This window comes from Halomonas getboli (assembly GCF_023094245.1).
Lineage (GTDB): Bacteria > Pseudomonadota > Gammaproteobacteria > Pseudomonadales > Halomonadaceae > Halomonas > Halomonas getboli.
The window spans coordinates 1-56,169 of sequence record NZ_JALMEW010000009.1 but is presented as its reverse complement, the minus strand read 5'-3'; the positions used below and the strand labels follow the sequence as shown (position 1 = coordinate 56,169).

Below are 56,169 nucleotides of genomic sequence, written 5' to 3'. Positions count from 1 at the left end.
CGCAGCTGGCCGAGATCTCCGAGGTGCCGCGCCCCCGCGACGAGAGCGCCGCGGCGAGCGTGGGGGAAACGGCAGCGAGCTGACCTGCCCCGGCCGCCAGCCGGGCATGCCAGGCATGAAAAAAGAGAGGCGCCCCGCGGGGCGCCTCTCTTTATATGTACCGCTGGATATGTACCGCCGCGGCGCTCGTTCAGGCCGCGGCGATGAGCGCGGGTCAGTCGCGATACTTCTCCAGCACCAGGCAGGCGTTGGTGCCACCGAAGCCGAAGCTGTTGGACAGCACGCGCTCGACCTTGGCGTCGCGGGTCTCGGTGACGATGTCGAAGCCGTCGGCCTGCTCGTCCAGCTGCTCCACGTTGGCAGAGGCGGCGATGAAGTCATTCTCCATCATCAGCAGCGAGTAGATCGCTTCCTGTACACCGGTGGCGCCCAGCGAGTGGCCGGTCAGCGACTTGGTGGAGCTCATCGCCGGCGTGGAGTCGCCGAACACCTCGCGCACCGCCTTCAGCTCGGCGACGTCGCCGACCGGGGTGGAGGTGCCGTGGGTGTTGATGTAGTCGATGTCGCCGTCGACCGTGGCCATGGCCTGGCGCATGCAGCGCACCGCGCCCTCGCCGGACGGGGCGACCATGTCGACGCCGTCGGAGGTGGCGCCGTAGCCGACCAGCTCGGCGTAGATCTTGGCGCCGCGGGCCTTGGCGTGCTCCAGCTCCTCGAGCACCAGCATGCCGCCGCCGCCGGCGATGACGAAGCCGTCGCGGGCCTGGTCATAGGGGCGGGAGGCCTTTTCGGGCGTCTCGTTGTAGTGGGTCGAGAGCGCGCCCATGGCGTCGAACAGGCAGGACAGCGTCCAGTGCTCTTCCTCGCCGCCGCCGGCAAAGACCACGTCCTGCTTGCCCAGCTGGATCTGCTCCATGGCGCTGCCGATGCAGTGCGCCGAGGTGGCGCAGGCGGAGGAGATGGAGTAGTTCACGCCCTTGATCTTGAACGGCGTGGCCAGGCAGGCGGACACGGTGCTGCCCATGGTGCGGGTGACCCGATAGGGTCCCACGCGGCGCAGGCCCTTCTGGCGCATTACGTCGGCGGCTTCGACCTGGTTGGCGCTGGAGGCGCCGCCGGAGCCGGCGATCAGGCCGGTGCGCTCGTTGGAGACCTGCTCCGGGCTGAGGCCGGAGTCCTCGACCGCCTGGGCCATGCTGACATAGGCGTAGGCGGCGGCGTCGCCCATGAAGCGGCGCAGCTTGCGGTCGACCAGGGCGTCGAGATCGATGTCGACGACGCCGGCCACCTGGCTGCGGAAGCCGAGCTCGGCGTATTCATCCTTGAAGCGAATGCCTGAGCGCCCGGTGCGCAGGGCGTCGAGAACCTGTGTTGCGTCGTTGCCCAGGCAGGACACGATGCCCAGGCCGGTGACTACCACTCGTCGCATGGGAGCCTCCTGATCAGAAATTCGCGGTGGAGGTGAACAGGCCGACCCGCAGGTCATTGGCCTGATAGATGTCGCGGCCGTCGACGGACACGGTGCCGTCGGCGATGCCCAGAATCAGGCGCCGGGTGATGATGCGCTTGATGTTGATGCGGTAGGTCACCTTCTCGGCATCCGGCAGGATCTGGCCGCTGAACTTGACCTCGCCGCAGCCCAGGGCGCGCCCGCGGCCCGGGTGACCCAGCCAGCCCAAGTAGAAGCCGACCAGCTGCCACATGGCGTCGAGGCCCAGGCAGCCCGGCATCACCGGATCGCCGGGGAAGTGGCAGTCGAAGAACCACAGGTCCGGGCGGATATCCAGCTCGGCGATCAGTTCGCCCTTGCCGTGTTCGCCACCCTCTTCATGGATGTGCGCGATGCGGTCGAGCATCAGCATGTTGGGTGCCGGCAGTTGGGCGTTGCCGGGGCCGAACAGCTCGCCACGGCTGCATGCCAGCAGTGCTTCGCGATCAAAGGAATGTTGCTTGGTCACTGAATCGTTCCGAGTGTCGAGATGGTGGTATGCCGTACCGAAACGGCATGGGCCGCCCTGGCGGCCCCGCCTAGTCTACTGTTCGTGCTCTTTGAATGCACGCCGGCCAAAGTAGGGGGATTCTCCGACGCCCGGGGTACAGTTATGTCCGCATCGGTCGATAGACGTTGGAGGCGATTCTCCCGCGCCGGGAGGACATCACATTCACGTCGACGAGTCGAGGCCGAAGCCATGTGGCCCGTGCTTTCCCTGAACCGCCCGCTGCTGTGGCTTGCCCTGGCCGCGGCATCGGCCAGCGTCTGGCTGCCCGACCTCGGGCTGCGCCTGGCCGCCGTGCTGATCGCCGCGACCGGGCTGTGGGACGCCTGGCGCCAGGTGCGCCTCGAGCGTCTGCGCTCGCGGCTGGGCCAGGAGGCGCTGACGGTGACCGAGGAGGGCGTGATCGTCACCGACGCCGCCAATCGTATCCTGGCGGTCAATCCCGCCTTCACCCAGATCACCGGCTACGAGCAGGCGGAGGTGCAGGGGCTGAACGCTGCGTCACTGGCCGCGCCACGTCACGATTCGGCCTTCTTCGAGCGCTACTGGCAGACCCTGCAGAGCACCGGCCGCTGGGAAGGCGAGATCTGGAACCGCCGCAAGCAGGGCGACGAGTACCCCGAGTGGCTCAAGGTACGGGCCGTCAGCGACGAAAGCGGACGGGTGCGCCACTACGTGTGCCTGTTCTCCGATATTTCGCTGCGCAAGGCCCGCGAGCGCGACCTGCGTCGCATCGGCTTCGAGGACCCCCTGACCGGACTGCCCAATCGACGCCGCCTGCACGACCTGCTGACCTCGCGGCTGCGCCACCTCCAGGCCGGCGAGAGCCTGGACATGGCGATGCTCGATATCGATGGCTTCAAGGAGATCAACGACGGCCTCGGCGTTGAGCTCGGCGACCGTTTGCTGGCGCGCTTCGGCGAGCGGCTGGCGCGCCAGGTGGCCGGCGGCGTGGTGGGGCGGCTCGGCGGCGACGAGTTCCTGGTCATCCGCACCACCACCTTCGACGACCATGAGCAGTGGGTGGCCGGCCTGCAGGCGCATCTGGGCGAGCCCTTCGAGCTCGACGGCCATTCGCTGCGCCTGGGCCTGACGGTGGGCAGCTGTCGCGCACCGGAAGACGGCCGTGAATCCGGCGTGTTGTTCCAGCGCCTGGAGTCGGCCCTCTACGCCGCCAAGCGCAACGGCCGCAACCACTGCCTGCGCTTTCGCCCGTCGCTGGACGTGCAGGAAGCGCCGCGTCTGGCGCTGGTCAACGAGCTGCGCAACGCCCTGGCCACCGGCGGGCAGCTGGAGCTGCACTACCAGCCCCAGTACCGCCTCGCCGACGACGGCCTGGCCGGGCTCGAGGCGCTGCTGCGCTGGCGCCATCCCCGCGACGGCATGATCTCGCCGGGCGAGTTCATTCCCCTGGCCGAGCGCCACGGCCTGATGGCGGCGCTGGGCAACTGGGTGATCGACCACGCCCTGGCCCAGATGGCCCACTGGCGCCGCCAGGGCATGCCCGAGGTGCCGGTGTGGATCAACATCTCGGCCATGCAGCTGTTCCAGGGCGACCTGGAGGCGGCGCTGGCCGCCGGCCTGGCACGCCACCAGGTGTCGGCGCGGCGGCTGGGCCTGGAACTGACGGAATCGGTGCTGCTCGACGAGCGCGCCGGCGACGTGGCCCCGCGCCTGGAGGCCTTGCGCGAGCGCGGCCACCCGGTGGCCATCGACGACTTCGGTACCGGCTATTCGTCGCTCGGCTATCTCAAGCATCTGCCGCTGGACAAGCTCAAGCTCGACCGCGCCTTCGTGCGCGCCCTGCCGGACGATCGCGCCGACGCCGCCATCGTCGATGCGGTGCTGGCCATGGCCAGGGGGCTGGCGTTGGAGGTGGTGGCCGAAGGCGTGGAGACCGCCGCCCAGCGCGACTTCCTGCGCGCGGTGGGCTGCGAGCTGGTGCAGGGCTTCTTCTACGACCGCCCGCTGACCGTGGAGGCGCTGGAAGCGCGCTGGCGCGAGCAGGCCTTAGTCGGAGTGAGTGAGACCGCTTCGTCGGCCGAGTCGTTGGCTCAGCCACAGGCATAGCGCCGCCCACGCCAGCGCCTCGGCGGCCAGCAGCCAGGGGGCGAGCGTGACGCCGGACAACGCGGCGCCGGCATAGTAGGACAGCGGCCCGCTGGTCGCCCCGCCGGCCGCCGCCAGCCAGGGATGGCGCCACAGCCAGGCCAGGGAATGCTGCAGCAGGGTGGCGAACAGCGGCCACAGCAGCCATAGCCATAGCGGTAGCGGCCCGAGCAGGAAGGTCTCAGGCGGGAAACGAAAGCCGCCGGCCAGCGCCAGGCCGCCGTCGACGACCAGCCCCAGCGCCGCGAAGCCCGCCAGCCAGCGCCACTCCCCCGGCCGCGCCTGCCAGCGCAGATGCGCCGCGATCACCCCGCCCGCCACGACGAGTCCCACGAGGCTGCCGCCCAGCACGCAGGCCAGCCAGCCGAGCTGGAAGCCGGCCAGGTTGGCCAGCGCCCGCCAGACCGCTCGCCTCACACCGCCCCCGAGAGCGGCGCCGGCCGCGCGCCGGGCTTGGCCAGCAGCAGCTGGCTGGTGCCGATGGTGCGCTCCAGGAAGCCGCCCTCGCAGTAGCACAGGTAGTAGCGCCACATGCGGATGAAGCGCTCGTCGTAGCCCAGCCGGCGCACGGTCTCCAGGTTGGCCTCGAAGCGGTGGCGCCACTCGCGCAGGGTGCGCGCATAGTGCTGGCCGATCTCGTCCAGGCCCACCAGGTTCAGCGAGGTGTGCCGGCTCAGGCCGTCGAGGATGACGCGGTGGGAGGGCAGGAAGCCACCCGGGAAGATGTAGCGTTTGATGAAGTCCATCTCGCGCTTGGCGGCCTCGTAGCGCTGGTCGCGAATGGTGATGGCCTGCAGCATGGCCAGGCCGTCGTCGGTGAGCAGCCGGTCCAGGGTGGTCAGGTAGGTCGTCAGGTACTGGTGGCCGACCGCCTCGATCATCTCCACCGAGATCAGCCGGTCGAAGCGACCCTCCAGTTCGCGGTAGTCGCGCTTGAGCAGGGTGACGCGATCCTCCAGCCCCTCCTCGGCCAGCCGCCGGGCGGTGTGGGCATACTGCTCGTCGGAGATGGTGGTGGTGGTGACCCGGCAGCCGCGGGTGCGGGCGGCGTGGATGGCCAGCCCGCCCCAGCCGGTGCCGATCTCCAGCAGGTGATGATGCGGGCGCACGTCGAGGCGCTCGAGCATCAGGTCGAGCTTGTGGGTCGAGGCCTCCTCGAGGCTGGCGCCGGCGCGGGGGAAGACGGCGCTGGAATACATCCAGTGGCGGCGGTCGAGGAAGGTCGCGAACAGGTCGTTGCCGATGTCGTAGTGGGCGGCGATGTTGCGCCGCGAGCCGCTCAGGCTGTTGCGCTGCAGCCGGTAGAGCGCGCCGAGCAGCCAGCGGCCGAGGCCCGCCAGGCCGCCTTCCATCTCGCCGTTGACCCGCTCCAGGTTGGCGGCGAACAGCCGCACCAGCGCCACCGGATCGTCGGCGTCCCAGTCGCCGTCCATGTAGGCCTCGCCGGCGCCCACGGTGCCGCCCAGCGCCATGCGCCGCCAGGCCCGCGAGTCGCGCACCACCAGGGTCACCGAGAGCGGGCCGCCGCGGCCCAGACGGTGGCGCTGATGGCCCTCGATCAGGGTGATCTCGCCGCCTTCCAGACGGTCCAGCCGGGGCAGCAGGCGAGCCTTGAGCCAGCGCGTCAGGCGGTCGCCCTCGGCCGGCAGTGGACGGGCGTTGGCGGTGCGTGTATTCACGGCGAACTCTCCTGATGGCGGGGATGGTCGTGGACCGGGACGCGCTTGAGCCACAGGCGCAGGGCCTCGAAGTGGATGCCGGCGACGGTCTTCAGCGCCATCGCCGGATGGCGGGCCAGGGTGGCCAGCAGCACGCCTCGGGTCGCCGGGCGCGCTTCCAGGCTCAGGGTGGCGTCGAAGTGGCGCTCGTCGCCGCGCCAGGTCTCCATGTTCAGGTTCAGGCGTTCGCCGGGACTGTCGAAGCGCCAGCGGTAGCGCATGTCCATGGGGTTGAACGGCGAGACGTGCATGGCCTTGTCGAACTCGGCGCGATGACCGTGGCGCCGCGGCTCGACCCGGCAGGCGTAGGTGGTGCGTTCGCCCCAGGGCGTGTTGCTGACCTCGCCGAGCAGGGCGCGCAACTCGCCGCGGGCGTCATAGGCGTAGTAGAGCGACACCGGGTTGAAGCCCACGCCCAGCGTGCGCAGCTGGGTGAGCAGGCAGATGCGGCCGTCCGGGGCGTCGCCCAGCAGCCGCGTCAGCTCGGCGCGCACGGCGTCCTTGAGCGGCCGGTCGTGGGGTGCCAGGTAGTCCTCGCGGCGGAAGCGGGCCAGCGCCGGGCGCCGGGCGCTGAAGCCGGGCACGCCGTCGAACAGCTCCGGCAGCTCGTCGAGGTCGAGCCAGGCCATCCACAGCCGGTAGCGGAAGGCGTGGGCGCGGGGCAGGAAGCGACGATGGCGCAGCCAGCCGCGATAGATGCGCGAGCGCGGGGCCTGGATCATGCCGGTACCTCCGTGGCCGCCCGGGCGCCGGCCGGCGCGTCGGGATCGCAGCCCAGCGCCCGGGCGACCCGCAGTGCGCTCCACACGCCGTCCTCGTGGAAGCCGTTGCGCCAGTAGGCGCCGCAGAAGTGGGTGCGCCGGGCCGGCCCGGAGATCTCGGCGTGGCGGGCCTGGGCGTTCATGCCGGCGAGGCTGAACTGCGGATGGGCGTAGGTGTAGCGCCCGAGTACCCTGGCCGGATCGATGCTGTCGCCGTCGTTGAGGGTCACGCAGAAGGTGTGCGGCGCCTCGAGGCGCTGCAGGATGTTCATGTCGTAGGTCACCGAGACCCGGGCATCGTCGCCGCGGCCGTCGAGCCGGTAGTTCCAGCTCGCCCAGGCGCGCCGGCGGCGTGGCAGCAGGCGGGTGTCGGTGTGCAGCACCACCTCGTTGTCGTGGTAGGGCAGGGCGCCGAGGATCTGGCGCTCGGCGGGGCTGGCGTCGTCGAGCATCGCCAGCGCTTGGTCGGCGTGGCAGGCCAGCACCACCTGGTCGAAGCGCTCCTCGCCGGCGTCGCTGCGGACGTGCACCCCGTCGGCCTCGCGGCGCAGGCCGCGTACCGGCGTGGCCAGCCGGATGCGTTCGGCGTAGGGCGCGGTCAGCGCCGGAATGTAGGCCCGCGAGCCGCCGACCAGGGTGTACCACTGGGGACGCTCGTTGACCGACAGCAGGCCGTGGTGATGGAAGAAGCGCACGAAGAAGCGGGCCGGGAAGGCGCGCAGCTCGCCGATACTGGCCGACCAGATCGCCGCGCCCATGGGCAGCAGGTAGTGGCGCTGGAAGCCCTCGCCGAAGCCGCCGGCATCCAGGTAGTCGCCCAGGGTCAGGTCCGCCGGCAGGCGGTCGTCGACGATCGCCTGGGTGGCCTCGCGGTTGAAGCGCAGGATGTCGCGCAGCAGCCCGTGGAAGCTCGGCCGCAGCAGGTTCGACCACTGGGCGAACAGCCGCGGCAGGCTGTGGCCGTTGTACTCGAAGTCGCGGGCCGTCTCGTGCACCGAGAAGCTCATCTCGGTGGCCTGGCTCTCCACCCCGAGGGTCGCCAGCAGACGCCGGAAGTGAGGATAGGTCCAGTCGTTGAAGACGATGAAGCCGGTGTCGATGGCGTAGTGACGGCCCTCGAGCTCGACGTCCATGGTCGCGGTGTGGCCGCCGAGACGGGTATCGGCTTCGAACAGCGTGACCTCGTGGTGCCGGGACAGATACCAGCCGGCGGTCATGCCGGCGATGCCGCTGCCGATCACCGCGATGCGCTGGCGGCCCTGGGGAGAAGCGGGAGTGGCGAGCGACGTCATGACGAAGCCTCCGTGTCGGTGCCGCGGGCCAGGCGCCGCCCGAGGCGGAAGCGCAGCCCCGGTGGCAGGATGCCCAGCAGCTTCAGCGGCAGGGTGAAGCGGCGCGGGAAGTGGATGTCGAGGCGGTGGGCTTCGAGGCCCTCGAGGATCGCCTCGGCGGCCTGATCGACGCTGACTCGCATCGGCATCGGGAAGTCGTTGCGATCGGTCAGCGGCGTCTTCACGAAGCCGGGATGAATGAGGCTGACGTCGATGCCCTCGCCGGCCAGATCGAGGCGCAGCGATTCCAGGAAGTGGCTGAGCGCGGCCTTGGAGGCGCCGTAGGCCTCGGCGCGCGGCAGCGGCAGATAGGCCGAGGCGCTGGAGGTGGCGGCCAGCAGCGGCCGGCCGCCTTGGGCCCTGGCCTGACGCAGCAGCGGCAGCGCCGCTTCCACGCCGTGCAGGGCGCCGAAGAAGTTGGTGGCGAAGACGCGCTCGATCAGCGCGGCGTCGAAGCGGCCGGCCTCGAGATATTCGCAGGTGCCGGCGTTGAGGATCGCCAGGTCGAGGTGGCCGAAGCGGGCGGCGATGCGGTCGCCGGCGGCCAGCACGGCAGCCCGGTCGCTGACGTCCAGCGGCAGCAGCAGGGCGTTGTCGCGGTCGCCGGCCAGTTCCTGCAAGGACTCCTGTCGGCGGGCGCTGAGCGCGACCCGATGGCCCTGATCGAGCAGACGCAGGGCAAGGGCCCGGCCGATGCCGGATGTCGCGCCGGTCAGCCAGATGCAGCGGGTCGTGTGGGGTGCCGTCATGTCGTCTCCTCGCGTCCTGCGATGTCGCTTATCGGGGATACGCGGGCGACGGCCTTCCGGTTTCAGCCGTGTGGCTCGAGGCCTGTGGCCTCAGCCTCCCGCGCGACGCTTGAGCCAGCGGATCGCCGTGCCCAGCAGCGGCAGCCGTTCGTAGAGCAGGGCGCCGGCGTCGAAGTAGTCTCGGTGTTCCTTTACTCGCCCCGATCCGTCGTCGGCGAACACCAGCCGCGAGGCGCCCTCCACCGCGATCTCCCGGCCGCCATCGAGGCGGTGGTGCGCCAGGTGCATCGTCCAGGTCACGAGGGCGACGTTGTCGTGGCGCTGGCGCTCGTGGAAGGTGAACCGGCACGCCGTGACGTTCTCGTACAGGGCGGCGAAGTAGGCTTCCAGGGCCGGCAGGCCGTCGATGCGGTGCAATGGGTCGGTGAATGCAATGCCTGGAGTATATATCTTGTACAGATTTTTTGTACAGGATTTGTCTAGCTTGTTGTAGAAGGCGCAGAAGGCCTCCAGGTCCGGGTCCGGTGACATGACGGCCTCCTGGGCAGCGTCGTGAGGTGAGAGGGGGTAAGCGAGAGGTGAAGAGGTGGTCGGGAATGGCTGCCCGCTTCAGGAAGCGGGCAGGTTCTTGAAGGCGTCCAGCGCCCGGGCACGGGCGGCCCTGTGGTCGACGATGGGCGCCGGATAGTCGACGCCGCTCAGCAGGTCGCCGCCCGGGGCGTGGCGGGCCTTGGGCGACAGCTCGGCGAGCTCCGGCAGCCACTCGGCGAGGAAGCGGCCGTCCGGGTCGAAGCGCTGGGACTGGGTGGTGGGGTTGAAGATGCGGAAGTAGGGCGCGGCGTCGGTGCCGGTGGAGGCCGCCCACTGCCAGCCGCCGTTGTTGGCGCCGAACTCGCCGTCGACCAGGTGGCGCAGGAAGAAGGCCTCGCCGCGGCGCCAGTCGATCAGCAGATGCTTGGACAGGAACATGGCGGTGACCATGCGCAGCCGGTTGTGCATCCAGCCGGTGGCGACGAGCTGGCGCATGGCGGCGTCGACGATCGGGTAGCCGGTGCGGCCCTCGCACCAGGCGCGGAAGCCGGCCTCGTCGTCGCGCCACGGTAACGCCTCGGTGTGACGCTGGAAGGCGCGATGGCGGCACACCCGCGGGAAGCCGGTGGCGATGTGCTGATAGAACTCGCGCCAGATCAGCTCGCCGACCCAGGCGGTGAGGCCGGCGTCACCGTCGGCCAGGGCGCCGTCGTTCTCGGCCATCACCGCCTGCATGCACTGGCGATGAGAGATCATGCCCAGCGCCAGGTAGGGCGAGAGCTCGCTGGTGCCGCGGATCGCCGGGAAGTCGCGCTGGTCGTCGTAGTGGCGGCCGCGAAAGCGCAGGAAACGCTCCAGGCGGTCCGCGGCCGGGCCCTCGCCGGCGGGCCACAGGCGGCCGTCGATCGGCGTGTCCTCGAGCTCGGGCAGCTCGGGTATCGGATCGGCGTCGACCGGCAGCCGGTCCTGGGGCTCGGGCGCGTCGTGCAGCGCCAGCCGGTCGGCGGTGATCGCCTTGTGCCAGGCCTTGGCGAAGGGCGTGAAGACGCCGTAGAAGTCGCCCTTGCCGGTCAGCAGCTCGCCCGGGGCGAAGGCCACGGCGTCGCGATGGCCGTGGGCGGCCAGGCCGGCGTCCTCGAAGGCCTCGATCACCGCGGCGTCGCGGCGCGCCTCGTCGAGGGGATACTCGCGGTTGAAGTGCAGCGCCTCGGCGCCGAGCTCCCGGGCCAGATCGAGCAGCGTCGCCGGGGCCTCGTCGAAGCGCGCGATGTCGCGATGCAGCAGCGGGATGTTGAGGCCGGCCAGCGACTCCGACAGCGCGGCGACGCCGCGCCGGAGGAAGTCGAGCTTGTTGGCGCCGTGGCCGTGCTGCTGCCACTGGGGCAGGCAGCGCAGGAAGACGCCGATCACCGGGCCGCGGCGGGCCGCGGCGGCCAGGGCGGTATTGTCGTGGATGCGCAGGTCGCTGCGGAACCAGACCAGGGTCGGGGGCATCGGCGTCTCCGTTCAGGCGGCTTGGGTCAGGGATTGCAGGCGCGTCATGGCGTGGCTCAGGTCATCGCCGAGCAGTTCCACGCCGGAGGCCTCGAGGTCGGCCGCGCGGATGCGCGCCACCGGGCCGCACAGCGCCACCGGCACCTCGAGCTGCTCGGCCAGGCGCGGCAGCTGGCGGCGGATCAGGTCGGCGCGCTCGGCGCGGCCGCTGGCCAGCAGCAGGGCGGTGGCGTGGAAGCGCTCCACGGCCAGCGGCAGCTCCTGGGGCGGCAGCGCGGCGTCGAGCCATTGCACGCGATAGCCGCGATCGGCGGCGGCCAGGGCGGCCAGCAGCCCCCACAGCGGGCCGTCGTCGGGCAGCGGCACGATCAGCAGCGTGGTCTCGCCGGCCTGGGCGTTGGCGTGATACAGCCGGGTGCCGATGCGGGTTCGCAGGAAGGCCTCCAGGGTGCGGCGCTGCAGATCGGCGCCCAGGCGGTCGTCCCAGCGCTCCTCCAGCTCGCGCAGTACCGGCTGCCACAGCTCGTCGAGGCAGGTGGTGACCGGGTAGAGCGCCAGCGCCTGATTGAACAGCGCCTCCAGACGCTCGAGATCGAGCGCCTCGACGGCGGCCGTCAGCTGGCGGCGCTGGCTGTCCCAGTCGCCGGCGGCGGGCGGCGGCGCCTCCACGGTCTCGGGCTGTTCCAGCAGTTCGCGGACCTGGCTGACGGGCACGCCGCGGTTGAGCCATTGCAGGATGCGCTCGACGCGGGCGATGTCGTCCTTGGCGTAGAGTCGGTGGCCCTTAGGGGTGCGCCTGGGCTGGATCAGCCCGTAACGGCGTTCCCAGGCGCGCAGGGTCACGGCATTGACGCCGGTCAGGCGCGAGACTTCGCGAATCGGATAGAGCGGCGCATCGGCCGGATGGTTCGCCTGATCGCTCATGCGGGCCTCTGCCTCGGTGGTGAGATCGGTAACGGAAGGGGTGTGGCTTCAACCACCAATTTTGTACAAAAGGTGGCCGATGTACAACACGGCCCTCAGTCGCTCTCGCCGGCCCGCTCGGCGATCACCGCCGCCAGGGCCTCGACGAAGGCCGGGTGCTCGCCCACCGGCGGCAGCAGTGTCAGCTGTACCTCGGGGTGCGCCTCGCCCAGGGCCTCGACCTGGCCGGGCACGTCCTTGCGCAGGTGACGACCGGCGGCGAAGAACAGCGGCAGGATCTCGGCGCGCTCGACGCCCTCGGCCGCCAGTTCCGCCACCGTGTCCTCCAGCGAGGGCGCGCAGATCTCCATGTAGGCCAGGCGCAGCGGGGTGGAGAGCCGGGTGGAGAGCTGCTCGGCGAGGCGCTCGAAGGGCGCGCGCCAGTTGGGGTCGCTGGAGCCGTGGGCCATCAGGATCAGGGCATTGCTCATGTCGGGAAGTCTCCGCGGTCGGGAAGGGAATGGCGATGGCATAGCGCCTCGCCCAGGTGGTGGCCGGACAGCCAGGCGTCCTCGATGCGTCCGCCGCGCCAGCCATCGCCGCACAGCGCCAGGCCGGCGCCCGTCAGGCGGAAGTCAGCGCCCGGCGCCGGGGCGGCGGGTTCGGCGTAGCGCCAGCGATGGGCGCCCCGGGCCTGGACCGCCGGCAGGGTGGCGGCGGGCCGGAGCGTCTCGAGGGCCCGGCGCAGGACGTCGAGCAGGGCCTCGGCCACGGCCTCGGGGCTGTCCTCGAGCCGGCGCTCGCTCCAGTCGAGGTCGGCCAGCAGGGTGATGAGCTCGGGGGCACCCTCGCGGCCGGGCTTGGTGCGGTGACGGACCACGTGCTTCAGCGGTCCGTCGTCGAACTGCAGCAGTGGCCAGCCGGCCTCGGCCCCGGGCAGCGCGAGCGGTGCCTCGAGACGCGCCCAGACCGCCCAGCAGGCGCGCTGTGTCACCTGCCGGCATGCGGCCGCGAGTGCCGGCGCATGGGGCGCGATCAGGCCCTCGGCCTGGGGCGCGGGCAGCGCCAGGCTGACCGTGGCGAAGGGGCCGTAATTGGCGCCGCGCTCGTCGACGAGCCGCCAGCCGTCGCTTTCGCGCGTGAGCGACACGATGCGGGTGCCGGCGCGCAGGTCCAGGCCGCGGGCCAGGTGGCGCGTGACCGCACTCATCCGCGGCGAGCCGGTGTAGCGCGGCTGGCCATCGGCCCGGCACATCGCCTGGCCGCCCTCCAGCTTCCACAGCGCCTCGGGCCAGGGCGCGGCCACGCCGGCCCGCACCCAAGCCTCCACCCGCTGCCGGAAGGCCGGATGGGCGGCGCGGAAGCTCTGGGCGCCGAGCTCGATGCTGGCATCCTCGAGCCGGCGGCTGGACATCCGCCCGCCGGGGCCGCGAGCCTTGTCGAACACAATGACGTCGTGGCCGGCATCCGCCAGCGCACGGGCACAGGCCAGGCCGGCGATACCGGCCCCGATCACGGCATGGGAAGAGGGCGTCGAGGTCATGTCGGGCTCATGCAGTCAACGGGGTTTACCGCTAGACTAACAGACGTGTACAAAAGCTGTATAACACTTGCTCGGCGCCATCCAGGGAGAGCGGAAAGGAGACCGGAATGCGCATACTGATCAGTGGAGGCAGCGGTTTCGTCGGCCAGGCCCTGTGTCGACGACTGACCGCGGACGGGCATCGGGTACAGGTGGTGTCGCGGGACCCGGCCCAGGCCCGACTGCGGCTGCCGGAGGGCGTCGACGTGCGGCGCTCGGCGCTGGACTTCGTCGACACGCCGCCAGAGGCGCTGGTCAACCTGGCCGGCGAGCCGATCGCCGGCAAGCGCTGGAGCGAGGCGCAGAAGGCGCGGCTGCTGGATTCCCGCCTTGGCGCCACCCGCGAGCTGGTGCAGCTCTGCGAGCAGCTGAAGGCGTCCCACGGCCAGGCGCCGTCGGTGATGGTCTCGGCCTCGGCCATGGGCTACTACGGCGACCAGGGCGAGACGGTGGTCACCGAGGAGACGCTGCCCCACGACGAATTTGCCCATCGACTTTGCCGGCAGTGGGAGGAAGCCGCCGAAGGGGTGAAGGCCTTCGGCACTCGGTTGGCGATCCTGCGCCTGGGGCTGGTGCTGGATGCCGGCGGCGGCATGCTGCAGCGCCTGCTGATGCCCTTCAAGCTGGGCCTCGGCGGGCGCCTGGGCGACGGCACCCAGTTCATGCCTTGGGTGCATCGCCAGGATCTGGTGAGCGCCATCCTGCTGCTGCTCGAGCGCAGCGATCTGGAGGGCGCCTTCAACGGCAGCGCCCCGCACCCGGTCACCAATGCCGTCTTCACTCGCCTGCTGGCGCGGCATCTGCACCGCCCGGCGCTGCTGCCGGTGCCGGCCAGGGTGCTGGAGATCGGCCTCGGCGAGATGTCGCGGCTGCTGTTGACCGGTGCCGACATGCGCCCGGCGCGCCTCGAGGAGGCCGGCTTCGAGTTTCGCTTCCCGACGCTGGAGGATGCCCTGACCGATATTCTCGGCTAGCGGTTTCTGGCGTGAAACCAAGAGCCCCCGTCGGCAGGCTGCCGGCGGGGGCTCTTGGTATTGAAAGGCCGATTGCGTCGGGATGAGCTTTCGGCGCCAAGGCGTCACGAGGGCGCTATGAACCCATCCTTGGGCGCTTCTTTGGCCATTCATGGCCAAAACCCCTCGCGCCTCCTTGTCCCCAGCGCTCATGTCAGTTGCGGTGGCGATGGCTCGAAGGGCTAGGGCCTAGCGGGAGTTTTCGTCGATGGTGACGATGACCCGCACCGCGTCCAGCCGCAGCCGGGTGCCCTCGATGGCGGCGTCCAGGGCGGCGCGCTCCTCGCGCAGCGCGGTCAGCTCGTCCTCGCGCACCGCCGGGTTGCGGCGGGCCAGGGCCTCCAGGCGGGTCAGCTCGGCGTCCAGCGCCTCGCGCATGCGGGTCTGGGCGGCCTCGACGATGCTCGGCAGCTCGCGTTCGGCTTCGGCCTCGGCGCGGTCGAGCAGGTCGCGGAGCTGCTCGTGGCGGCTCTTGATCAGGTCGCGGGCGGCGGCCTTTTTGACCTTCTGCAGGTTCTTGGAGAGCCCGGTGAAGGACACCTTGGCGGTCAGGTTGGCGCCGGACTCGTCGAGCAGCACGCGCACCGCGGTGGGCGGCAGGAAGCGGTTGAGGTGCAGCCGCTTGGGCGCCGGGCAGTGGGTGCGGAACACCAGCTCGGCCATCAGCCGGCCGGCGGGGATCGACGGATGCTTGAGCAGCGCCAGGGCGGTGTTGCCCATGGTGCCGTCGAGGATGCGGCCCATCATCTCGCGGGTCAGCGGGTGCTCCCAGGACAGGCGCTGAACGTCGTCGCGGCCCAGGGCGCGCTCGCGAGAGAAGGTGGCCGAGAAGCCGTCCTCGCCCTTCACCAGCCCCGGCAGGCCGTCGAGCATCTGCGGGCCGGGCTTGAGGTGCTGGATGTCGTTGCCGATGTCCCTGGCATCCACGCCGAAGATGTCCAGCGCCTGGTCGATGTAGCGGCGCAGGGCGCGGTCCTCGTCGAGCTCGCGGATCGCCTCGATGGTCTGCTCGGCGCGCTCCGGGCGGCAGGCGTTGAGCTCGAGCAGGCGGTTGCGGCCGGCGTCGCGCTCGGCCATGCGGCGGTCGAAGAGCTCGCGGGTGTCCGCGACCACCTCGTCCAGGCTCTCCTCGTCGAGCAGGGCGTCGGCCAGGGCATCGCCGAAGGCGTCGAACAGCTCGCCGCCCAGGCCATGGGGCGCGCTGAAGGCGTCCATGCCGTCCTGATACCAGCGCAGCAGCTGCTCGCCGGGGCTGGCGGCGAACACCGGCACGTGCAGCTCGATGGCGTGGCGCTGGCCGATGCGGTCGAGGCGGCCGATGCGCTGCTCGAGCTGGTCCGGATGCAGCGGCAGATCGAACATCACCAGGTGACGGCAGAACTGGAAGTTGCGGCCCTCGGAGCCGATCTCCGAGCATACCAGCACCTGGCAGCCGTCCTCGTCGTCGGCGAAGGCCGCGGCGGCGCGGTCGCGCTCGACCAGGGTCAGGTCCTCGTGGAACACCGGCGCCTGCACGCCGCCCAGCACACGCAGGCCGTCGGCCAGGCCCTGGGCGGTCTCGCGATCGTGGGCGATGACCAGGATCTTGTCGTCGCCGAGCTCGGTGATCCGCTCCAGCAGCCAGGTCACGCGCGGGTCGAACTGCCACCAGGGCTCGGCGTTGAGCGGGTCGTTGGCCAGTGCCTGGTACATGGTATCGAGATAGACCAGCACCTCGGGGTGGTCGAGGCCGGTCTCGATCAGCAGCTCGTCGAGGTAGTCCTCGTCGCGGGCCAGGCGGCGCAGCACCCGGCGATAGGCGGAGGGCAGCTCGAGGCGGTCGACGTGCAGGCGACGCTCGGGGAAGCCGCCGACGTGGCGGCGGCTGTTGCGGAACATCACCCGGCCGGTGCCGTGGCGGTCGAGCAGCTGTTCGCGCAGCTGGCCGCGGGCGGCGGCCTGCTGGTCGTCGCTGCTCTCGGGGTCGGCCAGGGTGGCGAGCAGCGCGGCGCTGTCGGGATCGTCGCTGACGGCGGCCACGGTCTCGCGGTCGGCGGCCTCGCCGGGCAGGCGCTCCAGGGCGTCGATGGCGGTGGCCACCTCGGCGTAGTGGTGTTCTTCCTCCTGGAAGGCCTCGAGGCTGTGGTAGCGGTCCGGGTCGAGCAGGCGCAGCCGGGCGAAGTGGCTGGCCTGGCCCATCTGCTCCGGGGTGGCGGTCAGCAGCAGCACGCCGGGCACGCTGGCGGCCAGGCGCTCCACGCAGGCGTAGCCGGGGCCGACCTCGTCGGCGTTCTCGCTCCACTCCAGGTGGTGGGCCTCGTCGGCGATCAGCAGGTCCCAGTCGACGGCCTCGGCCTGGGCCTGGCGGTGCGGGTTGGCGAACAGCCAGTCCTGGCTGGCCAGCACCAGCTGGCCGGCCTCGAAGGGGTTGCCGTCGCCCTGGGCCTGGCTCTGCTGCTCGTCGAGCAGGGTGACTTCCAGCGAGAAGCGGCGCAGCAGCTCCACCAGCCACTGGTGGGTGAGGCTCGCCGGCACCAGGATCAGGGCGCGCTCGGCGCGGCCGCTGAGCAGCAGGCGGTGCAGGATCAGTCCGGCCTCGATGGTCTTGCCGAGCCCGACCTCGTCGGCCAGCAGCACGCGCGGTGCCTGGCGCCGGGAGATCTCGTCGGCGATGTAGAGCTGGTGCGGGATCAGGTCGATGCGCGGGCCGGCCAGGCCCAGCGCCGGGTTCTGCTCGGTGCGATGGTGGTGGTGCAGGGTGCGGAAGCGCAGGTCGAACCAGTCGTTGCGGTCGACCTGGCCGGTCAGCAGGCGGTCGCGAGCCTGGTCGAACTGCATGGAGTCGGCCAGCCGCGCCTCGGGCAGCTCGCGGACCTCGCCCTGGTCGTCCTCGCCGATGTAGACGATCAGGCCGCGGGACTCCTTGCTGTCGTCGACGGTCATCTCCCAGCCCTCGGCGCTCTGGACGCGGTCGCCGCTGCCGAAGATCACCCGGGTCAGGGGGGCGTGCTGGGTGCTGTAGGTCCGGGTTTCCTGGCTGGCGCCGAAGAGGACGGTGATGCTGCGGGCGTCGCAGTTGAGGATGGTGCCCAGGCCGAGTTCGGCCTCGCCATCGCTGATCCAGCGCTGACCGGGAGAGAAGTCGCTCATGATGCCTCGGGGGATGCTAGGGATCTGGTCTCGTGCCGCGGGCCACACCCGACCCTCGGCGACAGGGCGCGGTATCTTACAGCAATCCCCGGCGCGGCTTAAGAGGCGCCTTGCCCTTTACTCTTCGTAACTCGCACCTCACTCCTCACCGTCATCCAGCCACCCGTCCAGCGTCGCCCGGGTGAGCTCGCCGACGTGGCGTTCCCGGGTGCGGCCCTCGGCGTCGAACAGCAGGGTGGTCGGCAGGCCCGGAGCGTCGCTCTCGACCATCAGCGACTGGCGCGGGTCTAGCAGGGCGTGCTCGAAGGCGAGGCCCTGGGCGTCGAGGTAGCGCGCCACCGGTAGCAGGTCCTCGCCCTGGTTGACCACCACCACGGTGACGTCGTCGCGGGCGTCGGTCTCGGCGAGCAGCGGCAGCTCGCGGCGGCAGGGCGGGCACCAGGTCGCCCACAGATTGACGATGACCGGCTGGCCGCTGAGCTCGGCCAGATCGACCGGCTCGCCCTCGAGGTTCTCGAGCGTCAGCTCGGGCAGGGCGCGCGGCGTCATACCGCTACCCAGCGGCGCCCAGCTCATCAGCGCCAGCCAGGCCAGGGTGGCGCCGACCGTCAGGCCCTGGGCGCCGAGCATGGCAGCCAGGCGGTCGCGCAGCACCCAGGCGCTCCAGGCCAGGGCGGCGACCAGGCCGAGCCACGGATGATAGCCCGGCAGCCACAGCTTCAGGGCATCCAGGGGGGAGGCCTCGTAGGCAGGCAGGTTCAGCGCCACGTGGCCTAGCCGCGCGCCCACCAGCCAGGCGATGATCAGGCCGTTGAACCAGCGGGCTCGGCGGGCACGGGGCAGGCGCAGCGTCAGGGCGGCCACGATGAGCAGCAGCACGGCGCTGACCAGGGCGTAGAGGCGGGGCAGGGGAAGCAGCACGGGCCCGAGGGCGATGGCATCCATGGGTGTCGGGCTCTCTCGAAGCAGGGTCGGCGCGTGGGGCCGGACCGGGTACACTGGGGAAATTATCCTCGCCAAGCCTACTGTCGGCGGGCGGGGCTGTCATCCAGCGGGAGCACTCATGGCACGTCAGGCCTTCGACACCCTGCGGGCCCTGGCCATCGCCAGCCAGGCCCTGGGCTTTATCCTCATCATCACCCTGGAGACCGTGCTCGGCGACGCGGCGCGCCCGTGGCAGGGGGCGACCCTCGCCGCCATGGTGGTGGCCGCGCTTTGGATCGCCCTGGTGCGGCTCTATCGGCGCAACAAGGCGCGCAAGGCCATGGCGCGTCGCCTGGCTGACGACGACTGAACTCCGTCCCGCGGGCTTGATGCTCATCAAGTCCGCGGGCGATCCTCGGCCGCCTGCCGCGCCAGCGACTAGGCTGGAAGGACAGCGGGAAGCGGAAGGCTTCCCTCTCGATCCGCCTGCAGGAGGCCATCATGTATCAGTCCATCCTCGTGCCCGTCGACGGCTCCGAACACTCCGCCAAGGCGCTGGGCGTCGCGGCGCAGCTGGCGCGGGGCTCCTCCGCGTCGCTGACGCTGCTGACCGTGGCCGAGTACCCGCCCGGCAACATGGGGCTGTTCACCGGCGGCATGCCCGAGCCCTTCACCACGGAAAACTGGGACGAGATCGCCGATTCGCTGAAGGCCGACGCCGACGATGCCTTGCAGAAGGTCCGCGACGCCGTCGACCTGAGCGGCCTGGAGGTCGAGTCGGTGGTGCGCCAGGGCACGCCGGCCGAGACGATCCTCAAGGAGGCATCGCAGCGCGGCGTCGACGCCATCGTGATGGGCAGCCGCGGGGTCAGCGACATGCACGGCATGATCTTCGGCAGCACCTCGCACAAGGTCAGCCACGTCGCCGAGTGCTCGGTCATTACCGTCGCCTGATGCCCGGACGATCGCCGCGCGTCGGCTCCCTGGCATGCCCGTCATCGGGCAGGGGTAACGAAAACGGCCGAGCCCGTCAGCTGGGGACGGCCGTCCTGTCGGCCATTCTGGCCCGGGCGCCACGCCCGCCTCCGCAAGGCGCGGCACAGTACCCTTGGCGCATCCTCGCTTCGCGCCAGCTCGCTCGCTTCATCTCGCCAGTCCCGCCGGCCCTTGCGCAGTTCGCTGCGAGCATCCTGAATGTTCAGGCGACATTTGACCGGATTGAAGCGATTGGTCTTGGCCTGGAGCAGCTCGGCATTGGCCTTCGTGCGTGCCTCAAGGGTGTATCTGTCCCTGTTGTCGTTGATGTCGGCTTCCAGTGCCCGGATGTCTGCCTGGCAATCGTCAGTGATGCCGACCTCTCCATCAGAAGAGGTGGCGCAGGCGGTCAGCAGGCTGAGTAACACGACGAGTGAACTACGCTTGAGCATGAAGATTCCTCCTGTTGTGCCCTCCAGTATAGGGTCAGCCCATGCGTCGTGTGACGACCTGTTCGGTCGGTGCGGGAGCGTCGGCTACACCAGCGACAGCAGGGCCGTGGCCAGCAGGTCGGGATCGTAGTGCGGCGTGCCGCTTTCGCCGATCAGCCGGGTGTCGATCAGGGTGATGCCGAGCTCGGCCATGAAGGCCTCTGACAGCTCGCCGGGATAGTCACCGCGCGCCCGGTCGAGCAGCACGAAGTTCACCAGCTCGTGGGCCGGGCAGGCCTCGCCGATGTCGCGGCGCAAAGTGTCGAGCAGCACGGTGATCTGCTGTTCCAGGCCCAGGCCGGCCTGCTCGGGGTCGGGGCTCGAGTTGGGAATGAACACCTTGGGGCAGCGGTTGGCGTGGATCGCTCGGCCGACGCCCTCCGGCAGCAGGTTGGCCAGCAGGCTGGAGTAGAAGCTGCCCGGCGGGTAGCAGATCAGCTCGGCGGAGGCGATCAGCCGGCGGTTCTGCTGGCGCAGCCTGGCAATGACGGGTTCGTCGCGGTCGCGACTGGCCGTGAGTTCGATGTCGGCAATGGGCGAGGTCAGCGGCGCGACTTCCTTGCCGGTGATGCGGTGCTGGCCCAGCACCCGGCGGCCGTCTTCCAGCGTGACGGCCAGATGGTAGTCCCTGTCGACCACGGCGCGCACCGTGCCGCGCACGTGCACCAGCTTGGAGAACAGGAAGATGATCGGATCGAGCTGCTGATGGTTGTTCAGGTAGCCGCCGGCCAGGATCAGGTTGCCGATGCTGGCGCCGCGCAGGTCGAAGTCCTCGGGCATGGCCTCGTGGAAGAAGCCGAGCTGGTTGCAGATCAGCCGGCGCATGGGATTGGAGATGTCGTCGGTCAGCGGATGGCGCCCGCTGACCAGCGCCTCGAGGGTCGCGTGTAGCTCGGCGGGGTCGCCGTCCTTGGGCAGCCGATGGGTGAACAGCCGGTAGACCTCGGGATGGCCGAGGATGGAGTCGTCGGCCAGCGCCATCAGGCGGCTGCGCAGGTCGCCGATGGCGGGCATGTCGAAGGCCTCGCGCAGCTTGGCGGAGCTGCCGCCGGAGTCGAAGGGCGTCACCAGGTGAATGGAGTTGTGAGTGTAGTGCTGCAGCCGCCGTGACATGCCGTTGAGGGCCGAGCCGCCGCTGAAGAACAGCAGCCGCGGCCCCAGTTCCGGGGCCTTCTGATAGCGCTGGACCCGCAGCGTGTCTGGCACCCGGGCGGTGCGGGTGACGCGAACGTCGACCATGCCGTCTTGCTTCCCTGTGGCGGAGGTTTCCGGGCCAAGGGTGCCTGTTTTCCGCGGGCTTGTCGCCTGGTCGAGTGCTCGGGAGGTGCGCCAAGCGTTGCGGCGTCCGGTATCGTCGGCAGGAGTGGCTCGTGGCGAAGCGATCTGGGTGGAACTGCGCGGGAGCCTGAGCGGCAGGCAACGAAAAACGGCCACCGCTCTGATGAGCTAAGTGGCCGTTTTTACTGAATTCTGTGGTCGGAGTAGCAGGATTCGAACCTACGACCTCTGCCTCCCGAAGGCAGCGCTCTACCAAGCTGAGCTATACTCCGATGTCTGCCGTGTCTCTCGGCGACGGATCGGTATTATACGGAGGCGAAGACGGAATGCAAGCCCCTCTTTTGACTTCGCCGTCTTGCGCTTCTCTCCGTCCGCGAATCAGTTACGGCGTTCCACCGCCAGACGGGCCAGTTCGGCCATGCTGTCGCGGTAGGGGGAGTCGGGCAGGGCGTCCAGCTGGGCCAGGGCCTTGGCGGACATCTCCTCGGCCTTGGAGCGGGTGTATTCCAGCGCGCCGGTCTCGTTGACGATGGCAAGCACCTCGTCGAGGCGCTCGAGGCCGCCCTGGCGGATGGCCTGGCGGACCGCCTTGGCCTGTTCGGCGGTGCCGGCGGCCATGGCCTGGATCAGCGGCAGGGTCGGCTTGCCCTCGGCCAGGTCGTCGCCGACGTTCTTGCCCATCGCCTCGGCGTCGCCCTGGTAGTCGAGCAGGTCGTCGACCAGCTGGAAGGCCAGGCCCAGGTAGCGGCCGTAGAGGCGCAGCGCGTCTTCCTGCTCGGGGGTGGCGTCGGCGAGCAGGGCGCCACTGTGGGAGGCCGCCTCGAACAGCATGGCGGTCTTGCCCTGGATGGTCTCGAAGTAGGCTGCCTCGTCCACGTCGGGGTTACCGACGTTGGTCAGCTGCTGGACCTCGCCCTCGGCGATGGTGCAGGTGGCGGCGGAGAGCACTTCCATGATCCGCATTGAACCCACGTCGACCATCATCTGGAAGGAGCGTGAATAGAGGAAGTCGCCGACCAGCACCGAAGGTGCGTTGCCCCAGGCGTCGTTGGCGGTGGCCTTGCCGCGGCGCATGTGGGATTCGTCCACTACGTCGTCGTGCAGCAGGGTCGAGGTGTGCATGAACTCGATCAGGGTGGCCAGGGTGATGTGGCGATCGCCCTCGATGCCCAGCGAGCGCGCGGCCAGCAGCACCAGCAGCGGGCGCAGGCGCTTGCCGCCGCTATCGATGATGTACTGCCCGATGGTCTCCACCAGCGGTACCCGTGAGGCGAGCTGCTCAAGGATGGTGCGATTGACGGCGGCGAAGTCCTCGGCGACGACGGCATGGATGGGCGAGGCGGGGACGGCGTTCTCGAGCTGGGGCGAAGCGGGGTTGGCTGGCATGAAGGCGGCATCGACGAAGTGGTGGAGGCGGCGGGGGCCGGCTGGGATTGTCGGTCATGCTATGGGGCCCCCTGAGGGGCGTCAAGGCGCGCGCCCGCGCTGGCGCTCGGGCCGCGCCGGGCGTGGCCTCTGGAACGTCGGCCGGGTTGTCGTCCTGCGCGCGTGCGGTTATAATCCGCGGCCCACTCATCTCGCTCCCTGTCAGATGGTTGCCGGAAGGGGCGCCACTCGAAGCAGGTCGATGAAGAGCCAACCCCGATGAGTACTGGAGAAACGAGCATGTACGCAGTGATCAAGAGCGGTGGCAAGCAGTACCGCGTTCAGGAAGGCCAGACTCTCAAGCTCGAGAAGCTGGAAGTGCCGACCGGCGACACCATCGAGTTCGATGAAGTCCTGCTGGTTGGCGGTGACGACGACGTCAAGGTCGGCGCGCCGACCGTCGACGGTGCCAAGGTGTCTGCCGAGGTCGTCGCTCACGGCCGTGGCGACAAGGTGAACATCATCAAGTTCCGTCGCCGCAAGCACAGCATGAAGCGCCAGGGCCACCGTCAGTGGTTCACCGAAGTCAAGATTACCGGGATCTCCGCGTAAGCGGTCACTCCCCTGAACGAGCGAGGTATTTGCAATGGCTCATAAGAAGGCAGCGGGCTCTACCCGTAACGGTCGCGATTCAGAATCCAAGCGCCTTGGCGTGAAGCTGTTCGGCGGTCAGGCTGTGACCCCGGGCAACATCATCGTCCGTCAGCGCGGCACCAAGTTCCACGCCGGCGCCGGCGTGGGCATCGGCAAGGACCACACCCTGTTCGCCCTGGACGAAGGTGTGGTCAAGTTCGAGACCAAGGGTCCGAAGAATCGCAAGTTCGTGAGCATTGTCTCCGCCTGAGACCGCCCGAACCTGTAGCGAGAAGGCCCCGCCACGGCGGGGCCTTCTTGTATCATGGCGGTATGCACCGCCGGGAGAATGACAGATGCAGTTCGTCGACGAAGCCTCGATCATCGTGGAAGCCGGCAAGGGCGGCAATGGCTGCCTGAGCTTCCGCCGCGAGAAGTACGTGCCCAAGGGTGGCCCCGATGGTGGCGATGGGGGGCATGGCGGCAGCGTCTACCTGATCGGTGACGACGCCCTCAACACCCTCATCGACTTCAAGTACCAGCGCTTCTACAAGGCTCAGAACGGCCAGCCCGGCCAGGGCCGGCAGATGAGCGGCCGCGCCGGCGAGGACCTGCACATCAAGGTTCCGGTGGGCACCACGGTGATCGACGAGGACACCCTCGAAGTGATCGCCGACGTCACCGAGATCGGCCAGGTCGTGCTGGTGGGCCAGGGCGGTCGCCGCGGGCTCGGCAACATCCACTTCAAGTCGTCCACCAACCGGGCGCCGCGGCGCACCACGCCGGGCACCGAGGGCGAGCGGCGCAACCTGCGCCTGGAGATGAAGGTGATGGCCGACGTCGGCCTGCTGGGTCTGCCCAACGCCGGCAAGTCGACGCTGATCCGCTCGGTTTCCGCCGCCAAGCCCAAGGTGGCCAACTATCCCTTCACCACCCTGGTGCCGAACCTCGGCGTGGTGAAGCTCGGCCAGCACGAGCACTTCGTGATGGCCGACATTCCGGGGCTGATCGAGGGCGCCTCGGATGGCGCCGGCCTCGGCCTGCGCTTCCTCAAGCACCTGACCCGCACGCGGCTGCTGTTCCACGTGGTCGACGTCGCGCCCTTCGACGAGTCCGACCCGGTGGAGGCCGCCGAGGCGATCGTGCGCGAGCTGGGTGAGTTCTCGCCGACCCTGGCCGAGCTGCCGCGCTGGCTGGTGCTGAACAAGTTCGACCTGCTGCCCGAGGACGAGCGCGAGGCGGTGGCCGAGGAGATCGTCAAGCGCCTGAACTGGGACGGCCCGGTGTTCCGCGTCTCGGCGATCAGCGGTGACGGCACCGATGCGCTGGTCCAGGCCGCCCATCGTTGGCTCACCGAGCGGCGGCGCCTCGAGAACGAGGACGAAGAGGTCGCCGAACACGAGCGCGAGATGCGTCGTCGCATGGAAGAAGAGGCCGTGGCCCGCACCGAGGCGCGGCTGGGCCGCAAGCGTCGTCGCGACGACGAGGATGACGACGACGATTTCGATGACGACGACTACGACGTCGAGATCGAATACGCCCCCTGATCGCGGGCGTAGTAGGCTGGAGGGCGGTGGGCGCAAGCCCGGAGCAAGCGAGTCGTGGCAAGGACGGCGAAGATGGCGAAAGGTGAAGAGGTCCCCGGTCGCGAGGCCCTGAAGGGCATGCGGCGGGTGGTGGTGAAGATCGGCAGCGCCCTGCTCACCAATGACGGTCGCGGCCTCGACGAGGCGGCCATCGGCGAGTGGGTCGACCAGATCGCCGCCCTGCATCGGCGCGGCATCGAGGTGGTGCTGGTGTCCTCCGGCGCCGTGGCCGCCGGCATGGTGCGGCTGGGTTGGCAGACGCGCCCGTCGGAGGTGCATGCCCTGCAGGCGGCCGCCGCCGTGGGCCAGAACGGCCTCACCGAGTGCTACGAGGGCCACTTCGGGCGCCACCAGCTGACCACCGCCCAGGTGCTGCTGACCCACGACGACCTCTCCAACCGCAAGCGTTACCTCAACGCCCGCTCGGCGCTGCGCACCCTGGTCGAGCTCGGCGTGGTGCCGGTGGTCAACGAGAACGACACCGTAGTCACCGACGAGATCCGCTTCGGCGACAATGACACCCTCGGCGCCCTGGTGGCCAACCTGCTCGAGGCCGATGCGCTGGTCATCCTCACCGACCAGGAAGGGCTGTTCGACGCCGACCCGCGCCACGATCCGAACGCCAGCCTGATCGCCGAGGGTCGCGCCGACGACCCGCGGCTGGCGGCGGTGGCCGGCGACGGCGGTGCCCTGGGGCGTGGCGGCATGACCACCAAGGTGCGTGCCGCCCGGCTGGCGGCACGCTCCGGTGCGCTGACCGTGATCGCCAGCGGTCGCCAGCCCGAGGTGCTGACCCGGCTGGTCGAGGGCGAGCGGCTCGGCTCCCTGCTGACGCCTGATCAGGCGCCGATCGCCGCGCGCAAGCGCTGGCTGGCCGGCCAGCTCCAGGTGCGCGGCACTCTGACCCTGGACGCCGGGGCGGTGAAGGTGCTGCGCGACAGCGGCTCCAGCCTGCTGCCGGTCGGCGTGAAGGCGATCTCCGGGCACTTCGTGCGCGGCGAGATGGTGCTGTGCGTCGACGAGGAGGGCCGCCGCGTCGCCAAGGGGCTGGTCAACTACGGCGTCGACGAGGCGCAGCGCCTGATCGGCCAGCCGAGCCATCGCATCGAGGCGATCCTCGGCTACATGGAGGCGCCGGAGCTTATCCACCGCGACAACCTGGTGGTGCTCTAAGAGGCGCCGATTTTCTATTGCGCTCGATATCCTGGCCGCCGGCGGTACGCGTCATCCTCATTTACTTGTCTCGTAAACTGCGGTGACTGTGTTCCGGCGACGGCCAGTTTCTCTTCGCTCATGACGTAAATCGTCAGCCTCTTGGTCAGGCGTGGCGGGGCGTTCGGCCTTGACAAGGCTGGCAAGCGCTGTCGCTGCGTGATAGTATGCGCCATCCTCTCAGACACGGCCCGTAATCGACTGCGCCACGTCGCGCGGTCGGCCAGATGGCCAGGCCGACGGGGATTTTTGTTTTTCCCTGTTGGATCAAAACGTTATCAAAGCCGCCCTCGCAGGCGGTGACAACTTTCTCCAAGGAGACAGTCAGTGGCTAACAGCAAGCAAGCCCGTAAGCGCGCCCGTCAGGCAGAAGGCCGTCGTGTTCTGAAGGCGAGCCAGCGCAGCATGGTTCGCACCTACGTCAAGAACGTGATCAAGGCCATCAACGGCGGCGACCACGCCCAGGCCATGGACGCCTTCAAGGCGGCCCAGCCGGTCATCGACCGCATCGCCGACAAGGACGTGCTGTCCAAGAAGAAGGCCGCTCGCCTCAAGAGCCGTCTGAACAAGCGTATCAAGGCCCTGGCCGCGTAAGCTTGCCGGACGCCTCTGGGTGCCCGCCGCGCGCGGGCACGCCATCGAAAAACCGGCTTCGGCCGGTTTTTTTGTGCCTGACGATTGTCGCCCGGATTCACACCGGCAAGGGAGCGCCCCGTGACCGATACTCCTCCTCCGCCCGCCTCCGACGCCGCCCCGGTCTCCAAGGGCGGCGGCCTGCTGCGCTCGGGGCTGGTGGTCAGCGCCATGACCATGCTGTCGCGGGTGCTGGGCCTGGCTCGCGACGTGGTGATCGCCTCGCTGCTGGGCGCGGGGCAGGGCGCTGACGCCTTCTTCGTCGCCTTCAAGGTGCCCAACTTCCTGCGCCGGCTGTTCGCCGAGGGCGCTTTCAATCAGGCCTTCGTGCCGGTGCTCTCGGAGTACGCGACGCAGCGCACCCGCGAGGAGGTGCGCGAGCTGCTCGATGCGGTGGCCGGCAGCCTGGCCGCGGTATTGCTGCTGATCACGGCGCTGGCGATGCTGGCCGCGCCCTGGCTGGTGTGGCTGTTCGCCCCCGGCTTCGCCCGCGATCCGGAGAAGCTGGCGCTGACCGCCGACATGCTGCGGCTGACCTTCCCGTACCTGCTGCTGATCTCGCTCACCGCCTTCGCAGGCAGCGTGCTCAATACCTGGAACCGTTTCGCGGTGCCGGCCTTCACGCCGGTGCTGCTCAACCTGTCGCTGATCGGCGCGGCGCTCGCGCTGACGCCGCTGATGAGCGACCCGTCGCTGGCGCTGGGCTGGGGCGTGCTGATCGCCGGTGCCGCCCAGCTGCTGTTCCAGGTGCCGTTCCTGGCGCGGCTTGGGCTGCTGCCGCGACCCTGGCCGAGCTTCGCCCACGAGGGCGTGCGTCGCATCCTCAGGCTGATGGCGCCGGCGCTGTTCGGGGTCTCGGTGTCCCAGGTCAACCTGCTGCTGGATACCGTGCTGGCCTCGCTGCTGGCCGCGGGCAGCGTGTCCTGGCTCTACTATTCGGATCGTCTGGTGGAGCTGCCGCTGGGGGTGTTCGGCATCGCCATCGGCACGGTGATCCTGCCGGCGCTGTCCAAGCGCCACGCCGAGCAGTCCGGCGAGCACTTCGCGCGCATGCTCGACTGGGCGATTCGCGCCGTGCTGCTGCTGGGCCTGCCGGCGGCGCTGGCGCTGGCGGTACTGGCCGAGCCGCTGCTGATCACGCTGTTCCACTACGGCGCCATGACCGATCACGATATCGCCATGGCGGCGATGAGCCTGCGCGCCTATGCGTTGGGCCTGGTGGCCTTCATGCTGATCAAGGTATTGGCCCCGGGCTTCTTCGCCCGCCAGGACACCAAGACGCCGGTCAAGGTGGGCATCGTGGCGATGGTCGCCAACATGGTGTTCAACCTGATCCTGATCTGGCCGTTGGCCCACGCCGGCCTGGCGCTGGCGACCTCGCTCTCGGCCTTCCTCAACGCCGGCCTGCTGGCGCATCTGCTGCGCCGCCAGGGCGTGCTGCGCTTCCAGCCGGGCTGGGGCCGCTACGCGGTGCAGCTGCTCGGCGGCTGCGCGGTGATGGGGCTGGGGCTTGCCTGGCTGACGCCGGAGTGGCACGTCTGGCTCGACTGGTCGCTGTGGCATCGGGTCGGCTGGCTGGCCGCGCTGGTGCTCGTCGGAGCGGCCGGCTACTTCGCCTGGCTGGCGGCGCTCGGCGTGAGGCCGCGGCATTTCCGGATCAACGGCTGATGCCGCGGGAAGTCCAAGCCGGGCCGGCTGTCAAGGGGCCCTCGGTCCGTTATAATCGATTCCTTTCACCTCCAGCGCGATGACGCCCATGCAAGTGATTCGAGGACTGCACAATCTGCGCGATGAACACCGGGGCTGCGTGGCGACCATCGGCAACTTCGATGGCGTGCACCGCGGCCACCAGGCGATCCTCGATCAGCTGCGCGAACGGGCGCGGGCGCTGGGGCTGCCGGTCACGGTGGTGGTCTTCGAGCCGCAGCCCCGCGAGTTCTTCGCCGGCGACCAGGCGCCGACGCGCCTGACCCGGCTGCGCGACAAGGTCGAACTGCTGGCCGAGCACGGTGCCGATCGAGTGCTGTGCCTGCCGTTCAACGACACCCTGCGCTCGCTGACCGCGCGGGCCTTCATCGAGCGGGTGCTGGTCGAGGGCCTCGGCGTGCGCCACCTGGTGGTGGGCGACGACTTCCGCTTCGGCTGCGATCGCCGCGGCGACTTCGCGCTGCTCGAGACGGCGGGCGCCGAGCGCGGCTTCGGCGTGGAGCACACCCGCAGCTTCCTGCTCGACGGCGAGCGGGTCTCGAGCACCCGGGTGCGCACCCTGCTGGCCTGCGGTAACTTCGCCCAGGCCGCGCGCCTGCTGGGGCGGCCCTACGAGCTCGCCGGCCGGGTGATGCGCGACCGCCAGCTGGGCCGCACCATCGGCGTGCCCACCGCCAACCTGCCGCAGTCGGCTCGCGCCCTGGCGCTGCAGGGCGTCTACGCGGTGGTCGCCGAGCTGCCGGACGGCCGCCGCGCCGAGGGCGTGGCCAACGTCGGCTGGCGGCCCACCGTCGGCAGCCAACGGCCGGTGCTCGAGGTGCATCTGTTCGACTTCGACGGCGACCTCTATGGCCAGTGTCTGCGCGTGGTGCCCTGCGCCAAGCTGCGCGGCGAGGTGAAGTTCGACGGCCTCGAGGCCCTCAAGACGCAGATCGGCATCGATCAGGCGCGCGCCCGGCGCTACTTCGCCACGGCGGACGATTCTCTTCCTCTGGCATCGGCGCCGTTGGCGCGCGAGGCCGTGACTTCCGATTCCTCGGCGGGCCTGCCCGCCGACCACGACGACGGCTGACCCCCAGGATATGAGCGACTACAAGCACACTCTGAATCTGCCAGAAACCGATTTCCCGATGCGCGGCATGCTGCCGAAGAAGGAGCCCGGTCGGGTGGCCCAGTGGCAGGAGATGGACCTCTATCACCGCCTGCGCCAGGCGCGTCAGGGCCGCGAGCAGTTCGTGCTCCACGATGGCCCTCCCTACGCCAACGGCAGCATCCACATCGGTCACGCCGTCAACAAGATCCTCAAGGACATCATCGTCAAGTCGAAGAACCTGGCCGGCTTCGACGCGCCCTATGTGCCGGGCTGGGACTGCCACGGCCTGCCGATCGAGCACAAGGTGGAGACCACCCACGGCAAGCATCTGGAGCCGGAAAAGGCCCGCGGGCTGTGCCGCGAGTACGCCGCCGAGCAGATCCAGGGCCAGCTGTCCGACTTCGTGCGCCTGGGCGTGATCGGCGACTGGGACAACCCCTATCGCTCCATGGACTACGCCAACGAGGCCGGCGAGATCCGCGCCCTGGCCGACATGGTCGAGGGCGGCTTCGTGTTCAAGGGCCTGAAGCCGGTGAACTGGTGCTTCGACTGCGGCTCGGCGCTGGCCGAGGCCGAGGTCGAGTACGCCGACAAGAAGTCCGACGCCATCGACGTGGCCTTCGCCTGCGCCGAGGACGACAAGCTGGCCGCGGCCTTCGGCCTCGAGGCCCTGCCCAAGCCGGCCGCCGTGGTGATCTGGACCACCACGCCCTGGACCATCCCCGCCAACCAGGCGCTGAATGTCCACCCGGAGTTCACCTATGCGCTGGTCGACACCGGCGAGCGCCTGCTGCTGCTGGCCGAGGAGCTGGTCGAGTCCTGCCTCGAGCGCTTCGGCCTGGACGGCGAGATCATCGCCACCGCCACCGGCGAGCGCCTGGAGCTGATCGCGTTCGCCCACCCGATCTATGAGCGCCGCGCGCCGATCTACCTGGCCGACTACGTCACCAGCGACGAGGGCAGCACCGGCATCGTGCACTCCGCCCCGGTCCACGGCGTCGACGACTTCGACTCCTGCCGCCGCTACGGCATGGACTTCAGCGACTTCATCAGCGTGGTCAAGGGCGACGGCGTCTACGTCGACGACCTGCCGTTCTTCGGCGGCCAGCTGATCTGGAAGGCCAACCCGCACATCGTCGACAAGCTGCGCGAGCTCGGCGCGCTGATGGCCCACAAGACCATCACCCACAGCTACATGCACTGCTGGCGCCACAAGACGCCGGTGATCTACCGCGCCACCGCCCAGTGGTTCGTCGGCATGGACCTGATCGGCCGCGACGGCAGCACCCTGCGCGAGAAGGCGCTGGAGGGCATCGAGGCCACCACCTTCACCCCGGCCTGGGGCAAGGCGCGTCTGCACTCGATGATCGCCAACCGTCCCGACTGGTGCATCTCGCGCCAGCGCAACTGGGGCGTGCCGATCCCGTTCTTCCTGCACAAGCAGAGCGGCGAGCTGCACCCGCGCACCGTCGAGCTGATGGAGCGGGTCGCCCAGCGCGTCGAGGCCGAGGGCATCGACGCCTGGTTCCGCCTGGAGCCCGCCGAGCTGCTGGGCGACGAGGCCGGCGACTACGACAAGGTCACCGACACCCTGGACGTGTGGTTCGACTCCGGCACCACGCATCGCCACGTGCTGCGCGGCTCGCACCCGCACGGCCACGCACAGGGCCCGCGTGCCGATCTGTACCTGGAGGGCTCCGACCAGCACCGCGGCTGGTTCCACTCCTCGCTGCTGACCGGCTGCGCCATCGACGGCCACCCGCCGTACCGTGGCCTGCTGACCCACGGCTTCACCGTTGATGCCCACGGCCGCAAGATGTCCAAGTCGATGGGCAACGTGGTCGCGCCGCAGGAGGTGATGGACAAGCTGGGCGCCGACATCCTGCGCCTGTGGGTCGCCTCCACCGACTACGGCGGCGAGATGGCGGTCTCCGACGAGATCCTCAAGCGCACCGCCGACGTCTACCGGCGCATCCGCAACACCTCGCGCTTCCTGCTGGCCAACCTCAATGGCTTCGATCCGGCCAAGGATGCGCTGGCCTTCGGCGACATGCTGGCCCTGGACCAGTGGGTAGTCGACCGCGCCGCCCAGCTGCAGGCGCGCATCGAGACCGCCTACGAGGAATACCGCTTCCTCGACGTCTACCAGCAGGTTCACGGCTTCTGCGCCCGCGAGCTCGGCGGCTTCTACCTGGACGTGATCAAGGACCGCCAGTACACCACCCAGGCCGACTCGGTGGCCCGCCGCAGCGCCCAGACCGCGCTCTACCACGTCGTCCAGGCACTGGTGCGCTGGGTGGCGCCGATCCTCTCGTTCACCGCCGAGGAGATCTACGAGCACATCCCGGGCAAGCGCGGTCGCAGCGTGCTGCTCGAGGAGTACTACACCGGCCTCGAGACCCTGGGCGACGACGCCGAGATGGGCCGCGAGTTCTGGGAGCGGGTGCTGGAGATCAAGCAGGCCGTCAACAAGTGCCTGGAAGACGCGCGCAACGCCAAGACCATCAAGGGCAGCCTGGCCGCCGAGGTCACCCTCTACGTCGACGACGCCCTGCGTGCCACCCTCGACAAGCTGGGCGACGAGCTGCGCTTCGTGATGCTGACCAGCGAGGTGACGCTGAAGCCGCTGGCCGAAGGCGAGAGCGCCGAGGCCACCGAGCTCGAGGGCCTCAAGGTCGCGGTGGCCGCCAGCGGCCATGCCAAGTGCGAGCGCTGCTGGCACCATCGCGAGGATGTCGGCAGTCACGAGGGCCATGAGGACCTCTGTGGCCGCTGCGTGAGCAACCTGCCGGACGGCCCCGGCGAGACCCGTCACTATGCGTGAGGTGGGCAGCATGCCCGAGACCGACAAGGGCGCCCAGGCGGCGCCCATGCACAAGCCGCTGCGCTGGCTGTGGCTCGCCGTGGCCTGGATCGCCCTGGACCTCGGCACCAAGGCCCTGGCCTCGGCGACGCTGGGCTACGCCCGGCCGCTCGAGGTGCTGCCGTTCTTCAATCTAACGCTGCTGCACAACACCGGCGCGGCCTTCAGTTTCCTGGCCGATCATCCGGGCTGGCAGCGCTGGCTGTTCGCCGCCATCGCGGTGGCGGCGAGCGTCGGCCTGACGCTGTGGATGCGGCGTCTCAAGGCTGGCGAGGGCCTGCTGGCGGCGTCGCTGGCGCTGGTCATCGGCGGCGCGCTGGGCAATCTCTACGATCGCCTGGTGCACGGCTACGTGGTGGATTTCCTCTCCTTCCATGCCGCCGGCTGGTACTACCCGGCCTTCAACGTCGCCGACATCGGCATCACCCTGGGCGCCATCGGGCTGATCTGGGAGTCGACCATCGGCGAGCGGCGCCGGGCGCGGCGCGCCTGACGCGACCTACACGACCGTTTCGAGAGAAGCTATGAGCGATTCACAAGGCCTGCGCATCGACGAGGGCATGGAAGTCACCCTCCACTTCACCCTCAAGCTGGAGGACGGCACCCCGGTGGACTCCACCCGCGACAAGGCGCCGGCCACCTTCCAGGTGGGCGACGGCAACCTGCCGCCGGGCTTCGAACAGCCGCTCAAGGGGATGAGCGCCGGCGATTCCGGCAGCTTCGAGATCTCCCCGGAGCATGCCTTCGGCCAGCACAACCCGCAGAACATCCAGGTGCTCAAGCGCGAGGATTTCACCAGTGACGAGCCCGAAGAGGGCATGGTGATGTCCTTCGCCGATCCCGCCGGCGGTGAGCTGCCCGGCGTGATCAAGAGCGTCGACGACGAGCGGGTGGAAGTGGACTTCAATCATCCCCTGGCGGGGCGTACCCTGACCTTCGAGGTCGAGGTATTGGAGATCAAGCCGGCCACCACGCACTAGGAAAACACTGACTTCCTGCTGCGCTCGATATCCTGGCCGCCGGCGGTGCCGAAGCGTCGGACCGTCGTCATTCTCATGTAGCAGGCGTTAAACGATGCCAACGCATCAAGGCAAGGCAACCCATGCAAGCTAACTCTGTGCAGATCAAGCTGGCCAACCCGCGCGGCTTCTGCGCCGGCGTCGACCGGGCCATCGAGATCGTCAACGGGGCCCTGGACGTCTTCGATCCGCCCATCTATGTGCGCCACGAGGTGGTCCACAACCGCTTCGTGGTCGACAGCCTGCGCGAGCGCGGCGCGGTGTTCGTCGAGGAGCTCGACGAGGTGCCCGATGACACCATCGTGATCTTCTCCGCCCACGGCGTTTCCCGCGCCGTGCAGGAGGAGGCCGAGCGCCGCGGGCTCAAGATCTTCGACGCCACCTGCCCGCTGGTGACCAAGGTGCACATGGAAGTGCTGCGCTACGCGCGCCGCGGCCAGGAGTGCATCCTGATCGGCCACGAGGGGCATCCCGAGGTGGAAGGCACCATGGGGCGCTACGACACCTCCCATGGCGGGCACATCTACCTGGTCGAGGACGAGCAGGACGTCGCCAATCTCGAGGTGAACGACCCGAGCCAGCTGGCGTTCGTCACCCAGACCACGCTCTCCATGGACGATACCGCCAGGGTGATCGACGCCCTGCGCGCCAAGTTCCCGGAGATCCAGGGGCCGCGCAAGGACGACATCTGCTACGCGACCCAGAACCGCCAGGACGCCGTGCGCGAGCTGGCTGCCGGCTGCGACCTGCTGCTGGTCGTCGGCAGTACCAACAGCTCCAACTCCAATCGCCTGCGCGAGCTCTCCGAGCGGGTCGGCACCACGGCCTACCTGATCGACAACGCCGAGCAGGTCGACCCGGCCTGGCTTGAGGGCGTGAACGCGGTAGGTGTGACCGCCGGTGCCAGCGCCCCCGAGGTGCTGGTGCAGGGCGTGATCGAGCGGCTGCAGGAACTCGGCGCCGACGCGCCCGAGGAGCTGCCCGGCCGCGAGGAGACCATCACCTTCTCCATGCCGCGCGAACTGCGCGAGCGGGTTATCGCCAGCGACTGACGATCGCCACCCGTACTGCCCTGATGACGCCGCCATCGCCTTTGCGATGGCGGCGTTTTCGTGTGTGTTGGGTTGGTTCGTCAGACCGTTTTGCCATTAGCGTGCGCCGGCTTATTCCGTAACACTGATGCCAAGGAAGCATGAGCCCTCAGCCTCCGCGTTCGTCAGCCGCGGGTATGGGCGTAACCATCCGTTTCGGCGGGGGAAGCGTTGGCATGCCGGTGATCATGGGGTGAGTCATGACTCACACGGCAGGGTGATGGGGCTTGGCACGGCACTATCGGAGGTAGCTATCTTGATACATACTGAAACCAAATGTAACCAGAAGGGCAGGGCAGGCCGCGTGATCGAGACCAGCCACCAGCACCAGCCCCGGCGCACGCCGCGCGGGAGAAGAGAGCAAGGCTTTACGCTGATCGAGCTGATGATCACGGTGGCGATCATCGCGATCCTGGCGGCGATCGCCTATCCCAGCTATACGCGGTATGTCGAAAAAGCCCGGCGTACTGATGGTATGTCTGCACTAACTAACACGGCAGGCCAGCTAGAGAGATGCTATACAGTTGGGAGTGATTATACGGCTGACAACTGTCCTAGTGGTTCTTTTGACTCTGAAGAGGGGTTTTATTCGGTAACCATTACTGCATCAGCTGCGAGTTTTACGTTGAAAGCATCTCCTCAAAGCAAGCAGTCAGATGATGATTGTGGGGTTTTTACATTGAATCAGCAGGGTGAGCGTGGAAACGAAAAGAGTGATGGGACGTCTATTGATGAGTGTTGGTGATCAGAAATATCGCTCATCCGGTTTTACCTTGGTTGAGCTGCTAGTAACCATTGCGTTGATAGCAGTCTTCGCAACTATAGCGGTTCCAAGTTATCAGGATCTGGCAGCCCGTAGTCGTCTAAGTGGTGATTTTAATCAGATATTGTCAGCGGTTAACTATGCAAGAAGTGAGGCTATTAAACGCCGCGAAAACGTCACTGCAAAAGTGGTTAAAAATTCTTGGAAGGTGGTTGTAGAAGATTCAGAAAGTGCCTCGCTTCGTGTTGTCGAGAGTAGCGATGATAGGGTGAGTGTTGCCCCGGAAAACTTTTCTGTGACATTTAATCCGCTGGGGAGACGAAGTCCCACAAGCGCTTGCGGTGCTTCTTGCGAGTTGACGGTGTCGCATCACGGGGATAAATCCCTCTCCGTCAATGTGTCTGGAAATATCTCTCGACCTTGAAGTAGTCTAGAGGGTTTAGTGTGAAAAGGGAAAACATAAATTGTCTTGGTTTTACTTTGGTCGAGGCCTTGGTCGCACTTCTGGTGCTTTCCATAGGTTTGCTGGGCGTAGTGGCTATGCAGTTAAATGCCGTTCAGAGTGCCCATGTTGCTTACCAACGTTCAGTAGCAACACTCGCAGCACAGGATGCTGTAGAGCGATTGTGGGCTTCTGCCTCAATAAGAGAAGGGAAATGTGATGCTATATTAACGATGGATGACTGGGATGTCAGTGGGAATTGGCCAGACTGGTATGACGTCTGGAGTGATTATTTGCCTGGGATTAATGACATTGGTTTGCCGAATTCCACAAGTGCAGCAGGTGATGAGTGTAGATTTGATATTGATATAAATTGGCAGGAAAACCGGTTGGCTGCAGGCAATGGAGCATCTGCTAGTGTTTCTACGTTGAAATATGTTGTAAAAATTCCTGCGGTACCTGGGGAGACTTCGCCATGAGCAAAAGTCCATATAGTGGCGGTAGATTCTTCAATGGTGGTTTTTCGCTTGTTGAGCTGCTAGTTGCTCTGGTGATTGGGCTGATTATTGTGCTGGGTGCAGGCACGTTATTTATCACAGGTCTCCAATCTTTCAATCGAATGGACAAGCTAGCTCAACGTCAGGAAACCTTGAGGTATGTGGTTGACGTCATGTCGGATGATGTCCGCTCAGCATTCAATCCTACGTCACAAAATGCAATCGCGACTACGAATCGTGCAGTAGATGTCGTCAGCGACACTGCTTTGGAACTTGAGTACTTTGATAATTTTACAAAAAGGGGGCGTGAAGGCGTGCCTTACTGTGGGAATTCCTCAGGTTCAAATGAGGTTGCTCCTTTTGTTGACAGCGTTGATGATGTCTACAAGGTGCGCTACGAATTCGATGCTAGTACAGGCGAGCTTAAGGTCTCCTATCTCTGTGGATGGCTTGAGGAAGATGGCACAGCCCCGGATCCTGACTTAGAGTATGCTACTGGTGATCCTGATGTGTTGAGCGGTCCCTACACTGTTGCTACTGGAATCGATAACATCATTTTTTCTCGGCCGACTCTCGGATCTGCTAGTGAGGCCCTAGCAACTGTTGGGGTTGAATTGACCTTGCCTCCCCTTTCCAGTGATGACACGCAGCAGGTTTTTGAATTCGTGGTGACCAATAGGATTAAGGCGCTAGCTAATATAAATGCCAACTTGGATGGCTAGCAAAGTGTGCTAGTTGTTTGAGAGGAGTGTTCGGCTATGAATGGTCAGATAAAACAACGTGGTGCAGCTTTGCTTGTCACCTTTATGTTATTGGTAATTGCATTGATGCTGGGGCTTTCTAACTATCAGTCTTCCCGCTTGGAGGAGGCAATGGCAGGTAACTATCGTGCCTCTAGTACTGCATATATGGCGGCTGAGTTTGCTGCGGCGGAGGCCTGGAACAACCAGTTCCTAGGTGTGATAAAGGCAGAGGATGATGACGAGGGGTTTGTAACGGTCACACCAGAGCTCACTCAAGATTTAGATGAGTATTCAAATCTGGGTGCGTACTATTACTATAAAGAAATAGCGGATGGGAAGTATGACGTGATAGCGATTGGCGAGGTGGCTCAAGAACCTTCTATATATCGATATATACAGTTTCAAAGTCGATTGGCAGTTGGGCCTGGAGCAGCACTCCTGGCGACTTCCGACGGAGAGGAATGTCCAGCTGATACGTCTATCGTAACTGCTAAATCAGGAGCTTATGAAGTCGAAGGGGAAGAAGAAGTATTTGGAAATCTTCAAGCTGCCCTTCAAGTCGGTTGCGAGGGGGCGATGAATGACGTTGTTGAGTCCGTCGCCAAAAATAATGAAACGATCGAAGATATTTCTGACAAAGTCCAAGATGATCCACCTCTTCGTGTCTGCGACGAAGATAGCGGGTCTAAACTTTGTAATTACATTGGTGGGATCCAAGGTGGTATAGATATTGATATATTCAAAAACCCAGACTTGATGGCGAGATTTCTTGATAAGCTAAGGCGAAGTGGTAATGTAAACGTGGTGCATAGCCTTGGGGATGCTAATGGTCTCCAGGCGGCGGATGGCATTACATTCGTTACTGCGACTGAGATTGGTGATCTTGATGGTGATCCGAATACGGATGATCCCTATACTTACTGGGTTGATGAGGATGGTAATGAGATCGTCGTTCCCGAAATAACTGACACGAACGATGATGGTGTGGTGAGTGTTTCCGAACGCCAAGCTCAGCAGCAGGCTGCAGTCGATGATCTTGATGCAGCACGAGAGATTGGAGGTGAAGCTTATCCTTCCAACAGGGACTCCAATCTAGTTGGGTGTATCGTCGTGGACGATCTATGTGTAAAACAAGGTGGCGTTCAGACACGACCAGATTTTTCCAATTCGGGTGGGTTTTCAGGAAGTGGTGTGCTGATCGTTGATGGGAATGCTTACTTTAATGGTGTTCCCGGGTTCGATGGGCTAATAATCGTATTGGGGGATTATAACGTTGTAGGTGGTGGTGGAGATAATGGTGAGTTTAATGGTTCTGTCGTCTCCGCGCCTATTTCCGGCGGTGGTTACAATGAAGGTGACTTTGGCTCTTCAGATGATCCTGACTCTTCAAGTTATGTCGCTGGCCTAGACAACTATACTTATGCACCGCAAAGCATTTACCCCGATTTGGGTGACAATGTGATGGGGAATTCGCTTTCATGTTGGAGAGATGTGGTTAATGGTTGTAAGTTTGACAAAAAAATCATGCAGTTTAGTGGTGGAGGTAATGCTCTTTATAATTATGATCTAGAAAGTCTTGAGCGTGCTGTTTCGATGTTGGATGATGCTGTAGACACTATTACCACCGCTTCAGGGGAAGAGAAATCCCCAACTGAGCTTTTTGCTTACGGGAAAGATGGCGATCCATTAGGATACTATGCAGTGAATTACAGGCAGTCTTTCGATAGGCCTCAGGTGCTTTCAGATTATTTGGAGGAAAATCCCGGAATGCTTCCTAATGATTGATGTGGCATGGCATTGTGTTTTTAGGTTGATTGCAGTTCAGTTTGAAGCCACTCCATATCCCAGTTGGGTATGGTGGGAATGTTCAACTGGAGAAAAATTTAGATCGAGGAAGCGCCGCCAAGCGTTCGCCAATTTTCCTACATCCGCAGCAAGGCTGGAGCGACGGACCGTGCATGCCTATAATATTCTCACGCCAAAATGCAAAGAAGCTTGTTATGAAAAAAGCTATGTTGAAGATATTCAAAAGTCTCGGCATGGCCTCCAATAGGCGAACTTGCGGTGAAGATGGTTTCGAAGTGTTTTCTAGTTTGGTTGTTTAGCTCTTCGAGGTTGGAGTGATGTTTGCAGCTAGGTAACAAGTGCGGCTGGTTCTTGATGAGGGTTTAGCACTCATCAGCGTGGTGGGTGGTTCGAGTTTTTCCCATATTGCTTATCACTACAGATGCAGAGTTACCGTTTCTGGCGCAAATTGTGAAAGTGCCATTATGCCCTCTGGACCACCCATTGGCCTGAAAGCGAACCGGATAGGCGCGGTTGAAGCTCACGTCCGGCCCCGCACTGCCAGCCAGAACTTTCAACAACCTAGTATCTGTCAGGTCTCCGCTCGGAGCTTGTCCCAGTACTACCACGATCGGATGTGACCAGTCCGTGAGGTCACAACTGGTGCTGCTGGGTGTTGGCCGCGGACAGACGGAAATCGTCGTTCGTCTCGTGACGGCCGTGTTCCTCGCCACCGCCAGTGCGGTCCGAATCCGCATCACCTCGGCGGCCACTTCATTTCGCGCCATCATCCGCTGAAAGCCCGGCACGGCCACGGTGGCCATGATCACCAGCACCGCCAGCGCGACCAGCAGCTCGATCAGGGTGAAGCCTGCGTGGTGGGCTTTTGCCAATCCACAAGACTTCTCGGTAAGGTATTGCCCTTCGGTGGCGCCGGGTTGCATGTCGTTCTCCCGGGGAAATTCCCATTGTTCTTGGAGACTCCCTTTACTATTGGTCCGGCGCCGAACTCCCTCCGTCAGTCAACTCGGACACGCCTCGTGAGCGATTTCCTCGTCGTGGGCGGTGGCGTCATCGGCATGATGGCGACCCTGCAACTGGCCGATGCCGGCCATTCGGTGACCCTTCTCGAGCGCGGCCGCTGTGGCCGCGAAGCCTCCTGGGCCGGTGGCGGCATCGTCTCGCCGCTGTATCCCTGGCGCCATTCGGCGCCTGTCTCACGCCTCGCCACCTGGTCGGAAGGGTTCTATCCGGAGCTGGCTCTGCGGCTCTACGAGGAGACCGGCGTCGATCCGGAGTATCGCCAGAAGGGCCTGCTCTACCTGCGGGTCGATGACGAGGCCAAGGCCGAGCGCTGGGCGCGCGAGGTGGGCAAGCCGCTGGAGCGGGTTTCCGCCGACTTCCTCTATGCCAAGGAGCCGCAGGCCGCGCCGGGCTTCGACGACGCTCTGTGGATGCCGACCCTGGGCAGCATCCGCAATCCGCGTCTGTGTCAGGCGCTGCGCTGCCGGCTCGAGGCCATGCCTCGCGTCACGCTGCGCGAAGGCAGCGAGGTCACGGGCTTTCGTCTATCGGCTGGGCGGGTCACGGGCGTCGAGACTGCCGATGGCCTCGTCGAGGGCGATCGCACGATCGTCTGCGGCGGCGCCTGGGCGGCGGAGCTGCTCGAGCGGGTCGGCGTGACGCTGCCGGTGCGCCCGGTGAAGGGGCAGATGATACTGTTCAAGGCGCCGCCGGGGCTGGTGAATCGCGTAGTGCTGATGGACGGCCGCTATGTCATCCCGCGCGGCGACGGCCGGGTGCTGGCCGGCTCTACGCTCGAGGAACGCGGCTTCGACAAGACCACGGACGACGCGGCGCGGGAGTCGCTGTGGGCATCGGCGACGCGCATCGTGCCGGCGCTGGCCGAATGCGAGGTGGAGCATCACTGGGCGGGGCTGCGCCCGGGCTCGCCGGACGGCGTGCCGTTCATCGGCGCGGTACCGGGCGTGGAGGGGCTCCACGTCAACGCTGGCCACTATCGCAACGGGCTGGTCCTGGCACCGGCGTCGACGCACCTGCTGGTCGACGAGCTGCTGGGCCGCGAGCCGATCCTCGATCCGGCGCCGTATTGCCTCGCGGGTCGGGTGACGTCGAGGCGTTAGCGAAGAGGGGTGACCAGAAGAGGGCAGGGCGGCGTCGTCAGTCCTCGCGCCGGCGCTCCTCGAGGTACTTGTCGCGATGGTCGGCGGAGCAGAACCATTCGCCCTTCTCGCGCAGGGCGTCGTTCTCGGGGAGATGCACCTGGCACCAGGCGCAGCGGACCATCTGCCCGCCCTGGTGGCTCGTCTGGCCGGCGTCTTCCCGGTCGAGTTTCCATTCGCGGTACATGCGATAGAGCTTGAGGCCGGCGAAGAACAGCACGGCGAAGATGATCAGCCGGATCAGCAAGAGATTCATCCTTAAGGGCTCCCTGAAGCGTGTCGGCCGCCTTTGCCACTCGACCGCCCTTGCGGGACAATGCGGGTATCCAAGGATTCTCGAGAGATTTCTACGCCCATGCAAGACCTGACGCTGGTGATGGCTCAGCTGGACCCCCTGGTGGGGGACATTCCCGGCAACACCGACCGGGCCATCGAGACGGTTCGCGAGGCGCGCATCGAGCATGGTGCCGACATCGTGGTGCTGCCCGAGCTGTTCCTGACCGGCTATCCGCCGGAGGATCTGCTGCTGCGCCCCTCCATGGAGACGCGGCTGCGCGAGGCGCGCACGCGGATGGCCGAGAAGATGGCCCGCGACGTGATGGTGATCGTCGGCTATCCGGGCCGCCGCGAAGGGCAGACCTGGAACCTGGCCGGCGTGCTCTATAACGGCGAGTGGCTCGACGAGTACGCCAAGCAGGCGCTGCCCAACTATCAGGTGTTCGACGAGCAGCGCTACTTCGCGGCCGGCACCCGGCCGCTGGTGATCGAGCACAAGGGCGCCAGGCTCGGCGTCCTGATCTGCGAGGACGTCTGGGCCGAGGCGCCGGTGCAGCAGGCGCGGGACGCCGGTGCCGAGATCCTGGTCACCCTCAACGCCTCGCCCTTCCACCAGGACAAGCCGGCCGAGCGCCTGGCGTTGCTCGAGCAGCGTGCCCGCGAGGCGTCGCTGCCGCTCGTCTACGTCAATCAGATCGGCGGACAGGACGAGCTGGTGTTCGACGGCGGCTCGGCCTGCGTCGATGCCGACGGCCAGCTGCGCGTTCAGGCGCCGCACTGGGCGGTCGGGCTGATGCCGGTGCAGTTCGTGCGCGAGCAGGGCCGCTGGGTGCCCCAGGCCGGCGAGATCGACGAGTCGGTCGAGCCCGAGGAGGACCTCTACTGCGCGCTGGTCACCGGGCTGCGGGACTACGTCAACAAGAGCGGCTTCAAGGGCGTGGTGCTGGGGCTGTCCGGCGGCATCGACTCGGCGCTGTCGCTGGCCATCGCGGTCGACGCGCTGGGCCCGCAGCGGGTGCAGGCGGTGATGATGCCGTATCACTATACCGCCGACATTTCCAAGCAGGACGCCGCCGAGCAGGCCGAGCTGCTGGGCGTCGACTATGAGGTGATGCCCATCGAGCCGATGGTCGAGGCCTTCATGGGCACGCTCGCCGAGAGCTTCGCCGGCACCGAGCGCGATACCACCGAGGAGAACCTGCAGTCGCGCTGCCGCGGCGTGCTGCTGATGGCGATCTCCAACAAGAAAGGCCTGATGGTGCTGACCACCGGCAACAAGAGCGAGATGGCGGTCGGCTACGCCACGCTTTACGGCGACATGGTGGGCGGCTACAACGCCATCAAGGACGTCTACAAGACCTGGGTCTACCGCCTGGCGCGGTGGCGCAACACCCAGTCGCCGGCGATCCCCGAGCGGGTCATCGAGCGTCCGCCCTCCGCCGAGCTGGCGCCGGACCAGCAGGACAGCGATTCGCTGCCGGACTACGACGTCCTGGACGCCATCCTGGTGCGCTACATCGAGGGCGACATGAGCGCCGAGGCGATCATCGACGCCGGCTTCGACCACGAAGACGTCTACAAGGTGGTGAAGCTGGTCGACCGCTGCGAGTACAAGCGCCGCCAGGCACCGGTGGGCGTGCGTGTCACCCGCCGCGGCTTCGGCCGCGATCGCCGCTATCCGATCGTCAACGGCTGGCAGCCGGGCGAATAAGCGCCGAGCTATAAGCGCCGAGCTACAAGAACCCCCCGAAGGTGTTCAGCCTTCGGGGGGGGTCTTTTGCTTCGGGGGATCTCATGCTGCCGATTTGCAGCTTGCAGCTTGCAGCTTGCAGCTTGCAGCTTGTCAGGCGGTGAGCGGGTCGGCCTTGACGTAGCGTGGGTCGAAGGTGCGGCCGTCGAGGCGATCGTAATCCGGGGCGTTGTCGATCAGCACCTTCAGGCTTTCGCGGGCCCGCTCGGTCATGTCGAGGCCCATGTAGCCCTCGACCATCACCGCCAGAGCGTCGCGGGTGCCTTGGGACTCGGGATAGTGCTCGATGACCCAGCGACCGCGCTGCACCGCGGCCAGGTAGGCGCCCTTGCGCAGGTAGAAGTCGGCCACCTGCAGCTCGTGACGGGCCAGCAGGTTGCGCAGGTAGACGATGCGCTGCTGGGCGTCCGGCGCGTACTGGCTGTCGGGGAAGCGCTGGATCAGCTCGCGGAAGTCAGAGTAGGCGTCGCGGGTGGCGCCCAGGTCGCGCTTGGAGATGTCGATCAGCTTCAGCCCCTCGAGGCTGAAGCGGCCGGCCTGCCAGGCGGAGAGGCCGCGCAGGTAGTAGGCGTAGTCGACCTGGGGATGATCCGGGTGGAGGCGGATGAAGCGGCTGGCCGCGGCCCGCGCCTTCTCGAAGTCGTCGGTCTCGTAGTAGGCGTAGATCAGTTCCAGCTGGGCCTGTTCGGCGGTGTCGCCGAACGGGAAGCGGGTGTCGATGGCTTCGAGCCGGTTGATGGCGGTGGTGTAGCTGCCGCTTTCCAGTGCCGAGCGGCCCTCCCGGTACAGCTGGTTGGCCTGGAGGTCAGGCGCCTCCTCTTCGGGGGAGCTGGCACAGCCGGCCAGCAGGGCACTCGCCAGCAGCATGACGGCCAGGCGGGGTCCGGTCGTGATAACGCGCATCGTGATCCTCGTGTCAAACAACCCTGGGTGGCCGTGCTAGAATCGGCCCGAATTCGCCCACTATAAAGCACCTCGTGGCAAAACGCAGTCACCGCGCCAAGCGCGATGCCGCGCCGCCGGAGCGTGCTCCACCGCCCAGACGGAAGATCACCGAGTCCATGTCCCAGACCTTCGAAGCCCAGCACCGCGTCCCCGAGCACATGGCCGGCCTGCGCCTCGACCAGGCCGCCGCCGACCTCTTCGCCGATTTTTCTCGGGAACGCCTCAAGGCCTGGATCAAGGAGGGCGCGCTGACCCTGGACGGCCGCCCCGCCAAGCCCCGCGACAAGGTCTACGGCGGCGAGGCCGTGGCGCTGACCGCCACGGTCGAGGACGATGCCCGCTTCGAGCCCGAGGACATCCCGCTGGACGTGGTGTACGAGGACGATCAGGTGATGGTGATCAACAAGCCGCCGGGCCTGGTGGTGCACCCCGCGGCCGGCAACCCGGACGGCACCCTGCTCAACGGCCTGCTGCATCACTGCCCCGAGCTGGCGGCGGTGCCGCGGGCCGGCATCGTGCACCGCCTGGACAAGGACACCAGCGGCCTGATGGTGGTGGCCAAGACCCTCGCCGCCCAGACCGCGCTGGTGGAACAGCTCCAGGCGCGCACCGTGTCCCGCGAGTACGACGCCGTGTCGGTCGGGGTGATGACCTCCGGCGGCAAGGTGGACGCTGCCATCGGTCGCCATCCCAAGGACCGCAAGCGCCAGGCGGTGACGGCCTCCGGCAAGCCGGCGGTGACGCATTACCGGGTGGTGGAGCGCTTCCGCGCCCATACCCACGTGCGCTGCAAGCTGGAGACCGGCCGCACCCATCAGATCCGCGTGCACCTGGCGCACCTGCGCTATCCGCTGATCGGCGACCCGGTCTACGGCGGTCGCCTCAAGCTGCCGGCCGGGGCCGGCGAGACGCTCAAGGAAGTGCTGCGCGAGTTTCCCCGCCAGGCCCTGCACGCCCGCAAGCTGGCCTTCGTGCATCCGGCCAGCGGCGAGACCCTGACCTTTCGCGCGCCGCTGCCGGATGACATGCTGATGTTGCTGGACTTCCTGCGCGAAGACCGCGAGACCCGCCGCTAAGGAAACCGCGATGAGCGATGCCCTCGACCTGCGCCCGACCCTGATTCGCCCGGACTGGCCGGCGCCGCCCTCGGTGGCGGCCTGCGTCACCACCCGCGAGACCGGGCCCAGCCAGGGGCGTTTCGCCGCCTTCAACCCGGCGCAGCACGTGGGCGACAACTCGGCGCACGTGGCGCTGTGCCGGCGTCAGCTGCAGAAGGAGGTCGGCGACGACCGGCCGCTGCTGTGGCTCGACCAGGCCCACGGCGCCCGAGTGCAGTCGGAGTACGTCGAGACGCCGCCCGAGGCCGACGCCTCGGTGGCGCTCGATCGCGGCCACGCCTGCGTGGTGCTGACCGCCGACTGCCTGCCGGTGTTCTTCTGCGACAGGGACGGCCACCGCGTCGGCGTGGCCCACGCCGGCTGGCGCGGGCTGGCCGGCGGCGTGCTCGAGGCCACGGTGGCCGCCCTGGGCGTGCCGCCGGAGTCGCTGATGGCCTGGCTGGGGCCGGCGATCTCCAACGCCCAGTTCGAGGTCGGCAGCGAGGTGCGCCAGGCCTTTGTCGCCGTGCAGCCCGACGCCGCCGAGGCCTTCGTGCCGAGCCCCTATCGGCTGGGCCACTACATGGCCGACCTCTACAAGCTGGCGCGCCTGCGCCTGGAGCGCCTGGGGCTCGCCCACATCAGCGGCGGCCACTTCTGCACCGCCTGCGAATCCCGCTTCTATTCCTACCGCCGCGACGACGGCGTGACCGGCCGCATGGCCAGCATGATCTGGCTGCGCTGACGCGTTGTGTGTGAGGGGCAAGGTGTGAGGAGTGAGGGAAACCTTTCCCCTCACGCCTTACTCCCCGCTCCTCACCTCCTGCGCCCCTCCCGCGCTTGATCCATATCAACTCCCCCCGAGCTTCCTCCGGCGGTCGACTTGAAAGCCGTCCATCCTGACGCCATCTAGGATGTCAAGATCCATGACACCGGGACAGGCGGCGCGTCCGAATCGCGTCGCTACCCCGACGGAGGAACGCTATGCGAATCGACAAGTTCACCGCCAAGCTGCAGAACGCCGTGGCCGACGCCCAGTCGCTGGCCGTGGGGCACGGTCACAACCAGCTCGAGCCCGGCCACCTGCTGCTGGCGCTGCTCGATGCCACCGACACCGGCGTCAAGGCGCTGGTGCAGAAGGCCGGCGGTGACGCCGCCAGGCTGCGCGACGGCCTGGTCGGCCATCTCGACGACCTGCCGAAGGTCGGCGACTTCGACGGCGAGGTGCAGCCCTCCCGCGACCTGATGAAGCTGTTCAACCTCACCGACCGCGAGGCCCAGAAGCGCGGCGACCAGTACATCGCCAGCGAGCTGGTGCTGCTGGCCGCGCTGGAGATGCGCCACGCCGTGAGCAAGCTGCTCGGCCAGGCCGGGCTGACCCGCAAGGCGCTGGAGACCGCCATCGACAGCGTGCGCGGCGGCGAGAAGGTCAGCGATCCCAACGCCGAGGAGAGCCGCGAGGCGCTGGAGAAGTACACCCTGGACCTCACCGAGCGGGCCATCAGCGGCAAGCTCGATCCGGTGATCGGCCGCGACGACGAGATCCGCCGTACCATCCAGGTGCTGCAGCGCCGGACCAAGAACAATCCGGTGCTGATTGGCGAGCCCGGGGTCGGCAAGACCGCCATCGTCGAGGGGCTTGCCCAGCGCATCGTCGACGGCGAGGTGCCCGAGGGCCTCAAGGACAAGCGTGTGCTGTCGCTGGACATGGGCTCGCTGCTGGCCGGGGCCAAGTTCCGCGGCGAGTTCGAGGAGCGCCTTAAGGCGGTGCTCAAGGAGCTGGCCCAGGAGGAGGGCCGGATCATCCTGTTCATCGACGAGCTGCACACCATGGTCGGCGCCGGCAAGGCCGAAGGCGCCATGGACGCCGGCAATATGCTCAAGCCGGCGCTGGCGCGCGGCGAGCTGCACTGCGTGGGCGCGACCACCCTCGACGAGTATCGCCAGCACATCGAGAAGGATGCCGCCCTGGAGCGCCGCTTCCAGAAGGTGCTGGTCGACGAGCCCTCCGAGGAGGACACCGTGGCCATCCTGCGTGGCCTCAAGGAGCGCTACGAGGTGCATCACGGCGTCGACATCACCGACGGCGCGATCATCGCCGCGGCCAAGCTGTCGACCCGCTACATCACCGACCGCCAGCTGCCCGACAAGGCCATCGACCTGATCGACGAGGCCTGCTCGCGGATCCGCATGGAGCTGGACTCCAAGCCCGAGGAGATGGATCGCCTCGACCGCCGTCTCATTCAGCTCAAGATGGAGCGCGAGCACCTCAAGAAGGAGACCGACGAGGCCTCCAAGAAGCGCCTCGACAGCCTAGAGGAGCAGATCGGCGAGCTCGAGCGCGAGTACGCCGACCTCGACGAGATCTGGAAGGCCGAGAAGGCCAGTATCCAGGGCGCGGCCCAGTTCAAGGACGAGCTCGACAAGGCCCGCATCGACCTCGAGCAGGCCCGGCGCCAGGGCGACCTGGGACGGATGTCCGAGCTGCAGTACGGGGTGATTCCCGAGCTCGAGCAGAAGATCGCCGAGTCCAGCGCCGCCGAGGCCGATACCTCGCAGCATCAGCTGCTGCGCTCCAACGTCACCGAGGAGGAGATCGCCGAGGTGGTGTCGCGCTGGACCGGCATCCCGGTGTCCAAGATGCTCGAGGGCGAGCGCGACAAGCTGCTGCGCATGGAGGAAGCGCTGCACGAGCGGGTGATCGGCCAGGACGAGGCGGTCACCGCGGTGGCCAACGCGGTGCGCCGCTCCCGGGCCGGGCTCGCCGACCCGAACCGCCCCAACGGCTCCTTCCTGTTCCTCGGCCCGACCGGGGTGGGCAAGACCGAGCTGTGCAAGTCGCTGGCCGGCTTCCTGTTCGACACCGAGGAGGCGATGGTGCGCATCGACATGTCCGAGTTCATGGAGAAGCACTCCGTGGCCAGGCTGATCGGTGCGCCTCCGGGTTACGTCGGCTACGAGGAGGGCGGCTATCTGACCGAGGCGGTGCGCCGCAAGCCCTACTCGGTGCTGCTGCTCGACGAGGTCGAGAAGGCCCACCAGGACGTGTTCAACATCCTGCTGCAGGTGCTCGAGGACGGCCGCCTCACCGACGGCCAGGGTCGCACGGTGGATTTCCGCAACACCGTGATCGTGATGACCTCCAACCTGGGCTCGGAGATCATCCAGGCCATGGGCGGCGACGACAGCGGCTATGCGCAGATGAAGTCCGCGGTGATGGACGTGGTCGGCACCCACTTCCGTCCCGAGCTGATCAACCGCATCGACGAGGTGGTGGTGTTCCACGCCCTGCGCCAGGAGCAGATCCAGGCCATCGCCGCCATCCAGCTCGAGCGCCTGCGCGGGCGGCTGGCCGAGCACGATCTGGGGCTCGAGGTCTCCGACGCGGCCATGGCCCAGCTGGCGGAGGTGGGCTTCGACCCGGTGTTCGGCGCGCGGCCGCTCAAGCGGGCGATCCAGAATCGCCTCGAGAATCCGCTGGCCCAGGACCTGCTGGCCGGAGCGTTCTCGCCGGGCGACGTCATCCGCGTCGAGGCCGAGGGCGACCGTCTGGTGTTCCAGAGCTGAGGCTTTTCCCGGCCTGAAACGAGACCGCCCGCGCCGAAAGGCGCGGGCGGTTTGCTTTTGCCGGGCCGTCTTCTCGACGGCGCGTCGCGTCAGGCGCGCTGGGCGGCGGCGCTCGAGGCCTCGCGCTTGCCGCGTGGCTCGCGCACCAGGCGCTTCTGCAGATCCTCGAGGGAGACGCCCTTGGTCTCCGGCATCAGGAACATCACGAACACCAGCTGCAGCGCCATCATCACGGCGAAGAAGGCGAACACCGGGCCGCCGCTGAAGGTGCCGAGCACCCAGGGCATCAGCAGCGCGATCAGCGCCGCGCACACCCAGTGCACCGAGCTGCCGAAGGACTGGCCGCGGGCGCGCACGTGGTTGGGGAACACCTCGGCGATGAACACCCAGATGATCGCGCCCTGGCTCATGGCGTGGGCGGCGATGAACAGCCCCAGCAGCAGCGGCACGTCCAGGCCGCCCAGATCACCGCTGAAGAAGGCGCGCGAGATCAGCACCAGCGAGACCAGGTAGCCGGCCGAGCCGATGTAGAGCAGGGTGCGCCGCCCCAGGCGGTCGATCAGCGCCATGCCGAGCATGGTGAACAGCAGGTTGACCAGGCCGATGCCGGCGGTGGAGAGCAGGGCGGTGTTGGCGCCGAGCTCGGCGGCTTCGAGCACCCGCGGCGCATAGTAGATGATGAAGTTGATGCCCGAGAGCTGATTGAAGAAGGCGATCAGGAAGGCCAGCAGGATCGGCAGCCGATAGCGGCCGGAGAAGAAGCCGGCGTGGGCGCGCTCCTCGCTGGCCTCGGCGGCCTGGATCTCGGCGATCTGGGCATCGACGTCGGCCGCGGGGTCGAGGCGCAGCAGCACCTCGCGGGCGCCCTGGGTGTCGTGACGATGCAGGATCAGCCAGCGCGGGCTGCGCGGCACGCGGCTGATCAGCAGGGTGTAGAGCAGCGCCGGCACGGCTTCGATGCCGAGCATCCAGCGCCAGGCGTCGTCGTCGAACAGGTTGCCCAGCACGTAGTTGGACACGAAGGCCATCAGGATGCCGAACACCACGTTGAACTGGTACAGGCCGACCAGGGTGCCGCGGTGCTTGGCCGGAGCGATCTCGGAGATGTAGGTGGGCGCGGCCACCGAGGAGATGCCGACGCCGATGCCGCCCAGCAGGCGGAACAGGGAGAACCAGTAGGGATCGGTGGCCAGCGCCGAGCCGACCGCGGAAACCAGGTAGAGCATGCCGATCAGCAGCAGGGTGGCGCGGCGGCCCAGGCGGTCGGTCGGCCAGTTGCCGCCGATGGCGCCGATCACGGTGCCCCACAGGGCCATGGACATGATCAGCAGGCCGTGCTGGAGATCGCTGAGCCCCCAGAGGGCCTGGATGGGCTGGTCGGCGCCCGAGATGACTGCGGTGTCGAAGCCGAACAGGAAGCCGGCCAGGGCCACGGTGATGGACCACTGCACGATGCGCGACATGGGTGTCTCCTCGGTGAAGTGAAGTCTGGGTTGGGTGAATCGATTCATCTGCTGGGTGCTCGAATCCCCGGGAAGGGCATCATCGACGACGGATGGGACAAGCAGGCAAGGTGAATCGTGTCAGCTGGTATCATTAAAGCAGCAACGCCAGACGGCCGCGAGTCGAGAATTTAAGACTTTCGTCTGAAGTTGCGCCGATGACCGAGGAGAGAAACCGACGAAATGCGTCGATCGGCGCATGCCGTTCCGTGTGACGGTTGACACTCTTCGGGGGCTATTGGAATCTTGATCCTTCCTGATTATCGGGCGCGGACTCCAGCGGGCGACCCCCGACTCCCGCGCGAAGGGTAGGCCAACGGGCCTCTACCCGCCGAAGGACTTCCGGGTCCGGGCTAACCGCCCGGCCTGGCCAACGCCCCGACGCGGTAACCCGCCGTGATTAGAGTGCTGGCCCTAACCGGGCCTCCATACGCCAGGGTTTGGCATCAGGTGCCGGCGAGACCGGCAGCGGCATACCGCCGCACTCGACCCCGTGCCCATCACGAGGGCGCGGATCGCACTCGAGACCTCCAGGGGAGAAACATCAGTGGAACTGCTTTCCGGCGCGGACATGATCGCCCGCTTCCTGCAAGACGAGGGCGTCGAATACATCTACGGCTATCCCGGCGGCGCGGCGCTACATATCTATGACGCCCTGTTTCGCCAGGACAAGGTCAAGCACATCCTGGTGCGCCACGAACAGGCCGCCACCCACGCCGCCGACGGCTATGCCCGTGCCTCCGGCAAGCCCGGCGTGGTGCTGGTCACCTCCGGCCCCGGCGCGACCAACGCGGTGACCGGCATCGCCACCGCCTACATGGACTCGATTCCCATGGTGGTGCTGTGCGGCCAGGTGATGAGCCACCTGATCGGCGATGACGCCTTCCAGGAAACCGACATCGTCGGCGTGACCCGGCCGATCGTGAAGCACAGCTTCTCGGTCAAGCATCCGAGCGAGATTCCGGAAGTCCTCAAGAAGGCCTTCTACCTGGCGTCCACCGGGCGACCGGGCCCGGTGGTGGTGGACATTCCCAAGGACATGACCGCCCCCACCGAGCGCTACGAGTACGTCTATCCGAAGAAGGTCAAGCTGCGCTCCTACAACCCGGTCACCCGCGGCCACACCGGCCAGATCAAGAAGGCCGTGGAGCTGATGCTCAAGGCGCGGCGGCCGGTCTTCTACACCGGCGGTGGCGTGGTGACCGGAGACGCCAGCGAGGGGCTGACCGACCTGGTCAAGCGGCTGGGCTTCCCGATCACCACCACCCTGATGGGCATCGGCGCCTTTCCGCAGAGCGATCAGCAGTGTCTCGGCTGGCTGGGCATGCATGGCTCCTACGAGTCCAACATGGCCATGCACCATGCCGACCTGATCGTCGCCATCGGCGCGCGCTTCGACGATCGTGTGACCAACAACACCTCGAAGTTCTGCCCCACGGCCAAGATCGTCCACGTCGACATCGACCCGAGCTCGATCTCCAAGACGGTGCGCGCCGACGTGCCGATCGTGGGACCGGCGGGCAGCGTGATCAACGAGATGATCAGCCTGCTGCAGGGCCGCGAGATCGCCAACCCCGAGGCGCTCGCCGAGTGGTGGCAGAGCATCGACGGCTGGCGCGAGGAGCGCCGCGGCAAGCTCTACGAGCCCTCCGCCGAGGGCGAGGTGCTCAAGCCGCAGGAGGTCATCGAGGCCGTCTGTCGCGTGACCCGTGGCCAGGCCTACGTGACCACCGACGTGGGCCAGCACCAGATGTTCGCCGCCCAGTACTACAAGTTCGACAAGCCCAACCGCTTCGTCACTTCCGGCGGGCTCGGCACCATGGGCTTCGGCTTCCCGGCGGCCATGGGCATCAAACAGAACTTCCCCGATGAGCAGGTGGTGTGCTTCACCGGCGAGGGCAGCTTTCAGATGATGATGCAGGAGCTTTCCACCTGTAAGCAGTTCGGTGGTGGCGTCAAGATCATCAATCTCAACAACGCCTCGCTTGGCATGGTGCGCCAGTGGCAGGACCTGAACTACAAGTCCCGTCATGCCCACTCCTACATGGAGTCGCTGCCCGATTTCCAGCAGCTGATCGGCTCCTATGGCTTTACCGCGCTGAAGGTGCAGACGAAAGAGGAACTCGAGTCGGCCCTGGAACGGACCTTCGCCGACAACGACGAGCTGGTGTTCCTCGACGTCGCCGTGGATCCTCACGAGCACGTCTATCCGATGCAGGTGCCCCTGGGCTCCATGCGTGACATGCTGCTTTCCAAGACGGAGCGGACCTGATGCGCCATATCATCTCGATTCTGATGGAAAACGAACCGGGCGCCCTGTCTCGCGTGGTGGGGTTGTTTTCCCAGCGGAACTTCAACATCGAAACCCTCAACGTGGCGCCCACCGAGGACGAGACGCTGTCTCGCCTGACCGTGACCACTATCGGCGACGATCGGGTGATCGAGCAGATCACCAAGCATCTCAACAAGCTGATCGATGTGGTCAAACTGGTGGACCTGACCGAGGGCAGTCACATCGAGCGCGAGCTGATGCTGGTCAAGGTGAAGGCGCTGGGGGCGGCGCGGGACGAGGTCAAGCGTACGGTGGATATCTTCCGGGCGCAGATCGTCGATGTGACGCCGAGCCAGTACACCGTCCAGATCACCGGCGACGCCAGCAAGCTCGACGCCTTCCTCGAGGCCATGTCCCCGGTGGGGCTGCTCGAGGTGGCGCGCACCGGGGTGTCGGGCATCGCCCGCGCCGACAAGGTGCTGTCGCTGTAATCTCGGCACGACCCGCGTGATCGAAGAAGCCGCCCCTCGGGGCGGCTTTTTCGTGGTCGACTGACTCGAGGTTCAGTCGCGCTCCTCGACTTCGGCCCACAGGGCGTCGATCAGCGGGCTCTTCAGCCGGCGGTTGAGCACGCACAGCCCGACGTCGTAGTGGGGGAGCTCCGGCTTTACCGGCAGCACCCGGACGCGCTCGGCCAGCGGGCTGGCCTCCAGCACGATGCCCGGCACCACGCCGACGCCGAAGCCCAGGCTGACCATGCTGACGATGGCCTCATGGCCGGTCACCTGGGCGTAGATTTTCGGCTTGACGCCCAGTGCCCGGAACCAGGTATCGATCATTTCCCGCGACAGCCCCGACTCCGAGAGGATCATGGGCACGTCGCGCCACTGGTCGGCGCTGGGGGACTCCGGCGTGGCCGGTATCCAGGGGCGTTCCTCCGGCGGGGCGATGAACACCAGCGGCGAGCGGGTCAGCGACTTGAAGGCCAGGGCCTCGGGGAGGCGCCGCGGACGGGAGGTGATCGCCATGTCCTCGTCGCCCGCCAGTACCCGCGACATCGCCTGGGCGGGGTCGCCGGTGTGCAGCTTGAGCTCGATGCCCGGATAGCGGGTGCGGAACTCGCTGAGCAGGTCGTAGAGAAAGCTGTAGCTGGCGGTCACCGAGCAGTAGACGCTGATCTCGCCGGTCAGGGTCAGGGCTTCGCTCATCAGCGAATGACGCAGCCGCTCCCACTCTTCCAGGGCGTCGCGCGCATAGTCCTGGAAGTGGTGCCCCTGGCGGGTCATTGCCACGTGGCGGTTGTCACGCTCGAACAGCGGCACGCCGAGTGACTCCTCCAGCTGGCGAATCGATCGCGAGAGGGTGGAGGGGCTGACGTGGCAGGCCTCGCTGGCGCGGCCGAAGTGCAGGGTATCGGCCAGCACGAGGAAGTGTTTCAGGGGGCGCATGTCCATGGGATAAGTGTTTCACATTTTGGCATATGGCATTGCAAATATAGCGTTTTACGCAATGACGTGCCTGGCGTAGAGTCGATGCCAACGACCGGGCACACAGACCCGGGGCCTGACGCTCAGCGCCGCGACAAGACGGCGCGGGTGGCCATCGACGCTGACACCAACCTTCATTCTCGTTTCAGGAGCCTTCACATGCGCGTTTATTACGATAAAGACTGCGATCTCTCCCTCATCCAGGGCAAGCAGGTGGCCATCGTGGGTTACGGCTCTCAGGGCCACGCCCACGCCAACAACCTGAAGGAGTCCGGTGTCGACGTCGTCGTCGCCCTGCGCCAGGGTTCCTCCTCTGCCGCCAAGGCCGAGGCCGCCGGTCTCAAGGTCGCTTCCGTCGAAGAGGCCGCCAAGGCCGCCGACGTGGTGATGGTGCTGGCGCCGGACGAGAACCAGAAGGCCATCTACGAGCAGCAGATCGAGCCGAACCTGAAGCAGGGCGCGACCCTGGCCTTCGCCCACGGCTTCAACATCCATTACAACCAGATTGTGCCGCGCGCCGACCTCGACGTGATCATGATCGCGCCGAAGGCCCCGGGCCACACCGTGCGCTCCGAGTTCGTCAAGGGCGGCGGCATCCCCGACCTGATCGCCATCCATCAGGACGCCACCGGCAGCGCCAAGGAACTGGCCCTGTCCTACGCCGCAGGCGTCGGCGGCGGCCGTACCGGCATCATCGAGACCACCTTCAAGGACGAGACCGAGACCGATCTGTTCGGCGAGCAGGCGGTGCTGTGCGGCGGTGCGGTCGAGCTGGTCAAGGCCGGCTTCGAGACCCTGACCGAGGCAGGCTACGCTCCGGAAATGGCCTACTTCGAGTGCCTGCACGAGCTCAAGCTGATCGTCGACCTGATGTACGAGGGCGGCATCGCCAACATGAACTACTCCATCTCCAACAACGCGGAGTATGGCGAGTACGTCACCGGCGGCGAGGTCATCAACGACCAGTCCCGCGAGGCCATGCGCAACGCGCTCAAGCGCATCCAGACCGGCGAGTACGCCAAGATGTTCATCAACGAGGGCAACACCAACTACCCGTCGATGACCGCGCGTCGCCGCCTGAACGCCGAGCATCCCATCGAGCAGGTCGGCGAGAAGCTGCGCGGCATGATGCCGTGGATCGCCGCTAATCAGCTGGTCGACAAGTCCAAGAACTGATCGGACGCGAACGACGCTGAACGAACGAGGGCGCGGGTAACCGCGCCCTCGTTTGCGTTTTTGGGCAATGAGTCCTGCCGGGCTCTATGTGTAGAATGGACCCAACCCTAGTCGCAACGGATGACACCATGAGTCAGGACCCCAGCAATCGCGAGCCACAGACCCCGTCGTCACATGATGACGATGACCTGGCCAAGACCTTCCTGCGTGAGTCGGAGGTGGTCGAGGAAGCGCTGGAGGATGGCAAGAAGGTCCGCCGCAAGGGGATCTACCTGCTGCCCAACCTGTTCACCACGTCGGCGCTGTTTTCCGGTTTCTTCGCCGTGATCGCCGCCATCAACGGCGATTTCACCTCGGCGTCCATCGCCATTTTCATCGCCATGGTGCTCGATGGCCTGGATGGCCGGGTGGCGCGTCTGACCAATACTCAGAGTGCCTTCGGCGCCGAATTCGACTCGCTGTCCGACATGCTCTCCTTCGGCGTGGCGCCGGGGGTTGTGGCCTTCACCTGGATCCTCCAGGACGTGGGCAAGACCGGTTGGGTCGTGGCCTTCCTCTATGTGGCCTGTGCGGCCCTGCGCCTGGCCCGCTTCAACGTGCAGATCGGCAGCGTCGACAAGCGCTGGTTCATCGGCCTGCCGAGCCCCTCCGCCGCGGCGGTGGTCGCCGCCAGCGTCTGGACCTTCCATAGCTTCGACGCCGATGCCCTGGGCTTCAAGCTGTGGATGCTGTTCCTGGTCGGCGCCGCCGGTGTACTGATGGTCAGCAACGTTCGCTATTACAGCTTCAAGGACGTCGACCTCAAGGGACCGGTGCCCTTCGTGATGCTGCTGGCCATCGTGCTCGGCTTCGTGGTCATCTCCATCGAGCCGTCGGTGATGCTGCTGCTGCTGTTCGGCACCTATGTGGCTTCCGGCCCGGTGATGGCACTGCTGCGCAAGATGAAGGGCGGCGCCAAGGACTGAATCGCGGTATCCTGGCTCGCCTCGCTATGACGCCCGCCTCGTGCGGGCGTTCTTGTCTCCGGAGGGCGGGCCGGTCTGTCCACAGCCGGTCGGGCGCGGGAGAGGGTGTGGATAAGGTTATGGCGGACGCGATGTCATGCGCTCGCCACCTGCCTGAAAATAGTTCTTGCGTCGCGGCGGGAGAATCCGTAAAGTACGCATCCGCTGCCGGCGACGGGCAACGTTGCAGGCGGTGATGAGTGGTAGAAGCACTTGTTTTTCTTGGGTTTTTTCGAAAGTTGTCGAAAACGCTCGATTGACAAGTCCGCCGGAAACGGTAGAATGCTCACCGCTCGATCGGACATCGCTTCAGACGCTGGAGTCGATCGCTCGGTCATCCGCTTCGCTTCTTCGGAGGCTTGAAGATCACCGGTTGACACGGCGCGCCGATCACGTAGAATACGCCTTCCTCGCAGGGCGCCGGCCGAACGGCCAGGCAGATGCGAGACGCTCTTCTCTTCGTTGAGTCGAGCTGCTCTTTAACAATCGATCA

Annotated in this window: 52 protein-coding genes and 1 tRNA gene (1 of these 53 only partly in view); 30 read left to right on the top strand and 23 right to left on the bottom strand. The window is 66.9% G+C overall.

The window, feature by feature from the left end:
- Positions 1–83: the final stretch of a lysophospholipid acyltransferase family protein gene (locus MYL53_RS15765; protein WP_247854910.1), read on the top strand. 685 nt of this gene lie to the left of the window's left edge; only the last 83 of its 768 coding nucleotides appear in the window; its start codon lies off the left edge, out of view; it ends in the stop codon at positions 81–83.
- A gap of 131 nt (positions 84–214) precedes the next feature.
- Here MYL53_RS15765 and fabB read toward each other — a convergent pair whose 3' ends face one another.
- Together fabB and fabA are read right to left on the bottom strand one after the other, a co-directional pair.
- Positions 215–1,429 (bottom strand): beta-ketoacyl-ACP synthase I, encoded by a 1,215-nt coding sequence (gene fabB / locus MYL53_RS15760; RefSeq protein ID WP_247854908.1) that lies wholly within the window; start codon positions 1,427–1,429, stop codon positions 215–217.
- 13 nt (positions 1,430–1,442) lie between these two features.
- Positions 1,443–1,958, bottom strand: coding sequence for a 3-hydroxyacyl-[acyl-carrier-protein] dehydratase FabA (gene fabA, locus MYL53_RS15755; RefSeq protein WP_016856387.1), 516 nt, complete (start codon positions 1,956–1,958; stop codon positions 1,443–1,445).
- Positions 1,959–2,189: 231 nt separating this feature from the next.
- On the opposite strand from fabA, the gene MYL53_RS15750 reads away from it, so the two are divergent.
- Positions 2,190–4,067, top strand: coding sequence for a putative bifunctional diguanylate cyclase/phosphodiesterase (locus MYL53_RS15750; protein WP_247854907.1), 1,878 nt, complete (start codon positions 2,190–2,192; stop codon positions 4,065–4,067).
- Here MYL53_RS15750 and MYL53_RS15745 read toward each other — a convergent pair.
- The 10 genes from MYL53_RS15745 to MYL53_RS15700 all read right to left on the bottom strand — a co-directional run bounded on the left by MYL53_RS15745 (position 4,008) and on the right by MYL53_RS15700 (position 13,136).
- Positions 4,008–4,523, bottom strand: a complete 516-nt coding sequence (locus MYL53_RS15745; protein WP_247854906.1) for a DUF2878 domain-containing protein — start codon at positions 4,521–4,523, stop codon at positions 4,008–4,010. The two genes, MYL53_RS15750 and MYL53_RS15745, sit on opposite strands and share 60 nt — an antisense overlap.
- Positions 4,520–5,785 (bottom strand): class I SAM-dependent methyltransferase, encoded by a 1,266-nt coding sequence (locus MYL53_RS15740; RefSeq protein ID WP_247854905.1) that lies wholly within the window; start codon positions 5,783–5,785, stop codon positions 4,520–4,522. Before MYL53_RS15740 ends, MYL53_RS15745 begins: the two co-directional genes overlap by 4 nt.
- The gene (locus MYL53_RS15735) at positions 5,782–6,546 is read right to left on the bottom strand and encodes a DUF1365 domain-containing protein (RefSeq protein ID WP_247854903.1); all 765 of its coding nucleotides are present in this window, start codon (positions 6,544–6,546) and stop codon (positions 5,782–5,784) included. The genes MYL53_RS15740 and MYL53_RS15735 overlap by 4 nt, the downstream gene beginning before the upstream one ends.
- Entirely contained in the window at positions 6,543–7,877 is a 1,335-nt protein-coding gene (locus MYL53_RS15730; RefSeq protein ID WP_247854901.1) for an NAD(P)/FAD-dependent oxidoreductase, read from the bottom strand. The genes MYL53_RS15735 and MYL53_RS15730 overlap by 4 nt, the downstream gene beginning before the upstream one ends.
- A complete protein-coding gene (locus tag MYL53_RS15725) occupies positions 7,874–8,665 on the bottom strand; it encodes an SDR family NAD(P)-dependent oxidoreductase (protein WP_247854899.1) in 792 nt (263 codons plus the stop codon). The genes MYL53_RS15730 and MYL53_RS15725 overlap by 4 nt, the downstream gene beginning before the upstream one ends.
- A 90-nt stretch (positions 8,666–8,755) precedes the next feature.
- A complete protein-coding gene (locus MYL53_RS15720) occupies positions 8,756–9,196 on the bottom strand; it encodes a nuclear transport factor 2 family protein (RefSeq protein WP_247854898.1) in 441 nt (146 codons plus the stop codon).
- A 78-nt stretch (positions 9,197–9,274) separates the two neighbouring features.
- Entirely contained in the window at positions 9,275–10,690 is a 1,416-nt protein-coding gene (phrB, locus tag MYL53_RS15715; RefSeq protein WP_247854896.1) for a deoxyribodipyrimidine photo-lyase, read from the bottom strand.
- A gap of 12 nt (positions 10,691–10,702) precedes the next feature.
- A complete protein-coding gene (locus MYL53_RS15710) occupies positions 10,703–11,614 on the bottom strand; it encodes a MerR family transcriptional regulator (protein WP_247854894.1) in 912 nt (303 codons plus the stop codon).
- 95 nt (positions 11,615–11,709) lie between these two features.
- Positions 11,710–12,084, bottom strand: coding sequence for a sirohydrochlorin chelatase (locus MYL53_RS15705; RefSeq protein ID WP_247854892.1), 375 nt, complete (start codon positions 12,082–12,084; stop codon positions 11,710–11,712).
- Positions 12,081–13,136, bottom strand: coding sequence for an NAD(P)/FAD-dependent oxidoreductase (locus MYL53_RS15700; RefSeq protein WP_247854890.1), 1,056 nt, complete (start codon positions 13,134–13,136; stop codon positions 12,081–12,083). The genes MYL53_RS15705 and MYL53_RS15700 overlap by 4 nt, the downstream gene beginning before the upstream one ends.
- A 107-nt stretch (positions 13,137–13,243) precedes the next feature.
- Here MYL53_RS15700 and MYL53_RS15695 point away from each other — a divergent pair, with 107 nt between their 5' ends.
- Complete coding sequence (locus tag MYL53_RS15695; protein ID WP_247854889.1) at positions 13,244–14,149, top strand: TIGR01777 family oxidoreductase; 906 nt, start codon at positions 13,244–13,246, stop codon at positions 14,147–14,149.
- Between the two features lie 228 nt (positions 14,150–14,377).
- Here the strand turns inward: MYL53_RS15695 and rapA are convergent, their stop codons facing one another.
- Both rapA and MYL53_RS15685 read right to left on the bottom strand, forming a co-directional pair.
- A complete protein-coding gene (gene rapA / locus MYL53_RS15690; protein WP_247854887.1) occupies positions 14,378–17,317 on the bottom strand; it encodes an RNA polymerase-associated protein RapA in 2,940 nt (979 codons plus the stop codon).
- 138 nt (positions 17,318–17,455) lie between these two features.
- The gene (locus tag MYL53_RS15685) at positions 17,456–18,262 is read right to left on the bottom strand and encodes a TlpA disulfide reductase family protein (protein ID WP_247854885.1); all 807 of its coding nucleotides are present in this window, start codon (positions 18,260–18,262) and stop codon (positions 17,456–17,458) included.
- Between the two features lie 118 nt (positions 18,263–18,380).
- Between MYL53_RS15685 and MYL53_RS15680 the strand changes: the two genes are divergently transcribed.
- Positions 18,381–18,611, top strand: coding sequence for a hypothetical protein (locus MYL53_RS15680; protein ID WP_247854884.1), 231 nt, complete (start codon positions 18,381–18,383; stop codon positions 18,609–18,611).
- Between the two features lie 131 nt (positions 18,612–18,742).
- Entirely contained in the window at positions 18,743–19,195 is a 453-nt protein-coding gene (locus MYL53_RS15675; protein ID WP_247854883.1) for a universal stress protein, read from the top strand.
- A gap of 41 nt (positions 19,196–19,236) precedes the next feature.
- Here MYL53_RS15675 and MYL53_RS15670 read toward each other — a convergent pair whose 3' ends face one another.
- From MYL53_RS15670 to ispB, 4 genes are all read right to left on the bottom strand, one after another.
- Positions 19,237–19,668 carry a hypothetical protein gene (locus MYL53_RS15670; RefSeq protein ID WP_247854881.1) on the bottom strand — a complete coding sequence of 144 codons (432 nt, stop codon included), beginning with the start codon at positions 19,666–19,668 and terminating at the stop codon, positions 19,237–19,239.
- An 84-nt stretch (positions 19,669–19,752) separates the two neighbouring features.
- Positions 19,753–20,946: a GAK system CofD-like protein gene (locus tag MYL53_RS15665; protein WP_247854880.1), complete on the bottom strand. Its 1,194-nt coding sequence runs from the start codon at positions 20,944–20,946 to the stop codon at positions 19,753–19,755.
- A 234-nt stretch (positions 20,947–21,180) separates the two neighbouring features.
- A tRNA-Pro gene (locus MYL53_RS15660) sits at positions 21,181–21,257 on the bottom strand.
- A 106-nt stretch (positions 21,258–21,363) separates the two neighbouring features.
- Positions 21,364–22,371 carry an octaprenyl diphosphate synthase gene (gene ispB, locus MYL53_RS15655; RefSeq protein WP_247854879.1) on the bottom strand — a complete coding sequence of 336 codons (1,008 nt, stop codon included), beginning with the start codon at positions 22,369–22,371 and terminating at the stop codon, positions 21,364–21,366.
- A 279-nt stretch (positions 22,372–22,650) separates the two neighbouring features.
- Between ispB and rplU the strand changes: the two genes are divergently transcribed.
- From rplU to MYL53_RS15570, 16 genes are all read left to right on the top strand, one after another.
- Complete coding sequence (gene rplU, locus MYL53_RS15650; protein WP_247854878.1) at positions 22,651–22,962, top strand: 50S ribosomal protein L21; 312 nt, start codon at positions 22,651–22,653, stop codon at positions 22,960–22,962.
- Between the two features lie 34 nt (positions 22,963–22,996).
- Positions 22,997–23,254: a 50S ribosomal protein L27 gene (rpmA, locus tag MYL53_RS15645; protein WP_247854877.1), complete on the top strand. Its 258-nt coding sequence runs from the start codon at positions 22,997–22,999 to the stop codon at positions 23,252–23,254.
- An 85-nt stretch (positions 23,255–23,339) separates the two neighbouring features.
- Positions 23,340–24,530: an Obg family GTPase CgtA gene (cgtA, locus tag MYL53_RS15640; protein WP_247854876.1), complete on the top strand. Its 1,191-nt coding sequence runs from the start codon at positions 23,340–23,342 to the stop codon at positions 24,528–24,530.
- A 72-nt stretch (positions 24,531–24,602) separates the two neighbouring features.
- On the top strand, positions 24,603–25,742 hold the full coding sequence (gene proB / locus MYL53_RS15635; protein ID WP_247854875.1) for a glutamate 5-kinase: 1,140 nt from the start codon (positions 24,603–24,605) through the stop codon (positions 25,740–25,742).
- Positions 25,743–26,108: 366 nt separating this feature from the next.
- On the top strand, positions 26,109–26,375 hold the full coding sequence (gene rpsT, locus MYL53_RS15630; RefSeq protein WP_035592830.1) for a 30S ribosomal protein S20: 267 nt from the start codon (positions 26,109–26,111) through the stop codon (positions 26,373–26,375).
- 120 nt (positions 26,376–26,495) lie between these two features.
- Positions 26,496–28,082: a murein biosynthesis integral membrane protein MurJ gene (murJ, locus tag MYL53_RS15625; protein ID WP_345740389.1), complete on the top strand. Its 1,587-nt coding sequence runs from the start codon at positions 26,496–26,498 to the stop codon at positions 28,080–28,082.
- A gap of 88 nt (positions 28,083–28,170) precedes the next feature.
- Positions 28,171–29,193 (top strand): bifunctional riboflavin kinase/FAD synthetase, encoded by a 1,023-nt coding sequence (ribF, locus tag MYL53_RS15620; RefSeq protein ID WP_247854874.1) that lies wholly within the window; start codon positions 28,171–28,173, stop codon positions 29,191–29,193.
- A gap of 10 nt (positions 29,194–29,203) precedes the next feature.
- Positions 29,204–32,038 carry an isoleucine--tRNA ligase gene (ileS, locus tag MYL53_RS15615; RefSeq protein WP_247854873.1) on the top strand — a complete coding sequence of 945 codons (2,835 nt, stop codon included), beginning with the start codon at positions 29,204–29,206 and terminating at the stop codon, positions 32,036–32,038.
- 10 nt (positions 32,039–32,048) lie between these two features.
- Positions 32,049–32,570 (top strand): signal peptidase II, encoded by a 522-nt coding sequence (lspA, locus tag MYL53_RS15610; protein WP_247854872.1) that lies wholly within the window; start codon positions 32,049–32,051, stop codon positions 32,568–32,570.
- A gap of 31 nt (positions 32,571–32,601) precedes the next feature.
- Entirely contained in the window at positions 32,602–33,057 is a 456-nt protein-coding gene (gene fkpB, locus MYL53_RS15605) for an FKBP-type peptidyl-prolyl cis-trans isomerase (protein ID WP_247854871.1), read from the top strand.
- 122 nt (positions 33,058–33,179) lie between these two features.
- Entirely contained in the window at positions 33,180–34,148 is a 969-nt protein-coding gene (gene ispH, locus MYL53_RS15600; RefSeq protein ID WP_247854870.1) for a 4-hydroxy-3-methylbut-2-enyl diphosphate reductase, read from the top strand.
- A 343-nt stretch (positions 34,149–34,491) separates the two neighbouring features.
- Positions 34,492–34,932: a type IV pilin protein gene (locus MYL53_RS17300; RefSeq protein ID WP_345740388.1), complete on the top strand. Its 441-nt coding sequence runs from the start codon at positions 34,492–34,494 to the stop codon at positions 34,930–34,932.
- Entirely contained in the window at positions 34,919–35,374 is a 456-nt protein-coding gene (locus MYL53_RS15585; RefSeq protein WP_247854869.1) for a GspH/FimT family pseudopilin, read from the top strand. The genes MYL53_RS17300 and MYL53_RS15585 overlap by 14 nt, the downstream gene beginning before the upstream one ends.
- A gap of 20 nt (positions 35,375–35,394) precedes the next feature.
- Positions 35,395–35,871 (top strand): type IV pilus modification protein PilV, encoded by a 477-nt coding sequence (pilV, locus tag MYL53_RS15580; RefSeq protein ID WP_247854868.1) that lies wholly within the window; start codon positions 35,395–35,397, stop codon positions 35,869–35,871.
- Positions 35,868–36,611, top strand: coding sequence for a PilW family protein (locus MYL53_RS15575; protein WP_247854867.1), 744 nt, complete (start codon positions 35,868–35,870; stop codon positions 36,609–36,611). Before pilV ends, MYL53_RS15575 begins: the two co-directional genes overlap by 4 nt.
- Before the next feature lie 36 nt (positions 36,612–36,647).
- Complete coding sequence (locus MYL53_RS15570; RefSeq protein WP_247854866.1) at positions 36,648–38,417, top strand: pilus assembly PilX family protein; 1,770 nt, start codon at positions 36,648–36,650, stop codon at positions 38,415–38,417.
- Positions 38,418–38,800: 383 nt separating this feature from the next.
- On the opposite strand, the gene MYL53_RS15565 is transcribed toward MYL53_RS15570, so the two are convergent.
- Positions 38,801–39,361 (bottom strand): GspH/FimT family pseudopilin, encoded by a 561-nt coding sequence (locus MYL53_RS15565; protein WP_247854865.1) that lies wholly within the window; start codon positions 39,359–39,361, stop codon positions 38,801–38,803.
- 96 nt (positions 39,362–39,457) lie between these two features.
- On the opposite strand from MYL53_RS15565, the gene thiO reads away from it, so the two are divergent.
- Positions 39,458–40,561, top strand: coding sequence for a glycine oxidase ThiO (gene thiO / locus MYL53_RS15560; RefSeq protein WP_247854864.1), 1,104 nt, complete (start codon positions 39,458–39,460; stop codon positions 40,559–40,561).
- Positions 40,562–40,598: 37 nt separating this feature from the next.
- Here the strand turns inward: thiO and MYL53_RS15555 are convergent, their stop codons facing one another.
- Complete coding sequence (locus MYL53_RS15555; RefSeq protein ID WP_247854863.1) at positions 40,599–40,856, bottom strand: PP0621 family protein; 258 nt, start codon at positions 40,854–40,856, stop codon at positions 40,599–40,601.
- A gap of 99 nt (positions 40,857–40,955) precedes the next feature.
- On the opposite strand from MYL53_RS15555, the gene MYL53_RS15550 reads away from it, so the two are divergent.
- Positions 40,956–42,587 (top strand): NAD+ synthase, encoded by a 1,632-nt coding sequence (locus MYL53_RS15550; RefSeq protein WP_247854862.1) that lies wholly within the window; start codon positions 40,956–40,958, stop codon positions 42,585–42,587.
- Between the two features lie 132 nt (positions 42,588–42,719).
- On the opposite strand, the gene MYL53_RS15545 is transcribed toward MYL53_RS15550, so the two are convergent.
- Positions 42,720–43,529 (bottom strand): outer membrane protein assembly factor BamD, encoded by an 810-nt coding sequence (locus MYL53_RS15545; protein ID WP_247854861.1) that lies wholly within the window; start codon positions 43,527–43,529, stop codon positions 42,720–42,722.
- Between the two features lie 158 nt (positions 43,530–43,687).
- Here MYL53_RS15545 and rluD point away from each other — a divergent pair, with 158 nt between their 5' ends.
- The 3 genes from rluD (at position 43,688) to clpB (ending at position 48,235) form a co-directional block, all read left to right on the top strand.
- Positions 43,688–44,647, top strand: a complete 960-nt coding sequence (rluD, locus tag MYL53_RS15540) for a 23S rRNA pseudouridine(1911/1915/1917) synthase RluD (protein ID WP_247854860.1) — start codon at positions 43,688–43,690, stop codon at positions 44,645–44,647.
- 10 nt (positions 44,648–44,657) lie between these two features.
- Positions 44,658–45,413: a peptidoglycan editing factor PgeF gene (gene pgeF / locus MYL53_RS15535; protein ID WP_247854859.1), complete on the top strand. Its 756-nt coding sequence runs from the start codon at positions 44,658–44,660 to the stop codon at positions 45,411–45,413.
- 239 nt (positions 45,414–45,652) lie between these two features.
- On the top strand, positions 45,653–48,235 hold the full coding sequence (gene clpB / locus MYL53_RS15530) for an ATP-dependent chaperone ClpB (RefSeq protein ID WP_247854858.1): 2,583 nt from the start codon (positions 45,653–45,655) through the stop codon (positions 48,233–48,235).
- A gap of 89 nt (positions 48,236–48,324) precedes the next feature.
- On the opposite strand, the gene MYL53_RS15525 is transcribed toward clpB, so the two are convergent.
- The gene (locus tag MYL53_RS15525; protein ID WP_247854857.1) at positions 48,325–49,698 is read right to left on the bottom strand and encodes a sugar porter family MFS transporter; all 1,374 of its coding nucleotides are present in this window, start codon (positions 49,696–49,698) and stop codon (positions 48,325–48,327) included.
- Positions 49,699–50,284: 586 nt separating this feature from the next.
- Between MYL53_RS15525 and MYL53_RS15520 the strand changes: the two genes are divergently transcribed.
- Positions 50,285–52,009 (top strand): acetolactate synthase 3 large subunit, encoded by a 1,725-nt coding sequence (locus MYL53_RS15520; RefSeq protein WP_247854856.1) that lies wholly within the window; start codon positions 50,285–50,287, stop codon positions 52,007–52,009.
- Positions 52,009–52,500, top strand: a complete 492-nt coding sequence (gene ilvN / locus MYL53_RS15515) for an acetolactate synthase small subunit (protein WP_247854855.1) — start codon at positions 52,009–52,011, stop codon at positions 52,498–52,500. The genes MYL53_RS15520 and ilvN overlap by 1 nt, the downstream gene beginning before the upstream one ends.
- Before the next feature lie 72 nt (positions 52,501–52,572).
- On the opposite strand, the gene ilvY is transcribed toward ilvN, so the two are convergent.
- Positions 52,573–53,463, bottom strand: a complete 891-nt coding sequence (ilvY, locus tag MYL53_RS15510) for an HTH-type transcriptional activator IlvY (protein WP_247854854.1) — start codon at positions 53,461–53,463, stop codon at positions 52,573–52,575.
- Positions 53,464–53,655: 192 nt separating this feature from the next.
- Here ilvY and ilvC point away from each other — a divergent pair, with 192 nt between their 5' ends.
- Both ilvC and pssA read left to right on the top strand, forming a co-directional pair.
- Positions 53,656–54,672 (top strand): ketol-acid reductoisomerase, encoded by a 1,017-nt coding sequence (gene ilvC / locus MYL53_RS15505; RefSeq protein WP_247854853.1) that lies wholly within the window; start codon positions 53,656–53,658, stop codon positions 54,670–54,672.
- Between the two features lie 128 nt (positions 54,673–54,800).
- Entirely contained in the window at positions 54,801–55,637 is an 837-nt protein-coding gene (pssA, locus tag MYL53_RS15500) for a CDP-diacylglycerol--serine O-phosphatidyltransferase (RefSeq protein WP_247854852.1), read from the top strand.
- Positions 55,638–56,169 lie beyond the last annotated feature (532 nt).

Bases quoted from the DNA above. Each gene is read 5' to 3' on its own strand.
- pssA (WP_247854852.1), top strand. From the start codon at position 54,801: ATGAGTCAGGACCCCAGCAATCGCGAGCCACAGACCCCGTCGTCACAT.
- pgeF (WP_247854859.1), top strand. From the start codon at position 44,658: ATGAGCGATGCCCTCGACCTGCGCCCGACCCTGATTCGCCCGGACTGG.
- MYL53_RS15525 (WP_247854857.1), bottom strand. From the start codon at position 49,698: ATGTCGCGCATCGTGCAGTGGTCCATCACCGTGGCCCTGGCCGGCTTC.
- MYL53_RS15710 (WP_247854894.1), bottom strand. From the start codon at position 11,614: ATGAGCGATCAGGCGAACCATCCGGCCGATGCGCCGCTCTATCCGATT.
- MYL53_RS15750 (WP_247854907.1), top strand. From the start codon at position 2,190: ATGTGGCCCGTGCTTTCCCTGAACCGCCCGCTGCTGTGGCTTGCCCTG.
- ribF (WP_247854874.1), top strand. From the start codon at position 28,171: ATGCAAGTGATTCGAGGACTGCACAATCTGCGCGATGAACACCGGGGC.
- MYL53_RS15545 (WP_247854861.1), bottom strand. From the start codon at position 43,529: ATGCGCGTTATCACGACCGGACCCCGCCTGGCCGTCATGCTGCTGGCG.
- rluD (WP_247854860.1), top strand. From the start codon at position 43,688: ATGTCCCAGACCTTCGAAGCCCAGCACCGCGTCCCCGAGCACATGGCC.
- MYL53_RS15585 (WP_247854869.1), top strand. From the start codon at position 34,919: ATGAGTGTTGGTGATCAGAAATATCGCTCATCCGGTTTTACCTTGGTT.
- rpmA (WP_247854877.1), top strand. From the start codon at position 22,997: ATGGCTCATAAGAAGGCAGCGGGCTCTACCCGTAACGGTCGCGATTCA.
- ilvY (WP_247854854.1), bottom strand. From the start codon at position 53,463: ATGGACATGCGCCCCCTGAAACACTTCCTCGTGCTGGCCGATACCCTG.
- MYL53_RS15705 (WP_247854892.1), bottom strand. From the start codon at position 12,084: ATGAGCAATGCCCTGATCCTGATGGCCCACGGCTCCAGCGACCCCAAC.
- MYL53_RS15550 (WP_247854862.1), top strand. From the start codon at position 40,956: ATGCAAGACCTGACGCTGGTGATGGCTCAGCTGGACCCCCTGGTGGGG.
- clpB (WP_247854858.1), top strand. From the start codon at position 45,653: ATGCGAATCGACAAGTTCACCGCCAAGCTGCAGAACGCCGTGGCCGAC.
- MYL53_RS15695 (WP_247854889.1), top strand. From the start codon at position 13,244: ATGCGCATACTGATCAGTGGAGGCAGCGGTTTCGTCGGCCAGGCCCTG.
- MYL53_RS15665 (WP_247854880.1), bottom strand. From the start codon at position 20,946: ATGGTCGACGTTCGCGTCACCCGCACCGCCCGGGTGCCAGACACGCTG.
- MYL53_RS15675 (WP_247854883.1), top strand. From the start codon at position 18,743: ATGTATCAGTCCATCCTCGTGCCCGTCGACGGCTCCGAACACTCCGCC.
- ilvN (WP_247854855.1), top strand. From the start codon at position 52,009: ATGCGCCATATCATCTCGATTCTGATGGAAAACGAACCGGGCGCCCTG.
- MYL53_RS15680 (WP_247854884.1), top strand. From the start codon at position 18,381: ATGGCACGTCAGGCCTTCGACACCCTGCGGGCCCTGGCCATCGCCAGC.
- MYL53_RS15725 (WP_247854899.1), bottom strand. From the start codon at position 8,665: ATGACGGCACCCCACACGACCCGCTGCATCTGGCTGACCGGCGCGACA.
- fabB (WP_247854908.1), bottom strand. From the start codon at position 1,429: ATGCGACGAGTGGTAGTCACCGGCCTGGGCATCGTGTCCTGCCTGGGC.
- cgtA (WP_247854876.1), top strand. From the start codon at position 23,340: ATGCAGTTCGTCGACGAAGCCTCGATCATCGTGGAAGCCGGCAAGGGC.
- ispB (WP_247854879.1), bottom strand. From the start codon at position 22,371: ATGCCAGCCAACCCCGCTTCGCCCCAGCTCGAGAACGCCGTCCCCGCC.
- lspA (WP_247854872.1), top strand. From the start codon at position 32,049: ATGCCCGAGACCGACAAGGGCGCCCAGGCGGCGCCCATGCACAAGCCG.
- fkpB (WP_247854871.1), top strand. From the start codon at position 32,602: ATGAGCGATTCACAAGGCCTGCGCATCGACGAGGGCATGGAAGTCACC.
- MYL53_RS15670 (WP_247854881.1), bottom strand. From the start codon at position 19,668: ATGCTCAAGCGTAGTTCACTCGTCGTGTTACTCAGCCTGCTGACCGCC.
- MYL53_RS15735 (WP_247854903.1), bottom strand. From the start codon at position 6,546: ATGATCCAGGCCCCGCGCTCGCGCATCTATCGCGGCTGGCTGCGCCAT.
- MYL53_RS15685 (WP_247854885.1), bottom strand. From the start codon at position 18,262: ATGGATGCCATCGCCCTCGGGCCCGTGCTGCTTCCCCTGCCCCGCCTC.
- MYL53_RS15555 (WP_247854863.1), bottom strand. From the start codon at position 40,856: ATGAATCTCTTGCTGATCCGGCTGATCATCTTCGCCGTGCTGTTCTTC.
- ispH (WP_247854870.1), top strand. From the start codon at position 33,180: ATGCAAGCTAACTCTGTGCAGATCAAGCTGGCCAACCCGCGCGGCTTC.
- MYL53_RS15575 (WP_247854867.1), top strand. From the start codon at position 35,868: ATGAGCAAAAGTCCATATAGTGGCGGTAGATTCTTCAATGGTGGTTTT.
- rapA (WP_247854887.1), bottom strand. From the start codon at position 17,317: ATGAGCGACTTCTCTCCCGGTCAGCGCTGGATCAGCGATGGCGAGGCC.
- ilvC (WP_247854853.1), top strand. From the start codon at position 53,656: ATGCGCGTTTATTACGATAAAGACTGCGATCTCTCCCTCATCCAGGGC.
- proB (WP_247854875.1), top strand. From the start codon at position 24,603: ATGGCGAAAGGTGAAGAGGTCCCCGGTCGCGAGGCCCTGAAGGGCATG.
- MYL53_RS15730 (WP_247854901.1), bottom strand. From the start codon at position 7,877: ATGACGTCGCTCGCCACTCCCGCTTCTCCCCAGGGCCGCCAGCGCATC.
- MYL53_RS15720 (WP_247854898.1), bottom strand. From the start codon at position 9,196: ATGTCACCGGACCCGGACCTGGAGGCCTTCTGCGCCTTCTACAACAAG.
- MYL53_RS15570 (WP_247854866.1), top strand. From the start codon at position 36,648: ATGAATGGTCAGATAAAACAACGTGGTGCAGCTTTGCTTGTCACCTTT.
- rplU (WP_247854878.1), top strand. From the start codon at position 22,651: ATGTACGCAGTGATCAAGAGCGGTGGCAAGCAGTACCGCGTTCAGGAA.
- MYL53_RS15700 (WP_247854890.1), bottom strand. From the start codon at position 13,136: ATGACCTCGACGCCCTCTTCCCATGCCGTGATCGGGGCCGGTATCGCC.
- ileS (WP_247854873.1), top strand. From the start codon at position 29,204: ATGAGCGACTACAAGCACACTCTGAATCTGCCAGAAACCGATTTCCCG.
- MYL53_RS15565 (WP_247854865.1), bottom strand. From the start codon at position 39,361: ATGCAACCCGGCGCCACCGAAGGGCAATACCTTACCGAGAAGTCTTGT.
- phrB (WP_247854896.1), bottom strand. From the start codon at position 10,690: ATGCCCCCGACCCTGGTCTGGTTCCGCAGCGACCTGCGCATCCACGAC.